Origin of the sequence: Pseudomonas sp. BSw22131 (assembly GCF_026810445.1) — a bacterium.
Taxonomy (GTDB): domain Bacteria; phylum Pseudomonadota; class Gammaproteobacteria; order Pseudomonadales; family Pseudomonadaceae; genus Aquipseudomonas; species Aquipseudomonas huanghezhanensis.
In genome coordinates this window covers 4412701-4470371 of sequence record NZ_CP113949.1, presented here as the reverse complement: position 1 = coordinate 4470371, position 57671 = coordinate 4412701, and the positions used below count along the sequence as shown (strand labels likewise).

The window sequence follows — 57671 nt, the reverse complement described above, 5'->3', positions numbered from 1 at the left end:
ACCGGCGCCACGATGTTAAATAATGTTAGAAAAAAATTAACTTAACATGATTTGATCATTGGAGGATTATCTCTCCAACACCCGTGACCCCCTGACCAAAGTACAAAACAGGATGGGAACGAAGATCCCCCCTATGTAAACCCAGCAGCGTTGCGCCACGGTGGCCCCGACACAAGGGCCAGCGACCGGAAGGCGCGTTAAGTGATCAATCTCCTGCAGGTACTGGTGCGCAGGGCTACTAAAATAAAAACAATAGGACATACACATGCATAGATTCATTTCACGTCCCGCGATCGGGTTGTTGTTTTCTCTAGCCTTCCTCGGCTCCGCCGTCAGCGCCGCGCCGTTACCCGCCACGACCGAGGGCGACTGGATCGCCCCGCAGTTCACCTTCCATACCGGTGAAAAACTCGCCAACCTCAAACTGCACTACATCACCCTTGGCAATCCCAAGAACCCCGCCATCCTTTACTTGCACGGCACCTACCGGCCAGGCAGCGATGTGCTGAGCAAGGATTTTGCCGGGGAGCTGTTCGGCCCAGACCAACCGCTGGATGCAAGCAAGTACTACATCATCTCCACCGATGGCATTGGCGTGGGCCAGTCCAGCAAACCATCGGACGGCTTGCGCACTCGGTTTCCGGAGTACAACTACAACGACTTGGTTCAAGCCCAGTATCGGTTGGTCACTGAAGGCCTGGGGGTCAAGCACCTTAGGCTGATCATCGGCAACTCCATGGGCGGCATGCAAACCTGGATGTGGGGCCAGACCTGGCCGCAGATGATGGACGCACTGGTGCCCATGGCGTCCCAACCCACCGAAATGTCATCCCGCAACTGGATGATGCGCCGCTTGCTGGTGGAGTCGGTCAAGCAAGACCCGGCCTGGAACAACGGTAACTACAGCGCGCAGCCGCCGTCCCTGCGCTTGGCCAACGCGATGTTCAGCGTCGGTACCAGTGGCGGTACCCTCGCTTATCAGACGGCTGCCCCGACCCGCGCCCAGGCCGACAAACTAGTGGATGAGCGCCTCAGCGCTACACAAACCGCCGACGCCAATGACTTCATCTACCAATGGCAATCTTCCGCCGACTTCAACGCAGCCCCCGGTCTGAAAAAAATTCAAGCTCCGGTGCTGGTCATCAATTCGGCGGACGATGAGCGCAACCCACCGGAAACCGGACGGCTGGAGGCGTCGATGAAAGAACTCAAGCACGCACGGCTATTACTTATCCCCGCCAGTGAAGACACCCGTGGCCACGGCACCACGAGCATGGCGAAGTTTTATAGCAAGGAGCTGGGGCAGTTTATGCACGAGACTGAAAAGGCGAGCTAAATCCGCCCGATGATCTGTAACTCACTGCGCTACTTCAACTCGCGGTTCTTGATAGGTCAATCGGCGCAAGCAGCTATGGGGCAAAGGATTCAGGCGCACGACGCTCAGAGTGCGAGTGATATCGCCGATTTGCTGCCTCATAGCTGGATGTGTTCCTAATTCACTCAAGATGGGCTCGTCAGAGGCTTATGCCTTGAAACAAGGAAGGCTGGAAAAATCATGAAAACGAATCTCATCGAGGTTGGTAACGAGCCAAATCCCGAGCTTGAGGAAGCAATTAGTGTCGGTTTGAATGCATTCAATGATCAGATCACTGGTTCAAATGATCGCAGTCCACTGACAGTGATTGTCAGAGACCCGAATACGAAAGAGGCCTTGGGAGGAATTATCGGAAGGTCGTCTCTAGGGCTGGCGTTTCTCGATCTTTTTCATCTTCCAGACGCCCTCCGTGGATCGGGATTAGGGACGAAAGTACTGAAAGCGTTCGAGGATGAGGCGCGTAGCCGGGGGTGTCGCTCGGCCGTGCTTTACACCATTAGTTTTCAGGCGCCTGGTTTTTACGAAAAGAACGGGTGGATACGTTTTGGGGAAATAGCCTGTGACCCAGAAGGTGCGAGCCGTGTTTTTATGAGCAAAAAGCTCTGACGGCTAGATTAAACAATCTCACTGGCATAAACGTCGCTGGTGGCAAGCAGTGATAGGCACCCGCTTAATGCGGCAGTTAAAGCGGGCGGAGGATAGTCGATGAAAGTTCGATACTGGTAAGAAATGGCGAATCAACCAGACCCCGAGTCATGCATGTTGCACCGTGAGGTGCAGGGGTGAAGCGTTGACAGGGGAAACCGAGAGGCCAGCCATTGAGCCGCGTAATCAGGAATCCGGGATGCCGATGCTGTTAAGCGAAGCAGAACGCAATAGGGAGCATGGCGTTATACGGCAGTCATGCTCTGATGCCGCGCGGTCGGAGACCCTGTGCACGTCGGGAAGTCCTTTCGCACAGAAACTGGGATATCTCAGCGGTGCCCGGTGCGCAAGCACCGGGCTGAGCACGCAAACGCCAAGTTGCAATGCTGGAAAACAATCAAGGTCTCAACGTAAGCCCCATAGGCTGGGATGAATACCCAACAATTGGCCGTAACGGTACTTATATATCTGATAGACAAGCGATTTCCAGCATAACTGGACCTCTGAATATAGGAGGTGACACAGTGATAACTAGATCACAAGCAGCTCAGCTGGAGCAGGCAATGGGCTTGCAGCCGGGTTCCATGGCCAATGGATTCAAGGTGCGCCAAGTGGACGGTATTAGGAAAATGTCTCCGCATAGCCCTCTGCAAGGAAATGAATACTTCTTAGGCGCAGGCAAGCATCTTCCAGGGGGCAGCCCCGAGATGGTTATCAATTCAATACCGACAATTGATTCTGTGAATGTTAAGACTATTACCACGGTGATTGTGAAATGAATACTATAAAAGACACTACAAAGGCCTATGTTGTGGAGGCTGCGCTATCGGAAATTGTAGTGAGCGTCATAGATGATAGTGTGATTGAACTACTCGTGGTGTTAGGTTTCGTCCCGGCGCCAGATAAATAAAAGAAAATGATGTCTTTAACAACCCCAAATCAACGCTCTAAAATAATGTTTTTTGAAAAATTGCGAGATGAGGGAGTATGCTTTTCAGCTGGTCCAGATTGGTGTCCTGCCGATGTATTTGAATTCATAAGAGATAATAAGATGCTGATTGGCTCGTACCGAAAAATAGTATGGCGTGGGCCTGGTGAGTCGCAAATAATCGAAAACTGTTAGTTTGTATTGATCTAATGAAGTCGGACACCCATTTAGGCGAGAATGCTCGCCAGATAGAGGTGTCTGATGACCACGCGCGGCGTTTATAATAATGAGGGTCGACATCATAAAGCTTTCTTTGCTGAGATTTTTTACAGACAGACGAGCCTAAATAATATTCAACATCCAGATGTATATTTTATAATTAGTGGGCAACGCTCAGAAAAAGCTACAATATGCCTTTTTTAGAAAATAACCCCGATAAGAAATTACTACAAACAGCCTGTTGGGGTCTTTTGATTAAAGATAACCTGCTTCGTCGGTTATTTATGTCATCTACCGTTTTCCAAAACGCCAGACCGGCCTAGCTTTTTTGTCCGTCTGAGTAACTCCAGTGACTTTTCCAGCCACTTACGATTGTCGAGCGACTCTTCCCAGAGAGTCAATCGAACGGCCTAGCACAAGTCTTTGCCACGAGGCCTGAAAGGGATGCGCTAAGCGGTTGCTGATTTTTTAGTATTTAAACCATTTTTCACTAGAGATACCAGAGTATAAAAACCAATGTGGTCCCACTGGTCAAGTTGAGTGTGTGACTGGATCGAATACAGGTAAGTGGTCAACTGCCTGCGATTACACAGCGATCCCTCACAAAGCCGGATGCGTAATATGAACAAAAACTGTAAAACCACCCAAGCACATCCAGAAAACGAAAAACATCCAAGGTGTCTGCTTCGAGAAACGCAACGCCGGTTTGTGGCCTTTATCAGTTGACTCCCAGCTACTAAACAGTGGCGAATCATCGTAGGCGAGACCGATGAGCGGGTCGCTTCTCAAAAAGCCGCTCTGCTTGAAATGCCAGTGATCAATGATGGCGCACGAGGCTTTCATACCGGGCCACGCCATACCCGAGCTTAACGCCCCGAAGAGAGCCAACATTACTGGGACTACCATCGTAAACAAGAGACCCCATTGGGCGTTAAGGTTCGCCATGCTTGAGGCGTATGCAATCACCAGGAATGACTGCGAAGCCAAGTATGCATTTGTACGGCTTGAGAGATTGGTGGTTTCGAAATGAATTTCGCGGCGGTAAAAATCTAGCCTGTCCTTGGCTGTGCTGAAAATTGTTCCTTGCGAGCCCGTCTCTTCAAATAGACCAGTTGCTGAGGTGATTATCTTCGACACAAGAATGCCTTTGGTAAAGAGCGGTTTAACGCTAGTCAAGTTGGCCATACGCGTATGTGCGTAACCGAATGAATGTACCGCTCAAGTATAAAAAAGCCGGAGCGCTCACTTAGTACTTAAAGTCACGCATCTAGCGACGGCTATTTAGTCAAGAGTAAATACATTATTTCTTCAATGGCAGACGTCTTACAGTAGGTGGCAGACTCGGTCCAGTCTATCTCTTTCTGCATGGCAGCGTGACGAGCGACGTGTTCCCAGCTATCCAATCGTTGTGGGCCAAGACCTCTGGGGGTACTGCATAGGCGTGTGTGTCGTCTGGGTGTAACGTAATGAGGGTACTTAGAAGAGTGGAAATGGGCTGAGATGCCCGGAAATACTGGGGGGAGGTGGAGCGGGTAGAGGGAATCGAACCCTCAACTAAAGCTTGGGAAGCTTTCGTTTTGCCACTAAACTATACCCGCATCGCGCGCTTCAGGGTGCACCAACCGTGGTTGTCCAATGAGCACACTCGTTATCAGCTTTGGAAGCTGGAGTAATGCAATACGACACCCGCTTGTCGCCCTTGGAGCGGCTGACTTTGTACCAGAAGCGGGGCTTTAAATGAAGCAATAATTTCTGCCTGGCGCAAGTTTCAGCGCTGCGGCGGGATGACAGTGACTGGTCCATTGGCCGCCTTGTTGCAGGCGCTGACAACCGAGTTCCTTGCCGCGATCAGATCATCAGGATTTCGGCGGCATCCAGAGGCCGGTACTGCCCAGGCTCCAGCGTGGAGTCCAGCACCAGCGGTCCCATGCGTTCACGGTGAAGGTTCAGCACTTTATTGTCGAAATAACCGAACATCCTTTTGACCTGATGGTAGCGGCCTTCAACGATGCTCAGCCGTGCATGATGAGCGTCGAGCACCACCAGTTGCGCTGGCTGAGTGGTGAGGTCTTCGAACGCAAAGTAGAAACCATCCGCGAATTTCTGCACGTAGTGTTCACCGATGGGCTGCTCGGTTTCCACGAGGTAGACCTTCGGTAACTTTGTGGCGGGTTGGGTGAGACGACGCGACCACTGGCCGTCGTTGGTAATGAGCATCAAGCCCGAGGTGTTGAAGTCCAGCCGTCCGGCAATGTGCAGCTCATGCTTATCGGGCTCATCAAGCAGATCAAGCACAGTCGGGTGTTGCGGGTCGACGGTGGCGCTGACGCAACCGGGCGGCTTATGCAGCATGTAATAGCGCGAAGGCTTGCCCGCTTGCAGCGCCTCGTCATCGAACAGGACGCAACTGAACTCGCGCACCTCGTGGTGCGGGTCGCGGACTGTCAGGCCATCAACCTTCACGCGGCCAGCGATCAGCGCAAGGCGCGCATCCTTGCGGCTAAAGCGGGGGAGATTGCTGAGAAAGCGGTCAAGGCGCATAGAGGCAGGATCGCGTCATGTGATCGGATCGTCCCCCGGGGGCTGCAGGCCCGCGCACCTCGGGCACAGACACGCTTTGTTTCGCAACGCTTCGGGCAAGTTGGCGAGTACGGCGGGATCGATTTCCACTGAAAAGCACCAGCACGGCGCGTCGGCCGTACGTGGGTCAGCCAGCGTGCAGCGGTTACTGAAACCGCACACAGGGCAGGTATCAAGACTCCCAGAAGACGTTGTCATGCAGGGACCGCCTTCTCGGTGCACACCCGATTCCGACCGGTTTGCTTTGCGCTATACAGCGCCTGGTCTGCGCGGGCGATGAGGCTTTGCAGCGTGTCGTCGGGATGAAGTTCAGTCAGCCCTAGACTGACCGTTACTTGAAGGGCTTTGCCGGAAAACACGTAAGTATGTTGCTCGGCGAGTAAGCGAATCTTCTCCGCAACGCGTCGAGCACCGGTGTTATCTGTGTCCTTGAGCAAAATGATGAACTCCTCTCCGCCCCAGCGGCAGGTGATGTCAGTTTCGCGCAGGCAGCGACGCACGTCATCCGCGAAGCCGATCAACACTTCGTCCCCCGCCAGATGCCCATGGGTGTCATTGAGTCGTTTGAAATGATCCAGATCGAGCAACAGCGCCGATAACGCCGTTCGATCACGACGTGCGTCGTGAATCGCTTGCACGGCCATATCGTCAAAGCCACGGCGGTTGGGCAGCCCGGTCAGACTGTCCAGTGTCGCTTGCGTTTCGATGCGTATCTGAAACCGGCGAACCACCCGGTTCAACAGAAACAGCACCACCAGCATCACCACCAGACAGATGCTCAGGTTGAGGTACAGCGATTCACGCACATCGCTCAATGCGCCGTCTTCAGGCTTATCGACGAACAGATACCAGTTCAGCTCGGGAATATAGCGCACGTTCAAAAAATGCCCGGCGCCTTGCACATCGTATTGGTAATTGCCGCTTTGAGGCTTTGGCATCTTGCTCTGAAGGTCGCTCAGGTCAGGCAGTTGGCGCAGGCTCTGACCAATTTTGGCGCCTTGGGGCCCGCCTTGCGCACCGGTCAATACGAGCCTGCCGAACGCATCGACAAAATAAACGCTGCGCTGATAGCGCTGTTCGTAACGGTCTATCAGCTTGATCACGGCGTCCACAGTCAGGCCGACTCCCGTCGCACCGATGAAGTTGTTGTGGTAGTCGAAAACCTTGTAATTGATGAAGAAGGTCAGGTTGTCCTTGTTCGCCAGGTCCGGGTCGACGTTGATCTCGTAAGGCTCGGCCATGTCCCGTACTCGGTAATACCAGGTGTCACGGGCCTCTTGCGGGTTGATCTTTTTGAGTACGCCCTTGGCCTGGTAGTAGGTCAGGCTGCTGTTGGACACGAAAAAGGAGGTGTAGGCGCTGTTGTGGTCCATCACCTCTTTCAGATAACGAGTCAACTGCTGCGGATCTTTCTCGCCTGCAACCACCCAGTCCCGGACGAAGGTGTCGCGGGCCATCATCGAAGAAATCAGAACCGGTCGTACCAGGTCCTTTTGAATCTCTGAATACACGGTGTCCGAGGTCAGCGGCAATTCAGTGTTGATGATGGTGTCGCGGATGGCGTCTCGCGATGCGTAATAGCTGAGCAAAGATGTCGCCAGAAAGCCGCTCCCCAGAAGGATCACCAACGTCAGCAGCAACGATCGTTGTGAGTGGAGCGGTGAAGGAAGGAGCATGACCAATCCGGTTTCGGGGAAATTCAGGTGATGGCGCATGCTAGCGTGCCGCCACCTTATCCCGCCACGACCGCATCGATTTTTTGCAATGGGCCGGGTGGGAGATTATTCACGGGCTGATGGGTGTGCTGCCGAGCGGGGCACGAAACGCAGGCGATAGGCCTAGCGCCGAGCTTATGGCGGAGCAACGGCAATGCAGCAACAGAATATGGTCGTAGTGAATGCCTTGGCGTGACAGGCCTGCAAACAGATCTTCAAGCGTAGGGTTGCTTCTGCCGAAGCGGTTTCTGACGGTCAGTACGTCCATGGGTGTCGACATCAGCTTCCCGAAAAAGGGCGATTGGCGGCTGTGCTGCACGACATTGCCGATATCTCGATAGCTTTCGTACCGTTCGCTTTGAAATTTGCTCAGCGTGTAATTTTTGATCCGGCCGGTCTGGGAAGTGCCTGCCAGCGCTTTGTCGGTGAGTTGCCAGTCGGGCAGGTGACTGGAGGCAGGCCCCGGCGTGTTTTTGCCGCTGGTCAAAATCGAGTAAGGCTGTACGCCCTGGCTGACGACCCTGTGCAGTTTCGGGTCGATCAGCTCGAATCCGTGAGGCACGTACGTGCGTAATTCGGTGCCATTGGGAATGGCCGCCGTTTTGCTCCACGGCAGGTGATAGCCATGGGTGCTCACCACCAGCGTGCGGGCCTGGCTGCCGTGGGAAGTCCACAGCAAGAACTTGCGCTCCAGTTTCCAGGCCTTGACTACCAGCGTTGCAACGTTCTGATAGGCAGGGAGCGTCCAGGTCTTGAGCAAGCTGCCGCTGCCAAAAAAGCGCTCCAGCCGAGTGTTGCGAGCGGCCATCGAGCGCTGCAGCCGCTGGTTGAATCCGCGCACAAGGGGCGGCGTCGGTTGCGTCATCGGCGAGGTAACGGGGCGGGTCGTGGTGAAGGTTCGCAGCGCTCGCAGCAGTTTGGGCGTCAGCGTGCCCATGCTCAGGAGTCCCAGCGAAAGCGCCGTCAGCAGCAGCTGTTTTGTGTCCTGCGAGCGATCGCCCGGTAGCGTTGCCGCTTTGGCGTTCAGATAAAGCGTACCTGCGCTGGCCACCATTGATGCAAGCGTGGCCGGTGTGAGCAGCAGCGACAACGGCGTCAACATCACTTGCAGGCGATCAAGCCGCTGGGTCCAACTGCGTAGCGACACCTGGGTTGAAGTGATGACACTGTCTTCGGCGTCACTGATTGAATGATCGTGCATGCTCTGGCGCATGAAGGCGAAGGGTGACATCGCCCGCCCGTGATCGCAGAGTTTTCCGGCCTTGGTTTGATGGACGTCCTCATGGTAAAGCGCATCCAGCCACGGGCGCAGATCGGACGCTGGCTTTGGGAACGCGCGCACTCGCCCCCATAGCGTCAGCAGGTAACTCACGCGTGTCTGGTCCCTGGTGGGCAGATAGTTGAGCAGTGTCGCTCGCCAGTGCTCGTTGGCAGCGGCGCGCGTCAGATGCGCGCCAAGCTCGTCGCCGCTTTTGTATTCGAAGAAGGGCGCCTCCTGGCCCGCTTGATAAAGAATGCTGCCAGCCTTCTGATCGTGGCTGAACTCCATCAGGCCGATGCAGCACACGCAGCGCGAGCCGGGGAGCAGCGGTTGCTTCACGTGAAGACCCAGGGCCGACCAGCGTGTGTGACCGACGCCAGGGGCTCCGGCGGATTCTTCCAGCACGTTGACCAACGTGTCGAAACCGCTGCGTGACAACTCGCCCATTTTGAGGCTCAGCAGCGCCTGGGTCATGAAGGTGGTGCGCAGCGAGTGTTCGACTGCGCTGCCTTTCTGATCCCAGAACCGCTGGAGCTGGCGTGAGATAACCGCCAGCAAGTCGATACTCCGAATCTGCGCCTCGACAGCGTCTGCGCTTATGGGCAGTTCATTGGCGGCGGTCCAGGTGCCTTGTCCGGTAGAGTCGACGTACACCACACTGCGCCCACCGTTATCGATGAAGCCAACGGGGTGCGCAACGCGATAGTTGTCCATCAGCGCCTGGCCGAGACTGACGGGTGATTCGCTAGGCACTTCGACGAGGGTGACGGGCGCACGTGCATGGCCCAGTGTTGTGGCGGAATCTCCCCGCACGTAGCGCACGTAAACGTGATCAACGCTTACGGTCAGATGATGGCTGCGTTCCAGCCAGCGCTGCATTAACTGTTTGGCGGTCGCCAGCGGGTCAGGAAGTCCTGCGCGAACGTTGCTGTCCTCTCCCCACAGATCAACCACGCTGACCAGTTTCAGCCCCGGATTGATTGGCATCAGCAACAGTTCATTGTGTTCGGCAGTGTCAGCGTCGTCTTCCGGGATGTCGCCTGATTCAAGGCTCCTCGATACAAACCCCCGTTGCGCGCGGGTCAGGGCCGTGAACAGGTCTTCGGTGCATTCAACCATCGTCAAGCGTGCGGCGCTGCCGGACTTCCCGGTTATATCAATGTAGTGCCTGTGCCAGTCCGAACGATTCATCACATCGAGTAGCGGCTGCTCACGCCAAGGGCTGTCTGCACTGATGTATTCGAGACACTGGGGTTGATCGCCCAGTGTGTGGAGGTAGCAGTGGGAGGTGTTTCTGGATTTCAGCTGAAAAATGCCTGGCACAATCTCGTCGTCGAGCATGACCAGACTTAGGACGGAACGCTGGCCATTCACTCCCGTCATCAGGTCGTCCAGCGAAGTCGGAAACGTGCTGAGCCCCAACGCCTCCAGCCCCAGGTGATAGGCATCGAGACTGATCTTTTGCTGCTTGTGCAAGCGCCAGATCCCGTCGATGAACGAGAGTTTGGCGAGGTTCCGATAAGGGTTCTGGTAGCTGTCCCAAAACGCTTCCAGCTGCGCCTGATAGTCGGTGCTCCATGTTGAGCGCGAAATCAGGTCGATCAGCTTTTTGATGGTCAGTTTCGGCGCGTCAGGATGGAGCGGACGATCGGCTTCCACGCAACGAATCAGGCCCATAAACCGGCGAGGATCCAGCGATGCATGCGCCAGCGCCTTTACGGTCAGCCGGCAGGCATGTTGCTCGCGTCCGTCTTGCGCTATGGCGGGGTTCGTGTCGGTAAAGAACTCAATCTGCAGCGCGCCAGATGACAGCGTGCCGAGACCTTCATCAAGCAATAGCTGGCTGAGCTTCTGATCAATGAAGCCGAACGGTGTCGGGGGGCAGTCCATGTCGAGCTGACAGGCGTGCAGTGTCCAGATCGAGCCCTTCAGCAGTTTGCACGCCGGGCTGTTTCGCAGACGGCTGAGCGCTTTGTGATTGAGGGTGTGGACCGTGTCGGCAGGCACGGCGACCGGCATCAACGGCGCCATGTCAGCAAAAGGCGGTGTCAGACCGGGTGAACTCGATGCGCTTGAATCGTTGCTTTGAAGGGCAAGTCCGTCGAGGTGGGGTGCGTTCCAGTGGTCTTTCATGGGATAGGCATGGACAGAGTGATCGGGAGGTTCACTCTGTCATGCGAGGGATTGAGGGCTGGATTACCTATATACCGCAGCCCTCCAAACGAGGCGAAAGTCGCGCCTGCAACCTTGGCATCAGCTCTTCAGGTAGGCCCGCCAGCCGCCAAAATGGCTGATGTCTGTCGCGCCTTCCAGGCCATGGTTTTCGCAGATGAAGCCGGTTTCCCAGCGACCGTCTGCCAGTTGCACCTTGCCCAAGCCCAAAGGCGCCGGAATGCCGGTGAGAAATGAACCCAACTCCCGGCTGGGCAGCTCCCAGACTTCGATTTCAATCGCCACGCCGCCTTGATGGACACGGACCATACCCGGCCGAAACGGTGGCCCGCCTGCCAGCGCGTACAGCTGATAGTCCGGCGAGCTTTGCGTCGATTCAATCAGGCGAGCGCCGCGTTGCTTGAGCTGCCAATTGAGCGCCAGACCGTCAAGATGCGCGCCACACACCACCAGTCGGGTCATGTCACTGCGCGCAGGATTGGCCAGCGGGGAGGCGACCAGCGTCTGCCTGCCCACCAACGGCAACTCGGTCACCGCTTGCAACCCTTGAGCGACGCTCAGCAAATACTGATCAGTGAACGCGCGGCCAAACACGGTCACACCCCACGGCATGCCGTTGTTCATGAAAGCGGTGGGCACCGCGACGGCGGCGTAATCGAGCAGGTTGACGAAGTTGGTGTAGTAACCCAGCTCCGAATTGCGCAGTACGGGCTCCTCGTGCAGTTCGGCCAGTGTCACCGGGCGGCCGATGGTGGGGGTGACGACGAAGTCCAGGCCATCGAGCAGCCGGTCGCACTGGGCTTTCAGCGCTTGCAAACGGTACTGCGCGCGAAAGGTCTGCACGCCTGTCACCGAAGACGCCTTGGCGAGGACCGCTGCAATCACCGGCAACACCGCTTCGGGAGTGGTGTTCATCAGCGCTTCGACGACGCTGTAACGCTCCGCGACCCACGGCCCCTCGTACAGCAGACGTGCCGCTTCCAGAAACGGCGACAGGTCCAGCGTCACAGGCTCGCCGCCCATGGCGGTCAATTGATCGATAGCATCGCCAAACAGCAGCGGCCCCTGCTCGCAGCCAAAAAAGGCCAGGTCCTGCGCACGCGGCACACCGAAACGAAACGGTCGGGCCGTACCGAACGCCGAGCCGTCGTTCCATGACGGATTGCTGCGGCTGTACTCGTCGCGTGGGTCGAGGCGCGCAGTCAATGCCAGCAACTGGCTGGCCTCGCGAGCGGTTGCGGTAAAAGTGGTGACGCAATCGAGCGTACGGCAAGCAGGCACCACGCCGGCTGTCGAGATCAGCCCCTTGCTGGCTTTCATGCCCACCAGATTGTTCAGGCCGGCAGGCACACGGCCTGAGCCTGCGGTGTCGGTGCCCAGTGCAAAACTGGACACGCCCAAGGCCACGGCCAGCGACGACCCGGCGCTGGAGCCGCCGGAGGGATAGTCCATGTTCACGCTGTTGGGGCATGCACCGTAGGGCGAGCGACTGCCATTCAAACCGGTGGCGAACTGGTCCAGATTGGTTTTGCCCATCGGGATCGCGCCCAGGCTGATCAGTTGCTCGACGATGGTTGCCGAGCGCTCGGGCAGATAAGTAAAGTCGGGACAGGCGGCGGTGGTGGGCACACCGGCCAGATCAATGTTGTCCTTGATCGAGAATGGCACGCCGTACAGCGGCAGGTCTTTGAGCTCACGGCCTTCCAGCGCCACCAGATACGGCTCCAGTTCCTCGGCGCTCAGCAGGTAAATGAACAGGTGATAGTCGGGTTCAACGCCGCCGCTTTATCGCGCAGTGAGAGGATCAGTTGACGCGGCGTCTGGCTGGCGCTTTGGTAAGCCGCACGCACGCTGTCCAGTCGCAGGTCGAATGAAGAAAGGTTCGGATTCATGGCTGTATTCCGTATTCGTCAGAAAAGTTAAACCGCTTCATTGCGCTTCCAGCACCACCACCCGTTGCCCGGCACGCACGGCCGATCCGGGTTGCACGCGCACTTCCCGAATCACGCCTGTGATCGGCGCGAGGAGGGGGATTTCCATCTTCATCGATTCAAGAATCACCAGCGTGTCACCCGCCTCGACGCGCTGGCCAAGGGTGACTTGCACCTGCCACAGATTGCCGGCGATGTGGCTGTCGATGCTGACGTGGCCCGTCTCCAGAGGTGCTTCGTCGTTTGGCTCGGCGACCGCTTCATCGCTCTCGAACGTCGCTTGGCCATTGGCAATCCAGCGTTCGCGCTCCGCCTGAAAGGCGCTCTGTTGTTGGGTGCGAAAGCTGGCGATGCCCTCGGCTTCTCTGGCGAGAAACGCCTGGTAATCGGCCAGATTCAGCGTGCTGTGTTCTATTTGCAGCGGGTAACGGCCCAGCGGGAAATCCCGGCGAATGCGCAGCAGTTCGTCAGCGCTGACCGGGTAGAAACGGATCTGATCGAAGAAGCGCAACAGCCAGGGCTTGCCATCGAACGCGGCCACGTCGCGGTAGCGGTTCCACATCTGCAGCGTGCGGCCCACGAACTGATAGCCACCGGGGCCTTCCATGCCGTAGACGCACATGTAGGCGCCACCAATGCCCACCGAGTTTTCGGCGGTCCAAGTGCGGGCGGGGTTGTATTTGGTGGTGACCAGGCGATGGCGCGGGTCGAGCGGTGTGGCGACGGGCGCGCCGAGGTAGACGTCGCCCAGGCCCATGACAAGGTAACTGGCGTCGAACACCGTACGTTGCACTTCATCCAGATTGGGCAGGTCGTTGATACGCCGGATGAACTCCAGATTGCTCGGGCACCATGGCGCATCCTTGCGCACGGTCGTCATGTATTTCTCGATGGCCAACTGGCAGGCCGGGTCATCCCAGGACAGCGGCAAATGCACGATGCGTGAGGGCACTTCAAGGTTTTGACTGGCGCATACGGCGTCCCATTCGCCTGCCACGATCTTCAATAAGTCGGCGAGCGGGAGTTGCTCTGGGTGGTAATGCACTTGCAATGATCGAATACCCGGCGTCAGGTCGATTACGCCGTGCAGAGATTTGGCATCCAGTGCCTGCATCAACGCATGCCCCCGGAAACGCAGCACCAGGTTCAACTCTGGTGCGCCGATTTCCAGCAACAAGTGAGTGTCGCCGGAGAGGCGCGCGACGAGACGCGTGTCGTCGCTCCCGATGTCCAACACAACCGGCGAAGTTAACGCGATCCTTTGTAGGAGCGTGCTTGCCCGCGATTGCGATGTGTCATTTTCCGAAGATGTGTCGGATGTACCGACCTCATCGCGAGCAGGCTCCCTCCCACCGTTTTGTGCAGCGCCACCGATCTTCTGTAGGCGCGAATTCATTCGCGAGGGGGCTTCAGCGCAGTCCGAGGTCTCGCCAACCAGTTGGCTCCTACAGAACAGGGTTCGAGCCAGCGCAATGCTGACCGGCGAAAACCGCACTTTGTCCCCAGCCTTCAACTGGCCCAGCTGCCACAAATCGGCTTCGATGATCGTCACGGGGCAGACAAAACCACCCAGGCTCGGACCGTCCGGGCCAAGAATCACCGGCATGTCCCCGGTGAAATCCACGGCGCCTATCGCATATGGGTTGTCGTGAATGTTGGAGGGGTGCAATCCCGCCTCACCGCCATCGGCCCGCACCCATTCCGGCTTCGGTCCGATAAGGCGCACGCCGGTGCGGCTGGAATTGAAATGCACTTCCCAGTCGGTGGCGAAAAACGTCTCGATGTAGTTTTCGGTGAAATATTCCGGCGCGCCGTGGGGGCCGTAAATCACTCGGATATCGCGCACGGCAGGCAGGTCCAGAACCTGCGCTGACGGTAACGACTGCCCGGCTAAACGATCGGCCAGTGGCAGCAGGTGCAGCACATCACCTGCGCGTAAGGCGCGACCGCCATGCCCGCCGAATTGCCCCAGGGTAAACGTGCTTTTGCTGCCCAGGTAGTTCGGTACGTCCAGCCCGCCGCGCACGCACAGGTAGCTGCGGGCACCGGCGCCGAGCATCGTGCCCAGCGCAAGGGTCGATCCGGCCGCGATGTGCAGCGCCGTATTCATCGGCTGCGGCTCGCCATCCAGCGTCAGGGCAATCACCGCACCGGTGACTGCCACCACCGCGTCGGTATTGAAGCGCAGCAGCGGACCGCTCATGGTGATTTCCAGCGCGGCACAGCCTTCGGGATTGCCCAGCAGCAGATTGCCTTGTCGCAGTGACCGGCTGTCCATCGGGCCTGACGGAGGCACACCGACTGCCCAATAACCCAAGCGGCCGGGATAGTCCTGCACACTGGTTTGCGTGCCGCCGCTCAACACCTCAACAGTGTCGGCGCGATAGACGAGATTCTCCAGGCAGCGCGTCCACGGCTGGCCGCTCGCGAAGGGTTGATCGGCAATGATCTGCCTCAGGTAATCGCGATTGGTTTCCACGCCATACAAACGGCTCTCGCTCAGCGCTTGCGCCAAACCTGCGCTGGCTGTGGCCCGATCCGGCGCCCAACTGATCAGCTTGGCGATCATCGGATCGAAGAACGGTGGGATCTCGCAACCGGCTTCGACCCACGTGTCAATGCGCAGCGTTTTGCCATCGGTGGCGGGGAAGTGCACCGCCGTCAATAAACCGGGGCTCGGCTGAAAATCCCGGCCCGGATCTTCGGCATACAGCCGCGCCTGAATCGCATGGCCGCTGGCTTTCAGCCCCGCCTGCAACGAAGACAACGGCGGCAAATCACCCGCCGCCAATTGCACCATCCAGCTCACCAGATCGACGTTCCACACCTGCTCGGTCACGCCGTGCTCGACCTGCAAGCGGGTGTTCACTTCCAGAAAATAAAAGCGCTGATCGTCGCTGTCGAACACGAATTCCACGGTCCCGGCGCTGCGGTAATTGACTGCTTTCGCCAGCTTGATCGCCGCCGCACACAGTTCCTCGGCCATACCATCGGGCAGGTTCGGCGCAGGCGTTTCTTCGAGCACTTTCTGATTGCGGCGCTGCACCGAACAGTCGCGCACACCGAGGGCGATGACCTCGCCCTTGCCGTCGCCGAACACCTGCACTTCCAGATGGCGGGCGCGCTGGATGTACTTTTCGATGAACACGCCTGAGTCGCTGAAGTTGTTCTGGCCCAAGCGTTTGACGGCTTCGAACGACTCGCTCAGTTCGCTGGCGCTGCGGCATACGCGCATGCCGATCCCGCCGCCGCCTGCTGTGCTCTTGAGCATTACCGGGTAGCCAATGACGTCGGCCGCCGACAATGCCGACTCAACGCTGTCGAGCAATTCGGTGCCTTCCAGCATGGGTACGCCATGCTGTTTGGCAAGCGCTCGCGCCGTGTGTTTGAGCCCGAATACCCGAAGTTGCTGCGGCGTCGGGCCGACAAAGGCGATGCCGGCGTCTTCACAGGCTTGAGCGAAGGCAGCGTTTTCCGAGAGAAATCCATAACCGGGGTGGATCGCTTTGGCGCCCGTGGCCTGAGCGATGTTGAGGATCTTGTCCACCGCCAGATAGGTCCCGGCGGCGCCGCCTTCGCCCAGGCTGTGCGCCTCGTCGGCCTGAAGAATGTGCAGGCTCGCCGCATCGGCTTCGGAGTAAACCGCAACGCCCTCGACGTTCAGGTCACGCAGGGTGCGCAGGATGCGGCAGGCAATCGCGCCACGGTTGGCGATCAGCAGTTTGTCGAACATGTTCTCAACCCCGGAAACCGTCGCGCTTGTGCGCTGTGCCGGTCTCGAATGGGAAGCGGGCCGTCCCGCTGTTAGTCGTTCTGTGCGACGGTCGTCCGTCGCCACTCACTCACACGCTCAGCGATGCACCATCAGTCCCAGACCAGCAACTCGGCTGCGGTCGGGTTGTAGCCGTTGCACGGATTGTTCAGTTGCGGGCAGTTGGAGATCAGCACGATCACGTCCATTTCGGCCCGCAGTTCCACGTACTTGCCGGCGCCGGAAATCCCGTCTTCAAAGGTCAGCCCGCCGTCAGCAGTGACGGGCACATTCATGAAGAAATTGATGTTCGGGCTGATGTCACGTTTGCCCAGCCGACCGTCGTGGATGCAGGCGCGCAGGAAGCTGTCGCGGCAGCTGTGCATGTGGCGTTTGTCCAAGGCGTAGCGCACGGTGTTACTCTCTTGCGCGCACGCACCGCCAAGGGTGTCGTGACGGCCGCAGGTGTCTTCGACGATGGTCAGCATCGGGCGGCCGAGGTTGGAATACAGCACGCTGCCTTTGCTCAGATACACGTTGTTCTGCCGACGCAACGTACGTTGCACGTCATAGCGTTCACGTGGATTGGCCAGGCTGTAGAACAGCGTATCGACCGCCTGATTGCCCTCAAGATCGAGCAGGCGCAGGGTTTGCCCGGCCTTGAGTTCGGTCAGTGAAGGTTCGCCAGCCGCGATGTGAGTGGTAGAAACAGGAGCTTTGATGGCTGCAGTGTTCATGGGGTCATCCTCAAGCGAACAGGCGGGCGGTGTTGATAAAGCCGCGCACGTTTTCCGGGCGCGAGGTCCGGCAGTGCTCCGCCACACTGGCGTCGGCTTTCATCCAGGTCAGCTTGACCGGCTGCGGTGCGTATTCCGGGTTCGGGTCCATCGGATGTTGCAGCGCGGTCAGCACGATCAAGGTGTCCATCGGCGCGTACAGCTCGATGTAGTCGCCGGCTTTGGAATTGCCTGGGACGTACCCCAGCGCGCCGTGATCGTCGACGTTGACCCGGCTGAACAGATTCAGGGTCATCAGCAGATCGGCCAGGCCCAGATCCCATTTGCCCAACTCGACCAGCAGGTTGTCGGCGCCGTTGCGGAAGAAGCCGTTGCGCAACTCCTGATAGCGGCCCTGGCCGTATTTTTCAGCGACTTCTTCAGCGCATAGCACGCCGCCGATGCTGTCGCTCCAGCCACAGGTGTCCGCAGTAATCGCCGCCAGCACCCGGCCCATGTCCGAATACAGGCAATGGCCGCTGGTGAGCTTGGCGGTGTGCTGGCATTTGAGGCTGTCGGGCAGGTTCAGGCGTTCGGTTTTCTCATTGGCATTGAGCATCGTCAGACTGACGTTGGCGTTGCCGTTGAGGTCCGTCAGGCGCAGCAATTCACCGCGCTTGAGGACGAACGACAGATGTCCGCCCCCGGGCAACAAGTCTTCGGCGAACACGGGGAAAATCAGGGTTGAATCAGTCATGTGAAAAGTCCTCTAGACCGTTTGCAGCGATTCAAAGGCGGCGCGCGCGGCGCGGCGATCGCTGTTAAGGGGAATGTCGTAAGTGATGCGGGCGCCATAAGCGCCGGGGGCGTGCGGGTCGTGGCGAACCTTGTCGAAGACCATCAGCCGCGTGCCCAGGTTGAAGCCTTCGGACAGGTCGTGAGTGACCATGAACACGGTCAGTTGGGTCTCGCGCCACAGCTCCAGCAACAGCGCGTGCATGTCTTTGCGGATGCCCGGATCGAGCGCGCCGAAGGGTTCGTCGAGCAACAACACGCGCGGCTTCATGATCAGCGCCTGAGCAATCGCCAGCCGCTGCTGCATGCCGCCCGAAAGCTGCGTCGGGTATTTGTCCAGCGAATGGCCGAGGCCGACTTTGTTCAGCAGCACCGATGCCTGCTCCCGGGCCTCGCGTTTGGCGTTGCCGAACAAACGTCCGAGCAAGGCCGAGCGCGGCAATTCCAGACCGAGCGCCACGTTGTCCAGCACGCTCAAGTGCGGGAACACCGAATAGCGTTGAAACACCACGCCGCGACTGGAATCCGGCTCGCTGGCCAGCGGTTTGCCGTCCAGCAGAATCGAGCCTTTGCTCGGCACTTCCTGACCCAGCAACAGGCGCAGAAACGTCGATTTACCGCAGCCCGATGCGCCAACCAACGTGCAGAACTCACCTTCGGCGACACTGAGGTTCAGCCCTTCGAGCACCACTTGATCATCGTATTGTTGCCAGACGTTGTTCACCGAAATGAAGCTCATGCGCGGGCTCCTTCGTACCAGGGAAACGCCTTGCGGGTGAGCGCTTTCAGGCCCCAATCCATCAACCAGGCGAGCAGGCTGATCCACACCACGTAGGGCAGGATCACGTCCATCGCCAGGTAACGGCGCACCAGAAAGATTCGATAACCCAAGCCGTCCGTAGACGCGATGGCTTCAGCGGCGATCAGAAACAACCACGCCGAACCCAGCACCAGTTGCAATGAAATCAACAAACGGGGCAGCAATTGCGGCAGCACCACGCGCAGGATCAGCGTCCAGGTCGTGGCGCCGAGGGTTTGCGCCTTGATCAACAGTTCGACCGGGATTTCCCGCGCACGCTGCTCCAGATCACGGGCCAGAATCGGCGTGATACCGATCACGATCAGCATCACTTTCGACAGCTCGCCCAAGCCAAAGACGATGAACAGAATCGGCAGGATTGCCAGGGGCGGCACCATTGACAGCACTGTCAGCAACGGCGAAAGCGGTGCCCCGAACAGTGGCAGGATGCCCGACGCGATACCCAGGCAGAGGCCGACGAGGGCGCTGATGCTCAGACCGATGGCCAGGCGTTTAAGGCTGGCGGCGCTGTCCTGCCAGAGCAGGTATTCGCCGGTGCGGGCGTCCGGGACAATCGCGACACGCTTGATTGCATCGGTCATTTGCACTGCGCTGGGCAACAGCTTGTCGTTGGGGTTTTCCGTCAGCCGCGTCGCCGAGCCCATGAAATAGGCGAGCAACAACAGGGCGAACGGCAGGAGCACCAGAATCAAACGGCTGGCGCGATCCGGACGGCGGTTAATCAAGCGCATGGCAATGACCTTTGAACGATTAGCGGTTTACAACTTGCCGTCGGCAGCCATCTGCACGTAGCTCGGGTCGAAATGCAGCTTGAGGTTGCCTTTGTCGCCTTCGGTCACGCCGCCTGCGAAGGTCATGCCGACAGCGCTTGCGTCTTTGGCGCCTTCGCCGAGCAAACCGTGGTCGAAGGAGAAGTCGGCCACTTTGCGCATGGTGCTCGGCAGCTGTTTGCTGTTGGCGAACTCGAGGGTTTCTTTGGGCGTGAAAAACAGCTTGGTGGTCGCCAGTTGCGACTTGAAGCCCTCAAGGTCAGTGCCGGACGCCTTTGCCATGTGCTCAAGTACGGCGGTGGACGCAGCGGTCTTGGCGTTCATGGTGTCCATCACTTCGAACCACGCGCCGGTCAGGGCTTTGCCCAGATTCGGGTTGTCTTTCAGGGTCTGGGTGTTGACCACCATCATGTCCATGATCTCGCCAGGGATCTTGCTCGAATCGAACACTTCGGTAACACCTGGCTTGGTCTTGATTTCCGACAGCATCGGGTTCCAGGTGGTGACTGCCTTGACGTCACTGGTATTGAAAGCGGCAGCGATGTCGGCGTCGGAGGTGTTGACGACTTTCAGGTCTTTTTCGGTTAGATCGACGGTATCCAGCGCGCGTGCCAGCAGGTAGTGGGAAACCGACAGCTCGACCAGATTGACGTCCATGCCTTTGAGGTCGGCAACTTTCTTGCCTTCGCCCTTGATCACGATCCCGTCGTTGCCGTTGGAGAAGTCGCTGACGATCAGTGCGGTGCTTTCAACGCCGCCGGCAGCGGGGATGGTCAGCGCGTCCATGTTGGTCATGGTGCAGCCGTCGAACTGGCCAGCGGTGTATTGGTTGATCGATTCGACGTAGTCGTTGAGCTGCGTGACTTTGATGTTGATGTCGTACTTCTTGGCCCACTTGTCGACGATGCCTTGGGTGCCAGCGTATTCCCACGGCATCCAGCCAGCGTAAATGGTCCAGCAGACGTTGAAGTCTTTCTTGGGGGCGGCGGTGGCCGAGAGGCTCAGTGCTGCGAAGACGCTTGCGGTAAGCAAGCCGATAAGACGGGACTTTTGCATGGTGAACAATCTCCAGTAGCGAAAAGGGGCGGTCAGGAGTACGGCGACACCACTGGTGTCCTGTCTCCCGGGCTTTTATCCCGCCGTGTAACCTCTACTGGAGGTCGCCAACTCTCGGACCAGCCACTCGCGAATCGCGAGCCGGAACCCTAGTCGGCTATTGCAAATTGTGGTGCCGCGAACCGGTATTGACTCCTGCACGGAGGTTTCTTAAGCGAGAGTTGTGCCAATTCGCTGCAAGCCATACGGGGTGCGGGATAGCTGCATGGCGAGGGGGGTGAAAGTCTGAGGATGACGATTTCAGGGTCGATTCAGTGCACCGTCGCGGGGCGCCGTCTGGCGGTAACGGTGCGTGGCGGGGCACTTGGTCATGAAATTGCAGTCTTATCGATTGTCCGTCAGTTGCTTGGCGGATGCCGACCAGCGTCGCTGGTTTGAGCCCTACCGCGGTCCGGGAGGCCGCCATGTATCGACGAATCCTGCTTACTCTTTTCATGACTTCCACGCTCTCAGGTTGTTACGCAGATTCCGGCTACTACCAGCAAGAGGTGTATTCGCAGTCGGTCTATGCTCAGCCTGTTTACACCCAACCGGTTTACGGAGGCGGGTACGGCAGCACCTATATTTATGACGGCGGCTACCGCTCGTATCGGCGTGATGTTTACGTAGCGCCACGTTATTACGCGCCACCGCCGCGTTATTACAACGGCTATGGTGGTCGCCCGTACGGCGGTGGTTATCAAGGTCCGCGCCCAGGCTATGGCGGTGGATATCAAGGGCCTCGTCCGGGGTATGGCGGCCCACGGCCAGGAGGCTGGAATGGCGGCGGCCCTCGCCCCGGTTCTGGATATCAACCCGGCCGACCGCCAGGAGGCGGTGGCCCACGCCCTGGCTGGAACGGCAATCCCGGTGGCGGCGGTGGACATCAACCAGGCCCGCGCCCAGGCCGTCCGAGCGGCGGCAATATGCGCCAGGACGGCAATTTCGGTAACGGTGGCCATGGCGGACCAGGCGGCGGCAATCGCTGAAGCCTGAACAAAGAAAGGCGCTCGTCGGAGCGCCTTTCTTTATGTTTGGTTACCAGGTCACCCTGAGCTGACGAGCCAGAGCGAGGCCGCGATTGCGGTTTGTCAGGCGGACCGTATCGCAGCCTCGCGCGGCTCGTCACTTCCTGCAACGACGGTCGCGATCAGTGGGCATCAATACTCAGACAAATCCGCCAGTGGATGCCGTCCTTCCCACGCCTTTTCGAAATGCGCGTCCACCACCGCCAGTGGAATGGAGGCGACGTCTTGCCAATGCCAGTGCGGCTTGTGATCCTTGTCGATCAGCCGCGCACGCACCCCTTCACTGAATTCGGGATGACGGCAGCAATTGAGGCTCATGGTGTATTCCATCTGGAACACCTGCGCCAGCGACATGTGCCGGGCCCGGGCGATTTGTTCCCACACCAGATGCGCCGTCATCGGGCAGCCCTCGGTGAGGGTTTTTGCCGCTTTTGCCAGCAACTCATCGCTGCCATTGAGTTGAAGCCTGATAGCGTTGCAGGCGCAACTGACGTCAGCGATATCCAGCATCTGGTCGATCTTCTGCCGACGCGGCAGCCACTGCGCCGGGGGCAGTTGTGGCAGCGCTTCCTGCTGCAACGCCTTGAACAGACTGTTGAGCTGCATGGCGGTTTGTTCCTGCCAGTTCAGTTGCAGTAACCGCTCGATCATCTCTTCCTGCTGATCATCCAGCAGAAACCGGTCGGCCAGGTCCAGATCCAGAGCGTCGCGGCCATTGATGTGGGCGCCGGTAAGGCCCAGGAACAACCCCAGCTTGCCCGGCAGCCTGGACAGGAACCAACTGGCCCCCACGTCAGGGTACAAACCGATGCTGACTTCCGGCATTGCCAGGCGGCTGCTCGGAGTGACTACCCGAATGCTGGCGCCTTGCAACAGGCCCATGCCGCCACCCAGTACGTAGCCATGGCCCCAGCAAATGAGCGGTTTGGGGTAGGTGTGCAGCGAGTAGTCCAAGCGGTATTCAGCGGCGAAGAACTGCGCCGCCAGCGGTGGGACCTGGCCTTTATGGGCGTGGCCGGCCTCTACCAGTGCTCGGACGTCACCACCGGCACAAAAGGCTTTCTGCCCGTTGCCGCGCAGCAACACGCAGACAATGTGCGGGTCGCTGGCCCATGCGTCGAGCTTGTCTTGAAGCGCCAGAATCATGGGCAGCGACAGGGCATTAAGTGAGTGTTCCGCGTCCAGACTGGCGATGCCGAGGCGGGCGCCGTCAGTGCCGGTAAGCTCTTCGAATTGCAGATTCATCGTGACCTCTTATCAGTGGTACGGAGCACCGTTCAAGGTTGTGAGTCCTCCAGGTGCGGCGACGTTGCACAGCTTGCCTGAGGGAGAGTGTAGGAAAACCTGGGTGCGCCGTACTGGAAATAATGGGCAGCAGCCCCTAAAGTCCGCCCATTGATTTTGCCGGACGACACCATGACAAGCGATGACCGCATCAAACTCGAGCCCAGTTGGAAGCACGCGCTGCGCGAAGAATTCGAAAAGCCCTACATGGATGCGCTGCGTGAGTTTCTGCGCCAGGAGCATACGGCAGGCAAAGAGATTTATCCGCCGGGGCCGCTGATCTTCAACGCGCTGAACTCCACGCCGATGGACAACGTGAAGGTGGTGATTCTGGGGCAGGACCCTTATCACGGGCCGGGTCAGGCTCACGGGCTGTGTTTTTCGGTGCAATCGGGCGTGCCGGCGCCACCGTCGCTGGTCAACATCTACAAAGAGCTCAAGCGCGACCTCAACATCGACATCCCGAACCATGGGTATCTGCAGTCCTGGGCCGATCAAGGCGTGCTGATGCTCAACACCACCCTGACTGTCGAGCGCGCCAATGCGGCGTCACATGCCGGAAAGGGCTGGCAGCATTTCACCGACAAAGTGATCGAGGCCGTTAGCGCCAACCAGCCGCATCTGGTGTTTTTGCTGTGGGGCGCTCATGCGCAAAGCAAACAGAAGCTGATCGACGCGACCAAGCATTTGGTGCTGACCTCGGTTCACCCGTCACCGCTGTCGGCGTACAAGGGCTTTCTAGGCTGCGGCCATTTCAGCAAGGCCAACAAGTTTCTGGAACAGAACGGCATCGCACCCATCGAGTGGCGGTTGCCGCCCACTGTTTAGTCATCCCCTACACAATGATTTGCGTCGGTCAGACAATCCGCCGGTTCCAGTACCGGAATAACGGCTCTGCCAGAAACAGCACGAACAACAAGCGCATCACTTGCATGGCCGTTACCAGTGGCACGGACAGTTGCAGGACTTCGGCGGTCAGGCTCATTTCAGCAATGCCGCCGGGCATCATGCCCAGTGTCAGAGACCGCAGATCCAGCAGCGTCAATGTGCTGAGGATCAAAGCAGACGCGGCCGCGATGATCATCGTCAGCGCTGTACCGATCAACGTGCGACCGATGAATGAAGGCGCCCGCCGAAAGAACGCCCGGTTGAAGTGACAGCCCAGCCCGCTGCCTATCAGCCATTGCCCGATCTGGCTGCCGCCGTTGGGCAAGCCGATATGCAGGTCACAGCTCACGCTGACCACGGCGCTTACCAGCAACGGCCCGAACAGCCATGGATTGGGCTGCTTCAAGCGCTGCCACAACAACGCCATCGCAGCGCCTGCGGGGAACAAAATCGCCAGCCACATCCAGTCCACCGCAACTGGTTGCAGGACTGGCGCCTTGGCTTCCAACAGGTATTTGAAGATGGCCGGCACGCAGAGCACCACGGCCAGTACGCGCAGGCTTTGGCCGGCCGCAACGTTGCTGAGGATGGCGCCATTGCGTGCGCCCAGGTTGACCATTTCCCCCGAGCCGCCCGGCATGCTGGAGAAGAATGCCGTGGCGCGGTCTTCGCCGGTGCGCAGCATCAGCCACACCCCGACCACGCTGGAAACGCTGGTGACCAGTGCGCCAATGAAGATCAAACCAAAATGCGAGAGGACTTGTTCGATAACGACGGGGGTGAAGTGCAGGCCAATGCCGATGCCGACTACCCATTGGCCGCATTTGCGGCCGCCGGGTATTTCAGCAAGTTGCCACGGTGTGAGGCAGCGCACCAGGATGATCGCTAGCAGCGAGCCGACCATCCATGGCAATGGCCAGCCGACCTGGCTGGCGAGGTAGCCGCCCAACAGGCCGACCAGTGGTGTGCCCCACCACGTGATTGACGGCCTGTCAGACATTCGCCAAATCGCGACGCTGTGAACGCTTGCGCCAGATACGTATCACTGGGAAGGCCAGCATGATCAAAGTCAGCACCCAGACACCGAGGGTGATCGGGCTCGACCAGAGGATATCCAGTGCACCGTTGGAGATCGACAGCGCCCGACGCAGGTTCTGTTCCATCAGACCGCCCAGGATGAAACCCAACAAAATCGGCGACAGAGGGAAGTCCAGCTTGCGCAGGATGTAGCCGAAGATGCCGATAGCGACCATCAGGAACAGATCGAAGGTGGTGGCGTGCACCGCGTAGACGCCAATCCCGGTGATGATCGCGATCACCGGCACCAGCGCCCAGTTCGGCACGGCGAGGATGCGCGTGAAGATGCGGATCATCGGGATGTTGAGGATCACCAGCATGACGTTGGCAACAAACAGCGACGCGATCAGACCCCAGACCAGATCAGGCTGCTGCTGAAACAACAGCGGTCCTGGCGTGATGTTGTAAAGCGACAGTGCGCCGATCATCACCGCAGTGGTGCCTGAACCCGGAACACCCAGCGTCAGCATCGGCACGAGCGCACCACAGGCCGCGCCACCGATGGCCGTTTCAGGTGCTGCCAGGCCGCGCATGTCGCCTTGACCGAACTTCCCATCCTTACCGGCGATTTTTTTCTCGGTCATGTAGGCCACTGCACTGGCGAGCGTAGCGCCCGCGCCCGGCAGCACCCCCATGATGAAACCCAAAAGGCCGCAGCGCAGATTGACGGTGAACACCGCGCCGGCTTCTTTGAGATTGAACATCATGCGGCCGGTGGCTTTGACGGCTTCCTGGCCACGATGGGTTTTTTCCAGCAGCAACAGGATTTCACTCACCGAGAACAAGCCCAGCACCAGCACCACGAACTGAATGCCGTCAGCCAGGTGGATGTTATCTCCGGTGAAGCGGTACACGCCGCTGTTGGCGTCTATACCGATGGTCGACAGAAACAGCCCGATCAGCGCCGCAACGAAGGTTTTCAGCGGCCTGTCCCCGGCCATGCCGCCCAGACACACGATTGCGAACACCATGAGCACGAAGTATTCAGCCGGTCCGAAGGCGATGGCCCATTTGGCCAGCAACGGCGCGAACAGCACCATGCCGCAGGTGGCGATGAATGCGCCAATGAACGAACTCCATGCGGACAAAGACAACGCGACGCCAGCCAGCCCTTGTCGGGCCATCGGATAGCCGTCCAGAGTCGTCATGACGGTGGACGCCTCGCCCGGGATGTTCAGCAGGATCGAACTGATGCGGCCGCCGTATTCACAGCCCAGGTAAACCGCTGCCAGCAGGATCAATGCCGACTCGGGCGGTAAGCCCAAGGCGAAAGCGATGGGGATCAACAGCGCCACGCCGTTGATTGGTCCAAGGCCTGGAAGCAGGCCGACGACGGTGCCGATCAGCGTGCCGGAAAGCGCGGTAATGAGGTTGTACGGGGTCAGCGCAACGCCGAAGCCCTGCCCGAGATAGCCAAGAGTATCCATGTCTTATTTCTCCAGAACGTCGAGCAGACCGAGGGGCAGAGGCACGTCCATGATTTTGTCGAACAGCACGTACAGGCCAATGCTCATCAAAGTGATGATCACGATGCTGGGCACCCAGCGACCGCCGTAAAGGCGCGCCATCGGGATGCCGACCAGGATGCTGCTGAGGACAAAACCCAAGGGTTCGAAGAGGCCGGCGAAGATCAGCAGCAGGCCCGTGCAGATCGCGATCTTGATCAGCGTGGCGCGGTCCAGTTCGGGTTCGTCTTCGCTGTGCACGATGGGCGCCGGGCGAAACACCATGTACAGCAGGGAAATCCCCATCAGCGCCAGCATCAGCAGCGGAAACGCACGCGGGCCGACGGGTTCGTAGGAGAACGGGGCTTTGTAAGGCCATGCCATCAGCGTCAGTCCGACGCAGACCAGCAGCAGTACAAAGGCAAAAATTCGTTGCAGGACCATGGGTAAACTCCTGGGCTGCGCCGCCGTACAGGCTGCGCAGCCACTCGTCAGTCAATCGAGTTTTGTCACTGAACCAGGCCGAATTCCTTGGCCAGGACCTTGTAGTCGGCGACCTGTTTTTTGACGTATTTGTCGAGCTCGTCACCGGTCATCGCGAACGGGAACAGCTCGCGCTGATCACGCAGTTTGGCGAAGTCTTCCGAGGCCAGCAGTTTGTCGAATGCTGCTTTCCACCAGTTGTATTCTTCGTCCGTCACCTTCGGCCCGAGGTAGAAGCCGCGAACCACCGGCCAGACGATGTCGTAGCCTTGCTCTCTAGCCGTCGGGATATTCTTCATTTCCGGCTCGTCCAGACGCTCTTCCGAGAACACCGCCAGCAGGCGCATGTCACCGCTCAGGATGTGCGGCATGGAGTCGGAAATATCGGTACTGCCCACCTGAATGTGGCCGCCGAGCAGGGCGGTTGCGATTTCGCCGCCGCCTTCAAGGGCGACGTAACGCAGATCGCGAGGATTGATCCCGGCGGCTTTGGCGATCAGCGCGGTTTGCATCCAGTCCTGGCTGCCCACGGTGCCGCCTGAACCGATCACTACCTTGCTTGGGTCGGCCTTGAGTGCCTTGACCAGGTCATCGAGGTTTTTGTAGGGCGAATCTGCTTTGACAGCGATGGCGCCGTAGCTGGTGCCGACCGCCGCGAGCCAGCGAACCTGATTCTCGTCAAACCGGCCGAACTTGCCTTGAGCAAGGTTCAGCAGGGAGCCGCTGGACCATGCCACCAATGTGCCCGCATCGGCTGGGCGCTGTGCGACCACGGCGTTGTACGCCACGGCGCCGACGCCACCGGGCATGTAGGTCACACGCATCGGTTTGGACAGTATTTTCTCGTTCACCAGTGCGCTTTGCACCAGCTTGCATGTCAGGTCGAAACCGCCACCTGGCGAGGCGGGGGCGATGCATTCTGGGCGGTTGGGTTCTGCAGCCCACAGTTGAGTGGCTACCAGCATGCAACTGGCGGCGACGCTGAAGCGGCGAAGTGTCGAGTTCATGGGTCAGTCTCCAAAGGAGTTGTTGTTTTTTGGGATCAATCAGGCGCTCACGGGTTATCCCTGCGAGCAGCATCAAGCGGCATCGGGAAGTATCAGGCGTGAGCCGCAGCGGTCTGGTTAAACAGGCGGGGTGATCCAGTGCGCACGTGAACGCTGTAACGATGGATTCGGGAAACAGAGTGCGCAGAAGGCGGGGAAGCAATTAACGGGGTAAAGCAGGGCGCAGGAGGCGACGCTTGGGTACGCAGCATGGCAGTGACTCCGATATTGTTCTTATTGTAGAAAACGCATCGAGGCGTTTTTCAGTTCGGCCCGCGAGGCGCTAGGCCGTAACAAGTCGTGACGGGATCGTAAGCGGCGAACCTTTCACCAACCTTTCAGCTACCTTTCAACGAGCATTCCCGCCCGTGCCTGCCAAGAGATTGTCTGGTTATGATGCGCGCCGACGCTTCACAGTCCGGGCTGCGCCTGTAAACTCCGCCTCCACCGAACGCCTCAATCTGGAGAAGTCGATGCGTGTCCTGCTCGTTGAAGACCATCTGCCATTGGCTGAAAGCGTCGCCCAGGCGCTCAAGAGCGGGGGGCTGACCGTGGATGTACTGCACGATGGCGTAGCAGCTGATCTGGCGTTGAGCAGTGAGGAATACGCCGTCGCCATCCTTGATGTCGGCCTGCCGCGCATGGATGGTTTCGAGGTGCTGGCGCGATTGCGGGCGCGGGGCAAAAACCTGCCGGTGTTGATGCTTACTGCACGCAGTGACGTCAAGGATCGCGTGCATGGCCTCAATCTGGGCGCCGACGATTACCTGGCCAAACCCTTTGAGCTCTCCGAGCTTGAAGCACGGGTCAAGGCGTTGCTGCGGCGCAGCGTGCTGGGCGGGGAGCGTCAACAGCGTTGTGGCGTGTTGGTCTACGACCTGGACACGCGGCGTTTTACCGTAGGCGATGAGTTACTGACTCTGACCCAGCGCGAGCAATCGGTGCTTGAAGCGCTGATCGCACGTCCAGGCCGGGTGATGAGCAAGGAACAGCTGGCTGCTCAGGTATTCGGTCTGGACGAGGAAGCCAGTCCGGACGCTATCGAAATCTACGTCCACCGCCTGCGCAAGAAGCTTGATGGTCAGCCGATTGCCATCGTGACGTTTCGAGGGCTGGGCTATTTGCTGGAGAGCCGCGATGTCTAGTCTGTTTCCTGACCGGGAAAACAGCCTGCGCTGGCGATTGCTCTGGAACCTTGGGTTATTGCTGGTGGTGCTGATGATCGCAAGCGGCATGAGCGCCTACTGGAATGGGCGCGAAGCGGCAGACACCGCTTATGACCGAACCCTCCTGGCGTCGGCCCGCACGATTGCAGCCGGGTTGTCCGAGCGGGACGGCACGCTTAGCGCCGATGTACCTTACGTTGCACTGGACACCTTCGCGTATGACAGTGCCGGACGCATCTACTACCAAGTCAATGACATCGAAAAGCACCTGATTTCTGGCTATGAAAACCTGCCCGGCCCGCCTGCCGGAACGTTGCGCACCGACGATTATCCTGCGTTGGCTAAATTCTATAGCGCGCGTTATCAGGGCCAGGATGTGCGGGTGGTGAGCCTGCTCAAGGCCGTCAGCGAACCCAATATGAATGGCATGGCCGAGATTCGCGTGGCGGAAACCGAAGATGCGCGGGTGAAGATGGCCCGTGGTTTGATGGCCGATACCCTGTTACGGCTGGGGATGCTTGGCGGGGGAGCACTGTTGCTGGTGTGGTTTACCGTCAGCGCGGCCTTGCGCCCACTGGATCGTTTGCGCACCGCTGTCGAGGAGCGTCAACCGGACGATTTGCGTTCACTGCCCTTGGTTGAGGTGCAGCATGAGCTTCGGCCGCTGGTCAGCTCGCTCAATCACTTTACCGAGCGGTTGCGCCTTCAATTCGAGCGTCAGGCTCAGTTCATTGCCGACGCAGCGCACGAATTACGCACGCCATTGGCCGCCCTAAAGGCGCGTCTGGAACTGGGCCTGCGTGAAAGCGATCCGGCTGCGTGGCGCTCCACTCTTGAAACCGCCGCAGTGGGCACCGACAAGCTGACCCATCTGGCGAATCAGCTGTTATCACTGGCGCGGATCGAAAACGGCGCGAGGGCGATTTCAGAAGGAGGTGCCCAGATTATCGACCTCAGCCAGCTTGCCCGGGAACTCGGCATTGCCATGGCGCCGCTTGCCCATGCGCGCGGGGTCGCACTGGCGCTGGAAGCCGATGCGCCAATCTGGCTCAGAGGCGAGCCGACGCTGCTCAACGAGCTATTGAGTAATCTCATCGACAACGCGCTTGCACACACGCCACAAGGCGGCAATGTGATTTTGCGGGTTCACGCGCCGTGTGTGCTGGAGGTCGAGGACGATGGTCCGGGTATTCCGCTGCAGGAGCGTGAGCGCGTATTTGAGCGCTTCTACCGGCGCCACCAGCAAGGATCGGGGTTGGGATTGGCCATCGTTGGCGAGATATGCCGTGCGCACCTGGCGCAGATCAGTTTGCATGACGGCGCAGAGCGAGGCCTGAAGGTGAGGGTGAGCTTCGTGGCGCTGGAGAGTGGCACCGCCTGACCGGGAGCGTCTGCCTGATGTGGCGTGCAGGCGCGGGCCTGCAGGCTCAGTAGGCAGACTTAATAAAGAAGTGTCATGGCGTGGTTCATTTCGGCGATGAGTGCGCCGTCTGTAGGTTCGAGCCCCAATTTATGCATCGCCGGCAGCACGCTCATGCTGGTGTTCGGGTAGGCGTTGCCCGTGACATCGTGCACATGCACGGTCGCCACTTGCACCAGATCGACGTAGTCAGCCTGTTTCGAGACACGCTCGAAATTCTGGAACTGCGCGGGAACAGTCGCCAGTGCTTCCGGGAAATCCCAGGACCGCAGCAGTCGCTCGCCAATCACCGGATGGATGCGCTCGATCACATGATTGAGGCTGACCGGGTCGGAGAGCAGTTCGAAGTTATCTTCGGCGTACGTCAGGATCGGCAGCACGCCAATCAGATGAATCAGCCCCGCGAGCGTCGCCTGGTCCGCCCGCAGATTACGGGCCCTGTAGCTCAAGCTGCTGCTGATGCCCGCCACCTGAAGACTCAGCTTCCAGATGTCGCGCATTTTCGTGTCGATGACTTTGGACTTGGCGTGAAACATCTGCTCCACCACCAGGCCAATGGCCAGGTTGCAGGTGTAATTCACGCCCAGTCGCCGAATGGCTGTCAGCACGTCGCTCACTTCGAAATTGGGGCGCAGCAGCGGACTGTTCACGACTTTGATCAGGCGTGCCGAGAGCGCGGTGTCGCTGCCGATCACCTTGCTCAAGGCAGCAATACTTATCTCTGCGTCTTCCGCAGCAAGGCGGATTCTCAGTGCTACTTCAGGGAGTGTCGGCAAAAACAGGGCGTCCCTGTCGATTGCCTTGATCAGGTCCCTCTGCACCTCGTCAGCCATGTTGCTCATATTGCTACTCTAGGGCGTTGCATTGAGTCACACCTTCAGTCTAGCGGTTGACTGAAGGTTGCAACGGGTACGCTGAAGGTTGTGGTTGTTTGCGTTGCGCTTAGCGTTGTGTCTCAAGTTTGCTGTCCAGCACGTAGGGCAGGTCGCATATCTTCAGAGCCGGACCTTCCGGCGAGCCCAGGTGTACGTTGCCACCTTCGGCTGCATCGGCCTGCAACACAGCCAGAAGTTCGCTGCCGTCACCGGTACTTGCTGCGATCACGACTTCACCTACTGCGCTGGCATTGACTGGGGAGAACAGTGCAGTGCCAGCCTCAGGCAATGAGCCCCCGGAAAGGTTCAGGCGATATAACCGGCGTTTGAGTTTGCCCAGGTACTGCATGCGCGCAACGATTTCCTGACCGGTGTAACACCCCTTTTTGAAGCTCACGCCGCCCACCGCCTGGAGGTTGAGCATCTGCGGAATAAAGGTTTCGCGCGTCTGCCCCAGCACTTGTCCGATGCCTGCCCGGATCTGGCCAAGCAGCCAATCGTTGAGCGAGCCCTCAGAAAGCACATCGCTCAGATGCATGCGCACCTCATCGGCTTGATCGGCGCGGGCCCACACTTCGGCGCGGCCAGGCGATACACGAATTGCGATCAGGTCGTTGGCTCGCGCCACGGCATCGGTGTCCTGTGGAAGATCGAGCCCCAGTTTCGCTAGAGCGCCGTCGCCATCTTGCAGGCCGAACCTGGTCCAGGCAGCGCTCTCATCCGTCAGTTTGGACTTGGAGAAGACAGCATATTTTTTCAGATCGAGTAGTTGCGCTTCGATCAGCTCGCTGGCCATCGCCAGCAGGTAGCCATCAGTCTCGGGCAGGATGCGGAAGCTCGATTGCATACGGCCTTTTTGCGTGCAGCGGGCACCGAGCGTGGCTTTGGCCTCGCTCAGGTAATTAATGTTGCAGGTCAGTTGGCCCTGAAGGAATTTGCCGGCGTCCGCGCCGCGAACGGCGAGAACACCTTCGTGGGATAGGATGCAGAAGAACGCTGAGTCGGCCATGGGTCATCGCAGGGTGAAAGTCTGGGGCACCATGATAGTGCCGTGGGTCGTCATTGGGTATCTGAAAACTGATGAGACGAAGTGCGCGTACGCCGAGAGCCTGTGCACCTGTATACTCGTCGCCAAATTCGAGGAGCCCTCCATGGTCGAAGATGTTGAACTCAATCGCCTGTTTTGGCACAGCCGCCGCGGCATGCTGGAGCTGGACGTCCTTCTGGTGCCGTTTGTAAAAGACGTCTATCCGCACCTCAACCAGGTTGATCGCGATCTCTACGTTCGCCTGCTGACGTGTGAAGATCAGGACATGTTCGGCTGGTTCATGCAGCGCGCAGAGTCCGAGGACCCTGAGCTGCAACGCATGGTTCGGATGATTCTGGACCGTGTCCAGCCGAAGTGACCGCTTCGAATGCCGTTGGCAGGCCTCGCCCAGGCTGCTGACGGCGTATCTCGGCGCTCAGGCCCTGGCACTGGTTGCCGTGTACTTCCTGAATATTCCCGTCTGGATCAAGCTGATCGGCGCTTTGTTGTGCCTGTGGCATGCCGTACGCCATCTGCGCAGTACGGTGTTGTTGACCGATGATCGGGCCTACACGGGATTACGCCGTGACGGCGATGGCTGGCAGCTCTGGAGCGACCGGTCAGGCTGGCAACCGGTCCAATTGCAGCGCGACAGTATGGCTTTGCCCTTGATTGTGGTCTTGCGGTTTCGCCTCACGGCAGGCCGCTGGATAGATCGATGGTGGGTCAAAAGCGTCTGCATCGCGAGTGATTCGCTGGCGCCGGATATTCATCGACGCCTGCGCCTGCGCCTCAAATTCAGCCGACGTAGGTGGGAGGCACCAAAATAGTGTCGACCGCTTCGGGCAGCATGTCCGGATAATCGAGCGTGTAGTGCAGCCCCCGGCTTTCCTTGCGCGCCATGGCCGAGCTGATGATCAATTCAGCCACCTGGACCAGATTGCGCAGCTCGATCAAATCCCGGCTGACCTTGTAGTTGCTATAAAACTCATCAATTTCATCGAGCAGCAATCGCACCCTATGTGCTGCGCGTTGCAGGCGCTTGTTAGTGCGCACAATCCCCACGTAGTCCCACATGAAACGCCGCAACTCATCCCAGTTGTGGGCGATGATCACGTCCTCGTCCGAATCGGTTACCTGGCTGGCGTCCCAGGTCGGCAGTTCTTGCGGCTGCGGGATGTGCGGCAACTGTTCGATGATGTCCGAAGCCGCCGAGCGCGCATAAACAAAGCACTCCAGCAGCGAATTGCTGGCCATACGGTTGGCGCCATGCAGGCCCGTGAAGCTGGTTTCGCCAATCGCATACAAGCCTGGCACGTCGGTGCGTCCGAGCTGATCGACCATCACCCCGCCACATGTGTAATGCGCGGCAGGCACCACAGGGATTGGCTGTCTGGTGATGTCGATGGAGAATCCGAGGCAGCGCTCGTACACGGTGGGGAAGTGGGTCTTGATGAACTCTTCAGGCTTGTGGCTGATGTCCAGGTAGACGCAGTCAATCCCAAGGCGCTTCATTTCGTGGTCGATGGCACGGGCGACGATGTCCCTTGGCGCAAGCTCTGCGCGAGGATCGAATCGCTGCATGAAGCGCTCACCGTCAGGCAGTTTCAAGTAAGCGCCTTCTCCGCGAAGCGCCTCGGTGATAAGGAAGCTTTTGGCTTGCGGGTGATAAAGGCAGGTGGGGTGAAACTGATTGAACTCAAGATTGCCGACGCGGCAGCCTGATCGCCAGGCCATGGCGATGCCGTCGCCGCAGGCCCCGTCCGGATTGCTGGTGTACAGGTAGACCTTGGCCGCACCCCCTGACGCAAGAACGGTGAATCGCGCACTGTGGGTGTCGACCTCGCCAGTAGTCCGGTCCAGCACGTAAGCGCCCAGGCATCGCTGGCCATCCAGGCCCAGGCGGCGCTCGGTGATCAGATCGACAGCCACCCTTTGCTCCAGCAGTTCGATATTGCCGCGTTCTCGGGCTTGACCCAGCAAGGTGGTGAAGATCGCCGCTCCGGTTGCGTCAGCAGCGTGGATGATGCGGCGATGGCTGTGGCCGCCTTCGCGGGTCAAGTGGAACTCGAAACCGCCGTCAACCACTGCGGTGTTGTCATCCCGAGTAAACGGCACGCCCATGTCGATCAGCCACTGGATTGCTTCCCGGCTGTGCTCGACGGTGAAGCGTACCGCTTGCTCATTGCACAATCCGCCGCCCGCATCCAGGGTGTCCTTGACATGCGACTGAACCGTGTCAGTTGTGTCGAGAACCGCAGCAATGCCGCCCTGAGCCCAGAATGTGGAGCCATTGGCCAGCTCACCTTTGCTCAGCACTGCAATACGCAAATGAGCCGGTAAGGTCAGCGCAAGACTCAATCCCGCTGCGCCGCTACCAATCACAAGAACGTCGTGTTGAAAATGTTGGCTCATCTGAGTTCGGCTCTCTTATCCGGCCACTAGTATATGTAGGGGTGTAACGGCACAATAGCGGCGATTTTATGGCAATGGTGAACCCACAGCGGGCCCGGATTGTGCGCCACTCAGGTGTGCCGTGCCTACCGTCCTGCGGTATGAAACAACTGAGGGGTCAGCCTCATTTTCGTGCCGCGTACGAAGTGACGTGAGCCATACACCCAAAATGAATGTGGAACTTTTCGATAAGCACCACGTTCAATAGAAGGTTGCCGATAAAGGAAAAGCGTCGGCGCTATGCGGGGATTTATACATGACCATCGCCAGCGCGTTCGACGAAAAGATTATTCACGCAGCCGACCTGGTTCGAGCTGCGTTTTTCGTGCGGGCCACCGTCGCTCGCCGGAAACTTGCTTGAAGGGGGGGAGAACTTTTGCGAAAAGCCCGAGTCTATGTTTGCAAGCCTGTGAATGAGCAGATGCAGCGCTCCTTTAAGCTTTATGAGGAGTGTTCATGCTAACCCAGGAAGAGGATCAGCAACTGGTCGAACGCGTACAGCGCGGCGACAAGCGAGCATTCGATCTGCTAGTGGTGAAATATCAGCACAAGATTCTTGGGTTGATCGTGCGCTTTGTCCACGACACCCATGAAGCCCAGGATGTCGCGCAAGAAGCCTTTATCAAGGCTTATCGCGCACTTGGAAACTTCCGCGGTGACAGCGCTTTCTACACTTGGCTGTACCGCATCGCCATTAACACGGCGAAGAACTATCTGGTGTCGCGAGGTCGGCGGCCGCCGGACAGTGATGTCAGATCTGAAGACGCGGAGTTCTACGACGGCGATCACGGCCTCAAGGACATCGAGTCGCCGGAGCGTGCTTTGTTGCGGGATGAGATCGAAGGTACGGTCCACCGAACCATACAGCTGCTTCCGGAAGATTTGCGTACAGCGTTAACTTTACGTGAGTTCGACGGTCTGAGTTACGAAGACATTGCAAGCGTCATGCAGTGTCCCGTTGGTACCGTGCGCTCACGCATTTTCCGCGCTCGGGAAGCCATTGATAAAGCCCTGCAGCCTTTGTTGCAGGAATCCTGAGACAGCGGCGATAGCCAAAAGAGAGGAACCGCCATGAGTCGTGAAGCCCTGCAGGAATCGCTGTCCGCGGTGATGGACAACGAAGCGGACGAGCTGGAATTACGTCGAGTGCTTAGCGCAATCGACGATGCGGATACACGTGCCACATGGTCGCGTTATCAGATCGCACGTGCAGCGATGCACAAGGAATTGTTGATCCCGCATCTGGACATCTCGGCAGCAGTAGCCGCCGCGATTGCTGATGAGATTAGCCCGATTAAGGCAGGCCGCGGTCAATGGCGTACTCTTGGTCGTCTTGCCGTTGCCGCATCGGTGACAGTTGCCGTTCTGGCAGGTGTACGCTTGTACAACCAGGATGACATCGCGGGTGCTCAACTTGCCCAACAGTCCGTTCAGCCTGCCAACCTTGCTCCTCAGGTGAAAGGCCCGGCCGTGTTGGCTGGCTACACTGAAAGCGAGCAGGCTCCAGGCCCTATGGCCAGTGGTGTATTGCAAGGTCAGGCCGGTTGGCATGATCAGCGCCTGCCTGGTTATCTGCGTCAACATGCCCAGCAGGCTGCTTTGAAAGGCACCGAAAGTGCGCTGCCTTATGCACGTGCCGCAAGCCTGGAAAACCGTTAAGGAGGATCATGCGCCCCATCCCTCTATTGCCGCTACTTCTAGGTGGATGGCTGGTCCTTCCGGTTCATGCCGATGATGCGCAAGATCAGCTTAGGCGTCTTGCGCAGGCAGAACAGAAGCAAAGTTTTCAAGGCACCTTCGTCTATGAACGAAACGGTAGCTTCTCTACTCACCGTATCTGGCACCGCGTCAAAGATGGCCAGGTCCGTGAGCGTCTTCTCCAGCTCGATGGTTCCGCTCAAGAAGTGCTGCGTATAGATGGGGTAACCCAATGCGTGAGCGGTGTTCTTGTGCCCGGCATGAGCAACATACCTGACTCTGCGGTGCATGCGTTTGATGCGTCAAAGCTGTCTGCCTGGTATGACTTGGCGGTTGCCGGGAAATCGCGGGTTGCGGGGCGGCCAGCAGTCATCGTCACGCTGACGCCCCGTGACCAGCATCGCTACGGAGTGGAGTTGCATCTGGATGCCGAAACCGGTCTGCCATTGAAATCACTTCTGCTAAGCGACAAAGGTCAGTTGCTGGAGCGTTTCCAGTTCACAGATCTCGATACGACCGACTTGGCTAGCGATCAGATGCTCGCTCCAAGTGCGGATTGCAAGCAGGTTGAAGTACCAAAACCCAAATCTGATTCTGCTAAAGCCGCCCCGATTGCCTGGCGTTCGGATTGGCTGCCGCCTGGTTTTGAGCTTAGCAGCTCTGCGGTGCGCAAAGATCCCGACTCCAAATCCCTGGTTACCAGCTTGATGTATGACGACGGGCTCGCGCGGTTTTCGGTTTTCATCGAGCCGGTCTCGGGCGCTGCGGTCACTGATATTCGCACTCAACTGGGGCCTACGGTCGCCGTGTCGCGTCGACTCAATACACCAAAAGGTGATGCAATGGTGACGGTCGTGGGTGAAATCCCTATCGGCACCGCTGAGCGAATCGCATTGTCCATGCGCAATGATGCTGATGCGCCCGCCAAGAAGTGAGTCGGTCAACAGCCAACGTTTAGAAGGTCTGACGTCCACTATGAAAAAGGTTTCATTCTGGGCGGTCCGGCGTGTGGGCCTTGTGTTTACGGGCGGGACGCGAAGCGCTGAAATGTTTGGTGAGGTTTGCCGGTTGCAAATACTTCTTTTTTTTTCTATAGGTCACAGCTTATCGGCTCTGGCCTTTGTTGTTTCCGGGGTTGGGAAGCCGACCGATAGAAGTTCACCGCTGCGTGCTCAATTGCACGTCTGCACCGCGGGCCTGCAGGTCCGTACCGCTTAACCATGCTCGTTGTGAACGGGAGCCGTATGTCGATACCACGCTTGAAATCTTATCTGTCCCTGATGGCCGCCATGCTGATGCTTGGCCAGGTCGTTACCGCCCAAGCGGAGGCGTTGCCAGACTTCACCTCGTTGGTGGAACAGGCTTCGCCCGCTGTGGTGAACATCAGTACCCGTCAGAAACTCCCGGACCGTGCCGTCGCTCAAGAGCAGATGCCGGATCTTGAAGGTCTGCCCCCCATGTTGCGCGAGTTCCTTGAGCGCAGTATGCCGCCAGGGTCTCGACCACCGGGTTCCGGTTCGGGCAAAGGGGATCGCCAGCGTGAAGCCCAGTCGCTGGGTTCAGGCTTTATCATCTCGGCGGATGGCTATGTCCTCACCAACAACCATGTCATTGATGGCGCCGATGAAATTCTCGTTCGCCTCTCCGATCGCAGCGAGCTGAAAGCCAAGCTGGTCGGCACCGATCCGCGCACCGACGTGGCATTGCTGAAAATCGACGGCAAGGACCTCCCCACCGTCAAGCTCGGTAATTCCGACAAATTGAAAGTCGGGGAATGGGTACTCGCCATTGGCTCGCCTTTCGGGTTCGATCACTCCGTAACCAAGGGCATTGTCAGTGCCAAGGGTCGCAGCCTGCCAAACGACACGTATGTGCCGTTCATCCAGACTGACGTAGCGATCAATCCGGGTAACTCCGGTGGTCCGCTGTTCAACATGGCCGGTGAAGTGGTTGGCATCAACTCTCAGATATTCACCCGTTCCGGCGGATTCATGGGGCTGTCATTCGCGATTCCTATTGATGTCGCGCTGGACGTATCCAACCAGCTCAAGGCCAGCGGCAAGGTCAATCGCGGTTGGTTGGGTGTCGTGATCCAGGAAGTGAACAAGGATCTGGCTGAATCGTTCGGCCTCGACAAGCCAGCCGGTGCGCTCGTTGCTCAAGTGCTTGATGACGGTCCGGCTGCGAAAGGCGGCCTGCAGGTCGGTGACGTGATTCTGAGCGCCAACGGCCAACCAATTGTGATGTCAGCTGACTTGCCTCACCTGATCGGCAATCTGAAAGACGGCAGCAAAGCAGAGCTCGACGTCATCCGTGACGGCAAGCGCCAGAAGCTGACCGTGACCGTAGGTGCCTTGCCGGACGAAGGCAAAGAGATGGGGCTGGCCGCAGACGGGGTTGAGCGCAACAGTAATCGCCTGGGCGTTTCCGTCGCCGACCTGACTGCCGAGCAAATGAAAAGCCTGGACCTCAAGGGCGGCGTGATCATCAAGGATGTGCAGGATGGCCCTGCTTCTTTGATAGGTCTGCAAAAGGGTGATGTCATCACCCACCTCAACAATCAGGCCATCAGCTCGGCCAAGCAGTTCACCGACGTGGCCAAGGGCTTACCGAAGAACCGCTCTGTATCGATGCGGGTCCTGCGTCAGGGGCGTGCAACGTTCATCACCTTCAAGCTGGCGGAGTAACAGCCGCTTGAATGAAAGGAGCGGTTATGCCGCTCCTTTTTTTGTCCGCAATAACTGCCCTTGCTGGCCTCGAGTGCAAACGTGACGCCCCAGTCTTATCTCAGGTACAATTCCCGGCTATTTTTCGGCGGGCAGTCTGCCTGCAATCTTTTGAGTGTTGATCCGTGAGTGATTTGAGTCATATCCGCAATTTCTCCATCATCGCCCACATTGACCATGGCAAGTCGACGCTGGCTGACCGTTTCATTCAAATGTGCGGCGGCCTGTCCGAGCGCGAGATGGAAGCTCAGGTGCTTGACTCCATGGACCTCGAGCGCGAGCGCGGGATCACCATCAAGGCCCACAGCGTTACCTTGTATTACAAGGCAAAAGACGGCATCACCTATCAGCTGAACTTCATTGATACGCCAGGCCATGTGGACTTCACCTACGAAGTCAGCCGTTCGTTGGCTGCCTGTGAAGGTGCGCTGTTGGTGGTTGATGCGGGGCAGGGCGTTGAAGCCCAGTCCGTGGCTAACTGCTACACCGCGATCGAACAGGGCCTCGAGGTCATGCCGGTCCTGAACAAGATCGATTTGCCGCAAGCCGATCCGGACCGCGTCAAGGAAGAGATCGAAAAAATCATCGGCATCGATGCAACCGATGCGGTGGTCTGCAGCGCCAAGACCGGCCTGGGCGTCGATGAGGTACTGGAGCGTCTGGTTCATACCATTCCTGCTCCTACCGGCAATATCGAAGACCCGCTGCAAGCGCTGATCATCGACTCCTGGTTCGACAACTACCTGGGCGTTGTTTCCCTGGTCCGTGTGCGTCACGGTCGAGTCAGGAAGGGCGACAAGATTCTGGTCAAATCCACCGGCAAGATGCACTTGGTGGATAGCGTCGGCGTCTTTAACCCCAAGCACACCGCAACCGTCGATCTCAAAGCCGGCGAAGTGGGCTTCATCATCGCCGGCATCAAAGACATTCACGGCGCCCCGGTTGGCGACACGCTGACCCTGAGCACCACGCCGGATGTCGAAGTCTTGCCTGGATTCAAACGCATCCAGCCGCAGGTATACGCCGGACTGTTCCCGGTCAGTTCTGACGATTTCGAGGATTTCCGCGAAGCGCTGCAGAAACTGACCCTGAACGATTCCTCGCTGCAATATTCCCCGGAAAGCTCTGACGCGCTGGGCTTTGGCTTCCGCTGCGGCTTCCTCGGCATGCTGCACATGGAGATCATTCAGGAGCGCCTTGAGCGCGAGTACGACCTGGACCTGATCACGACTGCGCCGACGGTTATTTTCGAGCTGCTGCTCAAGACCGGTGAAACGATCCACGTAGACAACCCCTCCAAGCTTCCGGACCTGTCCAGTATCGAGGACATGCGCGAGCCAATCGTTCGCGCCAATATCCTTGTGCCTCAGGAGCACCTTGGTAACGTCATTACGTTGTGCATCGAGAAGCGGGGCGTGCAGCACGACATGCTGTTCCTCGGTACTCAGGTTCAGGTGACCTACGATCTGCCGATGAACGAAGTGGTTCTGGACTTCTTCGACCGGCTGAAGTCGGTCAGTCGTGGTTATGCGTCCCTGGACTACCATTTCGACCGTTACCAGTCAGCCAACCTGGTGAAGCTGGATGTACTGATCAACGGTGAGAAGGTCGACGCGCTGGCATTGATCGTTCATCGGGACAACGCGAACTACAAAGGTCGCGCGTTGACTGAAAAGATGAAAGAACTGATTCCTCGTCAGATGTTCGACGTTGCAATCCAGGCCGCCATCGGCGGGCAGGTTGTGGCGCGTACAACCGTCAAGGCACTCAGAAAGAACGTATTGGCCAAATGTTACGGCGGCGACGTCAGTCGTAAGCGCAAGCTGCTGGAAAAACAGAAGGCCGGTAAAAAACGCATGAAGCAGGTGGGCAATGTGGAAATTCCACAAGAAGCCTTCCTTGCAGTGCTCAGGTTGGAATAGTCAGGCCCTATGTCACTAAATTTCCCACTGTTGTTAGTCATCGCCGTCGCCGTATGCGGCTTGCTGGCTCTGTTCGATCTGATCGTGTTGGCGCCACGCCGGCGTACTGCGATAGCGACTTATCAGGGCAGCGTCAGCCAGCCTGATGTCGGCGTCGTTGAACAACTGAACAAAGAGCCATTGCTGGTTGAATACGGCAAATCGTTCTTTCCGGTGCTGTTCATCGTGCTGGTGCTCCGGTCTTTTCTGGTCGAGCCGTTCCAGATTCCGTCTGGTTCAATGAAACCAACTCTCGACGTAGGCGATTTCATTCTGGTCAACAAGTTCTCGTATGGCATACGCCTGCCAGTGCTTGATCAGAAGGTAATTTCCTTGGGTGACCCGCAGCGTGGGGATGTGATGGTGTTTCGCTACCCAAGCGATCCAAGCGTCAACTACATCAAACGCGTCGTGGGTCTTCCGGGCGACAAGATTCGCTACACCAGTGACAAGCGCCTGTTCGTGAACGGTGAGCTGGTTGCCAAGCAGTTGATCGGCACCGAGCCAGGCACGCTGGGCAGCGCGGAGCTTTATCAAGAGAAGCTGGGCGACGTGGAGCACCAGATCCGTCAGGAAATGAGTCGATACCGCGCGCCGCCGGACAGCGAGTGGACAGTCCCGGCAGCTCATTACTTCATGATGGGCGATAACCGCGATAACTCTAATGACAGCCGTTATTGGGATGACCCTAATATTCCCAAGGATGAGCTGGGCATGGTTCCGGACAAGAACATCGTAGGCAAGGCTTTCGCCGTGTGGATGAGCTGGCCGGAACCCAAGCTGAGCCACTTCCCCAACTTCTCGCGAGTCGGGTTGATCAAGTAGCCAATGCGGCGCTGTTTCCAACAGCGCCGTATGTCATTTTGGCAGGCTGAGAAACGGGTGAATGCCAATTCTCCTTTCAGACAGAATTGAAAGACTACTCTTGAGGTCGCACATGACATTCGCCCGTTCGCAAAAAGGCTTGTCGTTCATTGGATGGCTGGTGCTGCTGGCTGTCCTCGCCTTTGCTGCGACCACTGCTGCAAAGCTGGTGCCGCATTACCTCGACTACATGTCGGTGAAGAAGATCATCGAGGCGGTCGGGACTGACAAAGCGGCAGATGTCACAACGGTCGGCGCCTTTTACGACTACGTCGGGAAAGGGATGCAGATCAATAACATTCGGGATTTGGATTTGAACAAGGCGTTAAGCGTGACGGCGGAGAACAACGGGTTCCTCGCCCACTTGAAGTACGAAAAACGTGAGCCACTTATCCAGAACATCGATCTGGTGGTCAAATTCGACCACGAATTCAGCGTGGGTAAACCGTGAGCGTTTCATTGAGTCGCCTCGAGCGTCAGCTCGGCTACACCTTCAAGGACCAGGAACTGATGATCCTGGCCCTCACACACCGCAGTTTTGCCGGACGCAATAACGAGCGTCTGGAGTTTCTCGGCGATGCCATTCTCAACTTTGTCGCCGGTGAGGCGTTGTTTGATCGCTTCCCGCAAGCGCGCGAAGGACAGCTGTCGCGTTTGCGTGCGCGGCTGGTGAAGGGTGAAACCCTTGCCTTGCTGGCCCGCGGATTTGATCTGGGTGAATACCTGCGCCTGGGTTCCGGTGAGCTGAAAAGCGGTGGTTTTCGTCGCGAGTCAATTCTTGCCGATGCGCTGGAAGCCTTGATCGGCGCGATTTATCTTGACGCTGGCATGGACGTCGCCCGTGACCGGGTGCTCGCCTGGCTCACCACCGAGTTCGACAGTCTGACGCTGGTCGACACCAACAAGGATCCCAAGACCCGACTGCAAGAGTTTCTGCAATCGCGTGCCTGTGATCTGCCTCGCTACGAAGTCGTGGATATTCAAGGCGAACCGCATTGCCGGACGTTTTTCGTCGAATGCGAGATCACCTTACTGAATGAAAAAAGCCGGGGACAGGGTGTCAGCCGCCGCATTGCCGAACAGGTAGCAGCGGCCGCAGCACTTATTGCCCTTGGCGTGGAGAACGGCAATGACTGATTCAACTGCAACACGCTGTGGCTATGTCGCCATTGTTGGCCGGCCCAACGTGGGCAAGTCCACGCTGCTGAACCACATCCTGGGTCAGAAGCTTGCGATCACCTCGCGCAAGCCTCAAACCACACGCCACAACATGCTGGGCATCAAGACCGAGGGCGCCGTGCAGGCGATCTACGTCGACACCCCCGGCATGCACAAGAATGGCGAAAAAGCGCTCAACCGCTACATGAACAAAACCGCATCCGCCGCGTTGAAAGACGTCGATGTGGTGATTTTCGTGGTTGACCGCACACGCTGGACCGACGAGGACCAGATGGTCCTCGAACGCGTTCAGTACGTGCAGGGTCCGGTGATTCTCGCGATCAACAAGACTGACCGTATCGAAGACAAAGCCGATCTGATGCCGCACCTGGAGTGGCTGCAAGGCCAATTGCCGAATGCCTCGATCATGCCTATTTCCGCGCAGCACGGGCATAACCTCCAAGCACTGGAAACCTTGATCGCCAGCCATCTGCCGGAGAACGATCACTTCTTCCCGGAAGACCAGATTACCGACCGCAGCAGCCGGTTTCTGGCGGCTGAACTGGTGCGAGAAAAGATCATGCGTCAGCTCGGTGCCGAGGTTCCGTACCAGATCACCGTCGAGATCGAAGAATTCAAGCAGCAGGGCAGAACCTTGCACATCCACGCGCTGATCCTGGTCGAGCGTGACGGTCAGAAGAAGATCATCATTGGTGACAAGGGCGACCGCATCAAGCGCATCGGCACCGACGCGCGTCGGGACATGGAGCTGCTATTCGACTCCAAAGTCATGCTCAATCTCTGGGTCAAGGTCAAAGGCGGCTGGTCCGACGATGAACGCGCACTGCGCTCGCTGGGTTACGGCGACCTGTAAGACGTCCAGGCGCTGTGACAGATGGCTCTGATGTGGGAGGGGGATTGCTCGCGATGAGGGCGTAACATTCAGCGTTGATGTTGGCTGTTTCACCGGGCATCGCGAGCAAGCTCCCTCCCACTTTGGTTACGGGTTGTGTAAACCGCTTTCTTTCATCGAGAAGTGCATGTCCTCACCGCCGCCAGCCGGCCAGCTCGCCTATGTGTTGCACAGCCGGGCGTACCGAGAAACCAGTGCTCTGGTTGACTTCATCACGCCCCAAGGTCGCCTGCGTGCCGTATTGCGCAGCGCTCGTGGCAAGGCGGGGACGCTTGCCAGGCCGTTCGTGCCGCTGGATATAGAGTTTCGTGGACGCGGCGAGTTGAAGAACGTGGGTCGCATGGAGGCGTTCGGGGTTTCCTGCTGGCTCGAAGGTGAAGCGCTTTTCAGCGGCCTGTACCTGAATGAATTACTGATTCGTCTTTTGCCCGCCGAAGACCCGCACCCCGGGGTGTTCGATCACTATGCTGCAACACTGGTGGCGCTGGCCGAGGGCCGTGCGCTTGAGCCCTTGTTGCGCTCGTTCGAGTGGCGCCTGCTGGACGACCTGGGTTACGGTTTCGCCCTCGACGTCGACGTCAATGGGGAACCGTTATCAGCCGAAGGCATGTATCGGCTTCAGGTGGACGCAGGCCTTGAGCGTGTTTATCTGTTTCAACCCGGCCAGTTTCAGGGCGCCGAATTGCTTGCTATGGCTGAAGCGGACTGGACGGCGCCGGGTGCTTTGTCGGCGGCCAAACGCTTGATGAGACAGGCGCTGGCGGTTCATCTGGGCGGGCGGCCTCTTGTCAGCCGTGAGTTGTTTCGCCAGCCCTAGAATCCGACCTATCGCTTTGCAATCCATTTCCAGGCAACACGTCCTGGCCAGATCAGAATTTCAGGAGAACACTGTGACCCAAAGCACCCGCATTCTTCTTGGCGTGAACATCGACCACGTGGCCACGTTGCGACAGGCCCGCGGCACCCGCTACCCCGATCCGGTCAAGGCTGCGCTCGACGCTGAAGAAGCGGGCGCCGACGGGATTACCGTTCATTTGCGTGAGGATCGCCGCCACATTCAAGAGCGCGATGTATTGCTGCTCAAGGACGTGCTGCAGACCCGTATGAACTTCGAAATGGGCGTGACCGACGAGATGATGGCGTTTGCCGAGCGGATTCGTCCGGCGCACATTTGTCTGGTCCCGGAAACGCGTCAGGAACTCACCACCGAGGGTGGTCTGGATGTTGCCGGTCAGGAAGCGCGCATCAAGGCTGCCGTGGATCGTCTTTCAGCCATGGGCGCCGAAGTGTCGTTGTTCATTGACGCCGACGAGCGCCAGATTGAAGCGTCGCGCCGAGTTGGTGCCCCGGCAATTGAGCTGCACACCGGTCGTTATGCCGATGCGCAAACTCCGACCGAGATCGCTGAGGAATTGAAGCGCGTGGCGGACGGCATTGCATTCGGCATCGCTCAAGGCCTGATCGTCAATGCGGGTCATGGGCTGCATTACCACAATGTGGACGCCATTGCGGCGATCAAGGGTGTCAATGAGCTGAACATTGGCCACGCGCTGGTGGCCCACGCGCTGTTTGTGGGTTTCAAGGCAGCTGTTGCAGAAATGAAAGCGTTGATTCTCGCGGCTGCTTACAAGGGTTGATGCAACACCTACCAATCCTTTAGGAGCATGTTTGGCCGCGATGTGCGTGGGGTCAGATACGTGGCTGTTGCCTGACCCACCGCGATTCGCGGACAAGCGCGCTCCTACAGTTCCCGTCGTCCGTGGGGATACCGGGAAGCTAGGGCTTGCGGCCCACGATCACCGCGCGACGCGGTGCTGGCAGGCCTTCGACGGTCTTGCTGTGATCTTCGGGGTCCAGGAAGTCGCCCAGCGACTGAAAGCGCATCCACTCCGTCCCGCGCTGTTCCTCAACGGTCGTAGTGCTGACATCCACGCAGCGCACATCGACAAAGCCAGCGCGTCTTAGCCACAGTTCGAGTGCCGGGACAGAGGGCAGGAACCACACGTTGCGCATTTGCGAGTAGCGGTCTTCAGGCACCAACACCTGATGCACGTCGCCTTCCACCACCATGGTTTCGAGTACCAGTTCACCGCCTTTGACGAGGCAATCCTTCAGCGCGAGCAAATGGTCGATTGGCGATTTGCGGTGATACAGCACGCCCATCGAAAATACCGTATCGAAGCCTTCGAGCTTGGCAGGCAGATCTTCCAGGGTGAATGGCAGGTGCCAGGCTGGCAGATCCGGCAAGAAGCGCTGCATGGCTTGGAACTGGCAGAAGAACAGCCAGTTAGGGTCAACGCCGATCACGCAATCCGCCCCGGCACCGAGCATGCGCCACTGGTAATAGCCGTTGCCACAGCCAACATCCAGCACGCGTTTGCCCTTGAGATTAAGGTGCGGAGCTACCCGCGACCACTTCCAGTCCGAGCGCCATTCTGTGTCGATGTGCACGCCGAACACGTTGAACGGTCCCTTGCGCCAAGGGGATAAGCCCATCAGCGCTTTGCGCGTTTGAGTGCGCGTCTCACCGTTGCACTCAGCGTCCAGCGTGAAGCTGTCCTTCAAATTGACCCGCGTCGGCAGCAGATCGGGCAGGGCGTTCAGTGCGCCTTGCCAGCGCTCAAGGTCGCCGTGGCCTTTCTGCATCTTGGTATCGAGTTGTGCCTGAAGCGTTTGAGCCCAGGCGTACAAAGGTGTCCCCGCCAAGCGGCGGACCAGGGGCACTAAATCAATCATGGCAGGGCAATCAAAGAGGCGAAATTAAGGCACTGGAACCACGGCACGACTTTCGAGAAGCCTGCTGAGAGCAAGCGTTCGCGGTGCTGCTGGAGGCTGTCGGGTTTCATCACGTTTTCAATCGCGCTGCGTTTCTGTGCGATCTCCAGTTCGCTGTAGCCGTTGGCGCGTTTGAACGCGACGTGCAGGTCGGTCAACAGCGTGTGCTCATGATCGTCATCGAAACGCAGTTTTTCCGAAAGAATGAGCGCGCCGCCCGGCAGCAGCGCCTGATGAATACGGGTCAGCAATGTCAGGCGTTGATCGGGCGCGATAAATTGCAGCGTGAAGTTGAGCGCCACCACCGAGGCTGGCTGAAACTCCAGCGCGAGAATGTCGCCCTCGATCACCTCTACTGGCAGCAACTCCTGAAACATCGAGTCTTGAGCGTTGAGGTATTCCCGGCAGCGCTCGACCATCGCACTTGAGTTATCCACAGCGATGACCCGACAGTCGTCCGTGCGCACATGGCGGCGCAGTGCCTGAGTGACCGCGCCCAGCGAACTGCCCAGGTCATACAGCACGCTGTGGGGCTGCGCGAACTGAGCGGCGAGCACACCCAGGTTCTCGACGATCGCTGGATAACCGGGCACCGAGCGCTTGATCATGTCCGGGAACACCCGCACCACGTCCTCGTTGAAGGCGAAATCCGGCACCTGGGGCAGCGGTTGGGCGAAAAGGCGGTCGGGGTCTTTGCTCACGATGATTCCGGTGGGGGCGACGAAAAGTGCGGCATTTTAGCCAATTACCGCGCCGGGCCGAAACCTCATATCACGAAGGACGCACACCAGAAGCAAAACCCGTGGGCGGGCAGCGCCTGGCCGCCGCTTCTGCCGAAGGCGTAGGAGTTGACTTGTCGACGATCTGGCGCGAAGCGGCAGGCCTGCGGTATGCCGATGCAACGGTGGCATCTGGTTTCTGGGCTGCTGCGCACCCCATCGCGGACAAGTCACGCTCCTGCGGGCTGCGCTCAGAATCAAAGGCGCAGCGGCTCAGCCTCAAGCGGGGCGCCACTCAAATGAGAATCAATGTCGGGAGTTTCTATTTCTCGTTTCTCATATGTATCTTCCGTGACACAGAGGCGGCTTTTTGCGACAGCGTCAGGGCAAACCCCCCGCGCAGATGGCGGGCTAAAAAGCGGATGCGCGCATTTTTCTCCCCCGGCTGGACAGGTATTGCGCGGTGATGTAATAAACATGACTCGTCGCAGCACTGCGTCGACTCTTTCCCGCCGCGTTCGCGGCACACCTCATCTCAAACCGATGTGCTAGCGGTAGCTACGCTCGAACGTTTTCGTTCCGGCGTGAGCTCGTGTTGTCGCCAGGCTTTTTATCGCGCTGCCAATCACCTGCTCACCCACAAGGAAGATCCCGATCATGGGGAATGTTCATAATCCTGCACTCAAGTACCGCCCCGAAGTCGATGGATTGCGCGCGGTCGCTGTCATTCCTGTCATCCTGTTTCATTCGGGCCTGCACGTGTTCTCCGGCGGTTTCGTCGGGGTCGATGTGTTCTTCGTGATTTCCGGTTACCTGATCACCTCGATCATTCTCAGCGAAATGATGGCTGGCAGGTTTTCGCTGGTTACGTTCTATGAACGCCGGGCGCGCAGGATCCTTCCGTCGCTGTTTGTGATGATGCTCATCTGTCTGCCAGCGGCGTGGCTCATTCTTGACCCCCCGGACTTCAAGTACTTCGCGAAAAGCCTGGTAGCGGTGCCGGTTTTTTCATCGAACCTGCTCTTCTGGCTTGAAAGCGGCTATTTCGATGCCTCTGCCGAACTCAAACCCTTGCTGCACACCTGGACGCTGGCAGTTGAGGAGCAATATTACGTTCTATTTCCGCTGTTGCTTATGCTGACCTGGAGGTTGGGGCGGGTGTGGATCCTGGCGCTGCTGGCGGCCGGTGCAGTTGCCAGTCTGACGATGGCGCAAGTGGGCGCCGCTCAGGGATCCAGCACCAGTTTCTACCTGCTTCATGCCCGCGCCTGGGAGCTTTTGGTCGGATCGTTCATCGCCTTTTACTTCTCCTGGCGACCCCGTGTCGAGGACGCACGCGGCCCGCTCAACCAATGGGCTGCGCTGCTTGGCATCGGGATGATTGCGTATGCCGTATTTGCCTTCGACAGCAACACGCCATTCCCTGGCCTGAACGCGCTTGTGCCTACGCTGGGGGCGGCGCTGATCATCCTGTTTGCCACGCCAAAGACGTGGGTTGGCGCTGTGTTGAGCAGTCGCGGCTTTGTGTTCATCGGGCTGATCAGCTACAGCGCTTACCTGTGGCATCAGCCGGTTTTCGCTTTTGCGCGGCAGAGCACGTTTAAAGAGCCGTCGGCGGCTGTGATGCTACCGTTGGCGGGGTTATCGCTGCTGCTGGCTTATCTGAGCTGGCGCTATGTCGAGCAGGCCTTCCGGCAAAAAACCACCTTTAGCCGCAAGCGGATTTTTACCCTGGGTGCCTTGGGCTCGGTGCTATTCATGGCGTTCGGGATGGCGGGCTATCTGAGTAACGGCTTCAATCAGCGTTTTAACATCGACCGCGCGCTGGACAGCGAATTTGCTGAAACCGAGGTGCGCAGTCGCTGTGAGCACAATGCAGATGGTAAGGGCCGCGGTATAGGGTTTTGCCTGTTTGGCATGGCAAATCCGCACGGCACACCCGATCTTGCAGTGTTCGGCGACAGCCATTCAGAAGCACTTCTGCCGGCGTTCGATGCAGCAGCGAGGGGGCGCGCAGAAACCATCGTGCATATCGGGCTGGGGGGGTGCCCTCCGTTGCTGGGTCTGGACGTGGCAAACGGCAACTATGACCCAGGGGTATGTACGCAGCTGGCGGATCGGGAGTTTGAGTACGTAAAGTCCCACGGCATCCAGCGCGTGGTGCTGGTGGCGCGCTGGACGCTCTACACCGATGGAGATTATGGGCAGAGCGAACTGAGCAAATATTTTTTAGTGTCTGAGCAAAGTCGCATCAAATCGCGAGAGGCCTCGCGCCGGGTGTTCACCCAAGCGCTGGACCGCACGATCGAGGCCTACCGAAGCATCGGCACTCAGCTCTATGTGGTGGCGCAAGTGCCGCAACAAACCATCAATCCCAAGAATCTGTATTACCGCCTTGCACGTCTGGCCGATGACCCTGAGTCGCAGAAATTGCAGTTGGTGAACGACGTGTCCGTGCCGCTGGCCAAACATGGTGCGTTACAGCGCTACTCACGCGAGCTGTTCGAGCGTCATGACGAAAGGGGTCGCATCAAACTGGTGAAGCTGGACGATCTGTTCTGCAAGGGCCAGACCTGCTTGATCGGGGATGTCAGCTCCTTTTATCAAGACTTCAATCATCTCAACGCACACGGTGCCAGCCTGATCGTGGGTACGCTCGATGCCCGTATTTTTCAGTAGTTGAAGGGGGTTATACAGTTAAGAAGTTACAAAAAGAGAGGCTGATTTGTTCTCCGAGAGGTCACGAATCGGTCTTTTTTTGCCTCAATATTCCACCCATCCAAATGAGGTGAAGTGGTAAAAGACTCTGGCTATCGACCCGTTGTTTTAGTTCTATTGGCGCTCTGGCCCCAGGCCGCTAGTCTAGATCGGGTTCAGGCCACGCTGGCCGATTCAAGTTTCAAACCTGCTAAGGAAAATAAAAGTATGTCAACCGAATCGAAATGCCCTTTTAATCACGCCGCAGGTGGCGGTACGACCAATCGCGATTGGTGGCCGAAACAACTTAATCTGAAAATCCTTCACCAGCAATCTGACTTGTCCGATCCGATGGGCGAGCAATTCGACTACGCCAAAGAATTCAAGAGCCTGGACCTCAACGCCGTCAAGCAAGACTTGCGCGCGCTGATGACCGATTCGCAGGACTGGTGGCCGGCCGACTTCGGTCACTATGGCCCACTGTTCATTCGTATGGCCTGGCACAGTGCCGGTACGTATCGTACCGGTGATGGCCGTGGTGGCGCCGGGGCAGGGCAGCAGCGTTTTGCGCCGCTCAACAGCTGGCCCGATAACGTCAGCCTCGACAAGGCGCGCCGTCTGATCTGGCCGATCAAGCAAAAATACGGCCGCAAGATTTCCTGGGCTGACCTGATCATCCTCACCGGCAACGTTGCGCTGGAGTCCATGGGCTTCAAGACATTCGGCTACTCGGGTGGTCGTCCTGACGTGTGGGAGCCAGAGGAAGAAGTGTACTGGGGTTCTGAAACCACGTGGCTGGGCGGCGAAGATCGCTACGGCGCGCAGAAGGAAATGCAACAGCCTGGCGACGGCACGCTGGTCGCCGAGCCTGAAAATCACGGCAACGAAGAAAGCCGTAATCACAACCCTGAGCGCAATCTCGAGAACCCGCTTGCCGCAGTGCAGATGGGCCTGATCTATGTGAACCCGGAAGGCCCTGAAGGTCGGCCAGACCCGGTCGCATCGGCCATAGATATTCGTGAAACATTCGGCCGCATGGCCATGAACGATGAAGAGACCGTAGCGTTGATCGCCGGCGGCCACGCCTTCGGTAAAACCCACGGTGCAGGCCCGGCAGACAACGTGGGCGCGGAGCCTGAAGCGGCTGATCTGGAGCAACAAGGTTTTGGCTGGAAAAACAGCTTCGGCACCGGCAAGGGCGCTGACACCATCACCAGCGGCCTGGAAGTGACCTGGACCTCGACGCCTACCCAGTGGAGCAACGAGTATCTGGGAAACCTCTTCCGCTTTGAGTGGGAACTGACCAAGAGCCCTGCCGGCGCGCATCAGTGGATCCCGAAAAACGGCGGCGGTGCCGGTACTGTTCCGGACGCTCACGACCCGAACAAACGACACGCACCGACCATGTTGACCTCGGACCTGGCGTTGCGCTTCGATCCGATCTACGAGCCGATTTCCCGTAACTTCCGCGATAACCCGGATCAGCTGGCCGACGCGTTTGGCCGCGCATGGTTCAAGCTGACCCACCGAGACATGGGTCCATTGGCACGTTACCTCGGTCCGGAAATGCCGGCTGAAGAACTGCTTTGGCAAGACCCGATTCCTGAGGTTGATCACGCGCTGGTCGATGAGGCCGACGTTGCCTCGCTCAAGAGCAAGATTCTCGCTTCGGGCCTGTCCGTGCCGCAGCTGGTCTCGACGGCCTGGGCATCTGCCTCCACCTTCCGTGGCTCCGACAAGCGCGGCGGCGCCAACGGTAGCCGTATTCGTCTCGCCCCGCAGAAGGACTGGGCGTCGAACCAGCCTGAGCAACTGGCGCATGTACTGAGTGCCCTTGAAGGCATCCAGAACGAGTTCAACGGCGCGCAATCGAGCGGCAAGAAAATCTCGCTGGCGGATTTGATCGTGCTGGCGGGCAATGCCGGCGTAGAGCTTGCAGCGAAGAACGCCGGTCAGAGCGTGAACGTACCTTTCACGCCAGGCCGTATGGATGCTTCCCAGGAGCAGACCGATGTCGAGTCGTTCGGCTTCCTTGAGCCGATCGCCGATGGCTTCCGTAACTACCAGAAGGGCAAGTACACCGTTTCGGCCGAGGCGTTGCTGGTCGACAAGGCGCAACTGCTGACATTGACCGCACCGGAAATGACGGTGTTGGTGGGCGGTCTGCGTGTCCTTGAAACCAACGTCGGGCAGAGCAAACACGGGGTATTCACGCAACGTCCCGGCGCACTGACCAATGACTTCTTCCTCAACCTGCTCGACATGAGCACTGAGTGGAACGCCACGTCGCCCGCCAAGGATGAGTTCCAGGGCCGCGACCGTAAAACCGGCGCTGTTAAATGGACCGGCACGCGGGTCGATCTGGTCTTTGGCTCACACGCCCAGCTTCGCGCGTTGGCCGAAGTCTATGGCAGCGCCGATGCGCATGAGAAGTTCGTCAAAGACTTCGTGGCAGCCTGGACCAAGGTAATGCACCTGGACCGTTTCGATGTGAAGTGATGTGAAGTGAAGATGTAGCGTTCAGGCGCCTGCAGGAGTTGTCCTTCTGCAGGCGCTTTTTTTTGGTCAGGCACGTGATTGATACCTTCAACTACCCCGATTTATGAGCATGTTTCCAACACGGTTTAGCGGTATGTTTGGCCAACTTCCTACAAGGACGAACCATGGCCACTTCAGCTGCCAACCACTCGCAAAAACACCTCGCTGTATTGATTGACGCCGACAATGCGCCCGCCGCCATCGTCGAGGGTCTCTTCGAAGAAATCGCCAAATATGGCGTCGCCAACGTAAAGCGCATCTACGGTGACTGGACCGGCCCTCAACTGGGCGGCTGGAAAAAAGTCCTTCTCGAACACTCGATCCAGCCCATTCAGCAATTCGCCTACACCAAAGGCAAAAACGCGACCGACAGCTCGCTCATCATCGACGCCATGGACTTGCTCTACACCCGGCGCTTCGACGGGTTCTGCCTGGTGTCCAGCGACAGTGACTTCACCCGGCTCGCCTCCCGCCTGCGTGAAGAAGGGCTGACGGTGTATGGCTTTGGCGAAGAGAAAACCCCCAGACCGTTCGTATCCGCCTGCGACAAGTTCATCTACACCGAACTGCTGCGCGAAGATGCAATTGCGCCGTCCGAGGGGCACGAAGTGCCTGCAGCCACAGAATCGCAGTCGTCCACCAACGAGGCTGCGAAAACCGTTGCAGCGCCGGCTGAACAGAAAAAGCCCAAAGTGCCGGTAGCGTTCATTGCCAAAGTGCTGGATGACATCGCCGACGATGAAGGCTGGGCGCAGTTAGGGGCACTGGGCACCAACATCACCAAGTTGCGCCCGGAGTTCGATCCACGCACCCACGGTCATAAAAAGTTGAGTGACTTGATCAGGGCGCAGAACAGCGCATTCGAGCTTCAGACCCGAACGGCGGCGGCCTCAGGCGCAGGGGTTATCTATGTAAAACACCGGGTAGCGCGCTGACGTCCGTGCGTTCGTTGACCGGTTACCAGATGATCTGGGGCAACAAATGGGTTCGCAAGGCAAGCGCTTTGCGAGTAAGTACCATTCGTCGTTAAAGCTTTCGTGACAGCAGCCGATTCACATCACCTAGAGCACCACTTTCCACCTTGCCCCAGGGAGTCACGGCATGCAGACGTTAAAGGCCTTCTATGAGTCTATTGAAAGGCAATTCTTCGACTCACTGACCAAAAAGCTGTCGAGCCTTTTTCTGTTGGTGGTGGTGAGTGGCCTGCTGTACTGGGTTGCGCTGAGCATCCGTGCAGACATCGTGCTGCTCCTGCGCAGCATGCAGCTGGACGCGGGTTTGCTGGTCCAGATCCAGGGCAAGCTCGACCTGCTCAGCCGTGCCATTCTCATCAGCACCCTGTTCACGCTGTGCATGGTCAGTTTCATGGTCTGGTACTTCCGACACCTGATCGTGCGGCCCGTGACCTACATGACCAAAGCACTTGAGGGCATCGCCAACGGTGAGGGCGATCTGTCGAAGGATCTGCCGTTACTGACCCACGACGAGATTCGTGTGTTGGCCAGTACCTGCAACCGCTTTCTGGCCAAGCAGCGCGAGATCATCAGCAACGTTCAGGCGTTGACGGTGCACATCGCCGTGGAGTCGGCGCGTTCGCTGAAGAACATCAGTGATTCCAGTGACAGCGCTACGCACCAGGCACGTTTTGCCAAAGAAGTGATGGAGCAGAGCAACACCGCCGTGGGCCGCATCGAGGAGGTGTCGCAGCAGACGCAAGGCATTTCCAGTACCACCGCGCAGAACCTGAGCATGGCGCGTGCGTCCTATTCCGAGCTGCTTGAGGTGACGGGCAACATCGGGGAAATCTCCCGCAGTCTCAATGAGTTCGGCACGCTGGTGTCAGCGCTGAATCAACGCTCTTCAAGCATCAAATCCATCGTCGGGCTGATCCAGCAGATATCCTCCCAAACCAACTTGCTGGCGCTCAACGCGGCCATTGAAGCGGCGCGTGCGGGCGAAAGCGGCCGTGGTTTCGCCGTGGTTGCCGATGAAGTGCGCACGTTGGCGCAAAACGTCAGCCGTGCCACGGAGGACATCTCGCAAAACATCGATGCGATGCTGCTGGAAGTTGGCTCCACCCACGAGCAGACCACGCAGATCAGCCACAGTGCGCGTGAAACCCAGAAAGTGGTCGAACGCGCTTCCGGCCATTTCGAGAGCATGATCGTTGACTTTGAGTCCACCAACGGCAAGCTCGCCGACATCGCTGGGCACATCCAGCAATTTGCCGACAGCAACACAGGCATCAACGAACGCGTCACGCAGATCCATGCCGACAGTCAGTCCATTGATCAGCGCATGCAGCATTCGGCGACCGCCACCCGCGACCTGTCCGGCGTGGCAGAAAAGGTGCAAGCGCTGCTGGGCAAATTCGTTCTCGGTCACGGGCAGCTGGACGCTGCAATCACGCGTGCCAGCCATTGCCGCGACGTTTTGCAATCGCGCCTGGCTGAGCTGCTGGGGCAGGGCGTCAATCTGTTCGATCAGACCTACAAACCGATTCCGAACACCGATCCGAAGCAATTCATGACCAGTTACACCGAGCGCTTCGCCCAAGTGTGTCAGGAGGAGTGCGACAAGCTCACCAAGGGCACACGCGGCGGCAAGGTTACGTTCATCGTCGACGCCAAGGGTTACTGCCCGGTCAACAACAGTTGGGTTTCACAAAAACCTACCGGCAATCGTGAAGTCGACCTGCCTGTTTGCCGGAACAAACGCATGTTCTCCGACCCTATAGGCCTGCGTGCGGCGGGGAATAAACAGCGCTTCCTGTTGCAGACCTACCTGCGCGACACCGGCGAAATAATGACCGAGATCGACGTGCCGTTTTTCTTCGATGGACGGCATTGGGGCAACTTGCGCCTGGGATTCGATGCGGCGGTGTTGCTGGCGGAATGAGGCGCGGTGTCAGAGAGATTGCATCGCAGACTCGCGTTGCTTGTCAGCCCCTGCAGAGTTTGCGCAGACCTTATAGGTGCGCGCTTGCCCGAGAAAAGGCCAGGATGTCAGAGGCATCTCCGGCGGCTGGAACAATGGCTTCGCGGGCAAGCGCGCTCCTACAGGTTTCGTGGTTGCTTCAAGCGTTGTGATCGCCTGACCGGATCAACGAATACCGGTCGATATCTGTCCTCAAGCTCCAGCCTTGGCCGCTCCAGTATTGAGCGGCTGCGCTGTTGGTCTTGATCACGTCGAGGTGGCATTTGACGATGCCTTCTTGTTCCAGCCCTGACAGGCAGCGCTCTACCAATGAAGCGCCCAGGCCCTGACGTCGGTGCTCAGGTGCCACGATCAGGTGCTGTAAATAGCCACGGCGACCGTCGTGTCCACACATCACGCACCCGACGAGTTCGCCTTGAGCTTTGGCGACAAAGCTCAAGCCCGGATTACGTTGCAGGTAGCGGGCGGTGGATTCCCGTGAGTCTGCGTCCCTGAACGTGACGCCGGGAGTGCGCTTCATCAGATCGATAACCGCGTCGTAATCGGCCAGCGTCATGACGTCTAGGGTGAACACCTCAGTTCACCGTAATCGCGCAATCGAAAGTGCGCTCAGGCGGGACTTCCGGCGCCCACGGTTGCTGGTAGACCATCATCAAGTGCCCGTTGCCTGCGTTTGCCGCCTTGTAGCGCCAGACCGATTGCCCCGATGTGCCTACCATGCCGATGTCTTCCGGGTTGTTGTACACCTCAGGGCCGAGACTGCGCAGGATCGAGGGCGCAGGGTTTTGCATAAGCCAGCGGTGGCCGGTGGTGGGGTTGCTGGGGAGCATGAGCATCAGCGTCTGGCCGGTCTTGAGTTTGATCGGGCAGTCGCTTTGGTCATCCAGGGAAACGATTTGTCTGGGTTGCTGGGCGCAAGCGGCCAACAGCGCGAAGGTTAGCGGGACAAGCAGGCGGGCAGGGGTCATGGAGGCTCCGGTCTTGGGCAACGTAGGCCGAGCATAACCGAAGATGATTCAAGATTTTGCTGCTGAGCGGTTTTTGATTCTGCCCGGAGGGCGTGGGAGAGAGGCTTCGCGATAGGCCGGGAACCGGTCGTAGAATCTGAGCACGCGGGGGGTCAGGTCCACCGCGTTCGGCCAGTTGCTGTCGCTGCGCAACAGATCGCGGGACAAGCCACGCTCCTACGCCTTCGGCAGAAGCGGGATCAGCCAGGTGTGCATGCGCCTTTGGCAGAAACGGGACAAGCCTGGCGTGCGTGCGTGCGTGCGTGAGTGCGGCTTCGGCAGCGGCGGGGCAAGCCAGGGTTGCACCCGCCTCCGGGAAGAAGCGGGGCGGGCTTAGCCCCTTTTTGCCAATGTCAGAACAACACCTTTGCCACATCCGCGAACTTCTTGGCGAAATGCACGGTGATGCCTTCTTTCAGGTAGTCCGGCAGTTCCTCGAAGTTGCCGCGGTTCGGCTCAGGCAGGATCAGTTCGAAGATCTTCTGGCGCCGCGCCGCGATGACTTTTTCACGCACCCCACCAATCGGCAGTACATGCCCGGTCAATGTCAGCTCGCCGGTCATGGCCACGCCTTTCTTCGGTGCCTGATTACGCGCCAGAGACAACAACGCACTGGCCATGGTCACGCCTGCGCTCGGGCCATCTTTCGGGGTCGCGCCTTCCGGCACGTGCAGATGAACGAAGGCCTCATCGAAGAACGACTTGTCGCCGC

The 57671-nt window shown here is 58.5% G+C and carries 49 protein-coding genes, 1 tRNA gene, 1 pseudogene and 1 riboswitch (1 of these 52 running past the window's edge); of the genes and pseudogenes, 25 read left to right on the top strand and 26 right to left on the bottom strand.

Going from position 1 to position 57671, the window contains the following annotated elements; translation table 11 throughout:
- Positions 1 to 265 precede the first annotated feature (265 nt).
- From OYW20_RS20200 to OYW20_RS20190, 3 genes are all read left to right on the top strand, one after another.
- Positions 266 to 1336, top strand: a complete 1071-nt coding sequence (locus OYW20_RS20200) for an alpha/beta fold hydrolase (protein WP_268797686.1) — start codon at positions 266 to 268, stop codon at positions 1334 to 1336.
- A 219-nt stretch (positions 1337 to 1555) separates the two neighbouring features.
- The gene (locus OYW20_RS20195; RefSeq protein WP_268797685.1) at positions 1556 to 1981 is read left to right on the top strand and encodes a GNAT family N-acetyltransferase; all 426 of its coding nucleotides are present in this window, start codon (positions 1556 to 1558) and stop codon (positions 1979 to 1981) included.
- 422 nt (positions 1982 to 2403) lie between these two features.
- Positions 2404 to 2799, top strand: a complete 396-nt coding sequence (locus OYW20_RS20190) for a hypothetical protein (RefSeq protein ID WP_268797684.1) — start codon at positions 2404 to 2406, stop codon at positions 2797 to 2799.
- Positions 2800 to 3767: 968 nt separating this feature from the next.
- Here OYW20_RS20190 and OYW20_RS20185 read toward each other — a convergent pair.
- From OYW20_RS20185 to OYW20_RS20125, 13 genes and pseudogenes are all read right to left on the bottom strand, one after another.
- Positions 3768 to 4352 (bottom strand): hypothetical protein, encoded by a 585-nt coding sequence (locus OYW20_RS20185; RefSeq protein WP_268797683.1) that lies wholly within the window; start codon positions 4350 to 4352, stop codon positions 3768 to 3770.
- Between the two features lie 339 nt (positions 4353 to 4691).
- A tRNA-Gly gene (locus OYW20_RS20180) sits at positions 4692 to 4765 on the bottom strand.
- A 250-nt stretch (positions 4766 to 5015) separates the two neighbouring features.
- Entirely contained in the window at positions 5016 to 5708 is a 693-nt protein-coding gene (locus OYW20_RS20175; protein WP_268797682.1) for a pseudouridine synthase, read from the bottom strand.
- Positions 5709 to 5723: 15 nt separating this feature from the next.
- On the bottom strand, positions 5724 to 5945 hold the full coding sequence (locus OYW20_RS20170; protein WP_268797681.1) for a cysteine-rich CWC family protein: 222 nt from the start codon (positions 5943 to 5945) through the stop codon (positions 5724 to 5726).
- Positions 5942 to 7423: a sensor domain-containing diguanylate cyclase gene (locus tag OYW20_RS20165; protein ID WP_268797680.1), complete on the bottom strand. Its 1482-nt coding sequence runs from the start codon at positions 7421 to 7423 to the stop codon at positions 5942 to 5944. Before OYW20_RS20165 ends, OYW20_RS20170 begins: the two co-directional genes overlap by 4 nt.
- Before the next feature lie 109 nt (positions 7424 to 7532).
- Positions 7533 to 10856: a dermonecrotic toxin domain-containing protein gene (locus OYW20_RS20160; RefSeq protein WP_268797679.1), complete on the bottom strand. Its 3324-nt coding sequence runs from the start codon at positions 10854 to 10856 to the stop codon at positions 7533 to 7535.
- 120 nt (positions 10857 to 10976) lie between these two features.
- A pseudogene (atzF, locus tag OYW20_RS20155) lies at positions 10977 to 12787 on the bottom strand (allophanate hydrolase).
- 37 nt (positions 12788 to 12824) lie between these two features.
- Positions 12825 to 16559: an urea carboxylase gene (gene uca, locus OYW20_RS20150; protein ID WP_268797678.1), complete on the bottom strand. Its 3735-nt coding sequence runs from the start codon at positions 16557 to 16559 to the stop codon at positions 12825 to 12827.
- Positions 16560 to 16690: 131 nt separating this feature from the next.
- Positions 16691 to 17314: an urea amidolyase associated protein UAAP2 gene (locus tag OYW20_RS20145; RefSeq protein WP_268797677.1), complete on the bottom strand. Its 624-nt coding sequence runs from the start codon at positions 17312 to 17314 to the stop codon at positions 16691 to 16693.
- Between the two features lie 10 nt (positions 17315 to 17324).
- Positions 17325 to 18050 (bottom strand): urea amidolyase associated protein UAAP1, encoded by a 726-nt coding sequence (locus OYW20_RS20140; protein ID WP_268797676.1) that lies wholly within the window; start codon positions 18048 to 18050, stop codon positions 17325 to 17327.
- A 12-nt stretch (positions 18051 to 18062) separates the two neighbouring features.
- On the bottom strand, positions 18063 to 18827 hold the full coding sequence (locus OYW20_RS20135; RefSeq protein WP_268797675.1) for an ABC transporter ATP-binding protein: 765 nt from the start codon (positions 18825 to 18827) through the stop codon (positions 18063 to 18065).
- Positions 18824 to 19639, bottom strand: a complete 816-nt coding sequence (locus tag OYW20_RS20130; protein WP_268797674.1) for an ABC transporter permease — start codon at positions 19637 to 19639, stop codon at positions 18824 to 18826. The genes OYW20_RS20135 and OYW20_RS20130 overlap by 4 nt, the downstream gene beginning before the upstream one ends.
- Positions 19640 to 19666: 27 nt before the next feature.
- The gene (locus OYW20_RS20125) at positions 19667 to 20734 is read right to left on the bottom strand and encodes a putative urea ABC transporter substrate-binding protein (RefSeq protein ID WP_268797673.1); all 1068 of its coding nucleotides are present in this window, start codon (positions 20732 to 20734) and stop codon (positions 19667 to 19669) included.
- Positions 20735 to 20796: 62 nt separating this feature from the next.
- Positions 20797 to 20898, bottom strand: a riboswitch (guanidine-I (ykkC/yxkD leader).
- A 300-nt stretch (positions 20899 to 21198) separates the two neighbouring features.
- On the opposite strand from OYW20_RS20125, the gene OYW20_RS20120 reads away from it, so the two are divergent.
- On the top strand, positions 21199 to 21762 hold the full coding sequence (locus OYW20_RS20120; protein ID WP_268797672.1) for a hypothetical protein: 564 nt from the start codon (positions 21199 to 21201) through the stop codon (positions 21760 to 21762).
- Positions 21763 to 21933: 171 nt separating this feature from the next.
- On the opposite strand, the gene OYW20_RS20115 is transcribed toward OYW20_RS20120, so the two are convergent.
- On the bottom strand, positions 21934 to 23046 hold the full coding sequence (locus OYW20_RS20115; protein WP_268797671.1) for an enoyl-CoA hydratase/isomerase family protein: 1113 nt from the start codon (positions 23044 to 23046) through the stop codon (positions 21934 to 21936).
- A gap of 171 nt (positions 23047 to 23217) precedes the next feature.
- Here OYW20_RS20115 and ung point away from each other — a divergent pair, with 171 nt between their 5' ends.
- Positions 23218 to 23913 carry a uracil-DNA glycosylase gene (gene ung, locus OYW20_RS20110; RefSeq protein ID WP_268797670.1) on the top strand — a complete coding sequence of 232 codons (696 nt, stop codon included), beginning with the start codon at positions 23218 to 23220 and terminating at the stop codon, positions 23911 to 23913.
- Positions 23914 to 23941: 28 nt separating this feature from the next.
- Here the strand turns inward: ung and OYW20_RS20105 are convergent, their stop codons facing one another.
- The 4 genes from OYW20_RS20105 to OYW20_RS20090 all read right to left on the bottom strand — a co-directional run bounded on the left by OYW20_RS20105 (position 23942) and on the right by OYW20_RS20090 (position 27943).
- Positions 23942 to 24973, bottom strand: a complete 1032-nt coding sequence (locus OYW20_RS20105; RefSeq protein WP_268797669.1) for an AbrB family transcriptional regulator — start codon at positions 24971 to 24973, stop codon at positions 23942 to 23944.
- Complete coding sequence (locus tag OYW20_RS20100; RefSeq protein WP_268797668.1) at positions 24966 to 26477, bottom strand: tripartite tricarboxylate transporter permease; 1512 nt, start codon at positions 26475 to 26477, stop codon at positions 24966 to 24968. Before OYW20_RS20100 ends, OYW20_RS20105 begins: the two co-directional genes overlap by 8 nt.
- Before the next feature lie 3 nt (positions 26478 to 26480).
- Positions 26481 to 26939 (bottom strand): tripartite tricarboxylate transporter TctB family protein, encoded by a 459-nt coding sequence (locus tag OYW20_RS20095; protein WP_268797667.1) that lies wholly within the window; start codon positions 26937 to 26939, stop codon positions 26481 to 26483.
- Positions 26940 to 27004: 65 nt separating this feature from the next.
- Positions 27005 to 27943 carry a Bug family tripartite tricarboxylate transporter substrate binding protein gene (locus OYW20_RS20090; protein WP_408005526.1) on the bottom strand — a complete coding sequence of 313 codons (939 nt, stop codon included), beginning with the start codon at positions 27941 to 27943 and terminating at the stop codon, positions 27005 to 27007.
- Between the two features lie 554 nt (positions 27944 to 28497).
- Here OYW20_RS20090 and OYW20_RS20085 point away from each other — a divergent pair.
- Both OYW20_RS20085 and OYW20_RS20080 read left to right on the top strand, forming a co-directional pair.
- A complete protein-coding gene (locus OYW20_RS20085; RefSeq protein ID WP_268797665.1) occupies positions 28498 to 29169 on the top strand; it encodes a response regulator in 672 nt (223 codons plus the stop codon).
- Positions 29162 to 30571 (top strand): sensor histidine kinase, encoded by a 1410-nt coding sequence (locus tag OYW20_RS20080; RefSeq protein WP_268797664.1) that lies wholly within the window; start codon positions 29162 to 29164, stop codon positions 30569 to 30571. The genes OYW20_RS20085 and OYW20_RS20080 overlap by 8 nt, the downstream gene beginning before the upstream one ends.
- Positions 30572 to 30630: 59 nt before the next feature.
- Here the strand turns inward: OYW20_RS20080 and OYW20_RS20075 are convergent, their stop codons facing one another.
- Together OYW20_RS20075 and ygfZ are read right to left on the bottom strand one after the other, a co-directional pair.
- Positions 30631 to 31452: an HDOD domain-containing protein gene (locus tag OYW20_RS20075; protein WP_268797663.1), complete on the bottom strand. Its 822-nt coding sequence runs from the start codon at positions 31450 to 31452 to the stop codon at positions 30631 to 30633.
- 100 nt (positions 31453 to 31552) lie between these two features.
- Complete coding sequence (gene ygfZ, locus OYW20_RS20070; RefSeq protein WP_268797662.1) at positions 31553 to 32494, bottom strand: CAF17-like 4Fe-4S cluster assembly/insertion protein YgfZ; 942 nt, start codon at positions 32492 to 32494, stop codon at positions 31553 to 31555.
- Between the two features lie 142 nt (positions 32495 to 32636).
- Between ygfZ and OYW20_RS20065 the strand changes: the two genes are divergently transcribed.
- A complete protein-coding gene (locus tag OYW20_RS20065) occupies positions 32637 to 32891 on the top strand; it encodes an FAD assembly factor SdhE (protein WP_268797661.1) in 255 nt (84 codons plus the stop codon).
- Entirely contained in the window at positions 32875 to 33342 is a 468-nt protein-coding gene (locus tag OYW20_RS20060; RefSeq protein ID WP_268797660.1) for a protein YgfX, read from the top strand. The genes OYW20_RS20065 and OYW20_RS20060 overlap by 17 nt, the downstream gene beginning before the upstream one ends.
- On the opposite strand, the gene nadB is transcribed toward OYW20_RS20060, so the two are convergent.
- A complete protein-coding gene (gene nadB, locus OYW20_RS20055; RefSeq protein WP_268797659.1) occupies positions 33311 to 34927 on the bottom strand; it encodes an L-aspartate oxidase in 1617 nt (538 codons plus the stop codon). The genes OYW20_RS20060 and nadB overlap by 32 nt on opposite strands.
- Positions 34928 to 35422: 495 nt before the next feature.
- On the opposite strand from nadB, the gene rpoE reads away from it, so the two are divergent.
- The 11 genes from rpoE (at position 35423) to pdxJ (ending at position 45923) form a co-directional block, all read left to right on the top strand.
- Entirely contained in the window at positions 35423 to 36004 is a 582-nt protein-coding gene (gene rpoE, locus OYW20_RS20050) for an RNA polymerase sigma factor RpoE (RefSeq protein WP_268797658.1), read from the top strand.
- Between the two features lie 33 nt (positions 36005 to 36037).
- Positions 36038 to 36625, top strand: a complete 588-nt coding sequence (locus OYW20_RS20045; RefSeq protein ID WP_268797657.1) for a sigma-E factor negative regulatory protein — start codon at positions 36038 to 36040, stop codon at positions 36623 to 36625.
- Between the two features lie 8 nt (positions 36626 to 36633).
- Positions 36634 to 37599 (top strand): MucB/RseB C-terminal domain-containing protein, encoded by a 966-nt coding sequence (locus tag OYW20_RS20040; RefSeq protein ID WP_268797656.1) that lies wholly within the window; start codon positions 36634 to 36636, stop codon positions 37597 to 37599.
- Positions 37600 to 37944: 345 nt separating this feature from the next.
- Positions 37945 to 39351, top strand: coding sequence for a DegQ family serine endoprotease (locus OYW20_RS20035; RefSeq protein WP_408005525.1), 1407 nt, complete (start codon positions 37945 to 37947; stop codon positions 39349 to 39351).
- Positions 39352 to 39515: 164 nt separating this feature from the next.
- The gene (gene lepA / locus OYW20_RS20030) at positions 39516 to 41312 is read left to right on the top strand and encodes a translation elongation factor 4 (RefSeq protein ID WP_268797655.1); all 1797 of its coding nucleotides are present in this window, start codon (positions 39516 to 39518) and stop codon (positions 41310 to 41312) included.
- A 9-nt stretch (positions 41313 to 41321) separates the two neighbouring features.
- Positions 41322 to 42176 (top strand): signal peptidase I, encoded by an 855-nt coding sequence (lepB, locus tag OYW20_RS20025; RefSeq protein ID WP_268797654.1) that lies wholly within the window; start codon positions 41322 to 41324, stop codon positions 42174 to 42176.
- 112 nt (positions 42177 to 42288) lie between these two features.
- Positions 42289 to 42666, top strand: a complete 378-nt coding sequence (locus OYW20_RS20020) for a DUF4845 domain-containing protein (protein WP_268797653.1) — start codon at positions 42289 to 42291, stop codon at positions 42664 to 42666.
- Positions 42663 to 43352 (top strand): ribonuclease III, encoded by a 690-nt coding sequence (gene rnc, locus OYW20_RS20015; protein ID WP_268797652.1) that lies wholly within the window; start codon positions 42663 to 42665, stop codon positions 43350 to 43352. The genes OYW20_RS20020 and rnc overlap by 4 nt, the downstream gene beginning before the upstream one ends.
- The gene (era, locus tag OYW20_RS20010) at positions 43345 to 44247 is read left to right on the top strand and encodes a GTPase Era (protein WP_268797651.1); all 903 of its coding nucleotides are present in this window, start codon (positions 43345 to 43347) and stop codon (positions 44245 to 44247) included. The genes rnc and era overlap by 8 nt, the downstream gene beginning before the upstream one ends.
- Before the next feature lie 166 nt (positions 44248 to 44413).
- Complete coding sequence (gene recO / locus OYW20_RS20005; RefSeq protein ID WP_268797650.1) at positions 44414 to 45103, top strand: DNA repair protein RecO; 690 nt, start codon at positions 44414 to 44416, stop codon at positions 45101 to 45103.
- 73 nt (positions 45104 to 45176) lie between these two features.
- Complete coding sequence (gene pdxJ, locus OYW20_RS20000; protein ID WP_268797649.1) at positions 45177 to 45923, top strand: pyridoxine 5'-phosphate synthase; 747 nt, start codon at positions 45177 to 45179, stop codon at positions 45921 to 45923.
- 139 nt (positions 45924 to 46062) lie between these two features.
- Here pdxJ and cmoB read toward each other — a convergent pair whose 3' ends face one another.
- Together cmoB and cmoA are read right to left on the bottom strand one after the other, a co-directional pair.
- Positions 46063 to 47022, bottom strand: coding sequence for a tRNA 5-methoxyuridine(34)/uridine 5-oxyacetic acid(34) synthase CmoB (cmoB, locus tag OYW20_RS19995; RefSeq protein WP_268797648.1), 960 nt, complete (start codon positions 47020 to 47022; stop codon positions 46063 to 46065).
- A complete protein-coding gene (gene cmoA / locus OYW20_RS19990) occupies positions 47019 to 47762 on the bottom strand; it encodes a carboxy-S-adenosyl-L-methionine synthase CmoA (RefSeq protein WP_268797647.1) in 744 nt (247 codons plus the stop codon). The genes cmoB and cmoA overlap by 4 nt, the downstream gene beginning before the upstream one ends.
- 152 nt (positions 47763 to 47914) lie before the next feature.
- Between cmoA and OYW20_RS19985 the strand changes: the two genes are divergently transcribed.
- The 5 genes from OYW20_RS19985 to OYW20_RS19965 all read left to right on the top strand — a co-directional run bounded on the left by OYW20_RS19985 (position 47915) and on the right by OYW20_RS19965 (position 55913).
- Positions 47915 to 48247 carry a hypothetical protein gene (locus OYW20_RS19985; RefSeq protein WP_268797646.1) on the top strand — a complete coding sequence of 111 codons (333 nt, stop codon included), beginning with the start codon at positions 47915 to 47917 and terminating at the stop codon, positions 48245 to 48247.
- 190 nt (positions 48248 to 48437) lie between these two features.
- Positions 48438 to 50459 carry an acyltransferase family protein gene (locus tag OYW20_RS19980; RefSeq protein ID WP_268797645.1) on the top strand — a complete coding sequence of 674 codons (2022 nt, stop codon included), beginning with the start codon at positions 48438 to 48440 and terminating at the stop codon, positions 50457 to 50459.
- 246 nt (positions 50460 to 50705) lie between these two features.
- Positions 50706 to 52976: a catalase/peroxidase HPI gene (gene katG / locus OYW20_RS19975; RefSeq protein ID WP_268797644.1), complete on the top strand. Its 2271-nt coding sequence runs from the start codon at positions 50706 to 50708 to the stop codon at positions 52974 to 52976.
- A gap of 164 nt (positions 52977 to 53140) precedes the next feature.
- Positions 53141 to 53950: an NYN domain-containing protein gene (locus tag OYW20_RS19970; RefSeq protein WP_268797643.1), complete on the top strand. Its 810-nt coding sequence runs from the start codon at positions 53141 to 53143 to the stop codon at positions 53948 to 53950.
- Positions 53951 to 54116: 166 nt separating this feature from the next.
- Complete coding sequence (locus tag OYW20_RS19965; protein ID WP_268797642.1) at positions 54117 to 55913, top strand: methyl-accepting chemotaxis protein; 1797 nt, start codon at positions 54117 to 54119, stop codon at positions 55911 to 55913.
- A 178-nt stretch (positions 55914 to 56091) separates the two neighbouring features.
- On the opposite strand, the gene OYW20_RS19960 is transcribed toward OYW20_RS19965, so the two are convergent.
- From OYW20_RS19960 to lon, 3 genes are all read right to left on the bottom strand, one after another.
- Positions 56092 to 56508, bottom strand: coding sequence for a GNAT family N-acetyltransferase (locus OYW20_RS19960; protein WP_268801190.1), 417 nt, complete (start codon positions 56506 to 56508; stop codon positions 56092 to 56094).
- A 19-nt stretch (positions 56509 to 56527) separates the two neighbouring features.
- Entirely contained in the window at positions 56528 to 56920 is a 393-nt protein-coding gene (locus tag OYW20_RS19955) for a protease inhibitor I42 family protein (protein WP_268797641.1), read from the bottom strand.
- A 392-nt stretch (positions 56921 to 57312) separates the two neighbouring features.
- A protein-coding gene (lon, locus tag OYW20_RS19950) for an endopeptidase La (RefSeq protein ID WP_268797640.1) crosses the window boundary here: on the bottom strand, positions 57313 to 57671 show its 3' portion. Its footprint extends 2062 nt past the window's final position; only the last 359 of its 2421 coding nucleotides appear in the window; its start codon lies beyond the right edge, outside the window — the gene reads right to left on this strand; its stop codon occupies positions 57313 to 57315.

Excerpts from the sequence above, each read along its gene's own strand:
- OYW20_RS20160 (WP_268797679.1), bottom strand. The coding sequence starts at position 10,856 with ATGAAAGACCACTGGAACGCACCCCACCTCGACGGACTTGCCCTTCAA.
- uca (WP_268797678.1), bottom strand. The coding sequence starts at position 16,559 with ATGTTCGACAAACTGCTGATCGCCAACCGTGGCGCGATTGCCTGCCGC.
- OYW20_RS20075 (WP_268797663.1), bottom strand. The coding sequence starts at position 31,452 with ATGAGCAACATGGCTGACGAGGTGCAGAGGGACCTGATCAAGGCAATC.
- OYW20_RS20035 (WP_408005525.1), top strand. The coding sequence starts at position 37,945 with ATGGCCGCCATGCTGATGCTTGGCCAGGTCGTTACCGCCCAAGCGGAG.
- OYW20_RS20200 (WP_268797686.1), top strand. The coding sequence starts at position 266 with ATGCATAGATTCATTTCACGTCCCGCGATCGGGTTGTTGTTTTCTCTA.
- recO (WP_268797650.1), top strand. The coding sequence starts at position 44,414 with ATGTCCTCACCGCCGCCAGCCGGCCAGCTCGCCTATGTGTTGCACAGC.
- OYW20_RS20170 (WP_268797681.1), bottom strand. The coding sequence starts at position 5,945 with ATGACAACGTCTTCTGGGAGTCTTGATACCTGCCCTGTGTGCGGTTTC.
- OYW20_RS20185 (WP_268797683.1), bottom strand. The coding sequence starts at position 4,352 with ATGGCCAACTTGACTAGCGTTAAACCGCTCTTTACCAAAGGCATTCTT.
- OYW20_RS20165 (WP_268797680.1), bottom strand. The coding sequence starts at position 7,423 with ATGCTCCTTCCTTCACCGCTCCACTCACAACGATCGTTGCTGCTGACG.
- ygfZ (WP_268797662.1), bottom strand. The coding sequence starts at position 32,494 with ATGGCCGACTCAGCGTTCTTCTGCATCCTATCCCACGAAGGTGTTCTC.
- OYW20_RS20085 (WP_268797665.1), top strand. The coding sequence starts at position 28,498 with ATGCGTGTCCTGCTCGTTGAAGACCATCTGCCATTGGCTGAAAGCGTC.
- OYW20_RS20080 (WP_268797664.1), top strand. The coding sequence starts at position 29,162 with ATGTCTAGTCTGTTTCCTGACCGGGAAAACAGCCTGCGCTGGCGATTG.
- OYW20_RS20095 (WP_268797667.1), bottom strand. The coding sequence starts at position 26,939 with ATGGTCCTGCAACGAATTTTTGCCTTTGTACTGCTGCTGGTCTGCGTC.
- OYW20_RS20090 (WP_408005526.1), bottom strand. The coding sequence starts at position 27,943 with ATGCTGGTAGCCACTCAACTGTGGGCTGCAGAACCCAACCGCCCAGAA.
- OYW20_RS19965 (WP_268797642.1), top strand. The coding sequence starts at position 54,117 with ATGCAGACGTTAAAGGCCTTCTATGAGTCTATTGAAAGGCAATTCTTC.
- lepB (WP_268797654.1), top strand. The coding sequence starts at position 41,322 with ATGTCACTAAATTTCCCACTGTTGTTAGTCATCGCCGTCGCCGTATGC.
- OYW20_RS20020 (WP_268797653.1), top strand. The coding sequence starts at position 42,289 with ATGACATTCGCCCGTTCGCAAAAAGGCTTGTCGTTCATTGGATGGCTG.
- OYW20_RS20065 (WP_268797661.1), top strand. The coding sequence starts at position 32,637 with ATGGTCGAAGATGTTGAACTCAATCGCCTGTTTTGGCACAGCCGCCGC.
- OYW20_RS20100 (WP_268797668.1), bottom strand. The coding sequence starts at position 26,477 with ATGGATACTCTTGGCTATCTCGGGCAGGGCTTCGGCGTTGCGCTGACC.
- OYW20_RS20175 (WP_268797682.1), bottom strand. The coding sequence starts at position 5,708 with ATGCGCCTTGACCGCTTTCTCAGCAATCTCCCCCGCTTTAGCCGCAAG.
- OYW20_RS20120 (WP_268797672.1), top strand. The coding sequence starts at position 21,199 with ATGTATCGACGAATCCTGCTTACTCTTTTCATGACTTCCACGCTCTCA.
- cmoB (WP_268797648.1), bottom strand. The coding sequence starts at position 47,022 with ATGATTGATTTAGTGCCCCTGGTCCGCCGCTTGGCGGGGACACCTTTG.
- OYW20_RS20130 (WP_268797674.1), bottom strand. The coding sequence starts at position 19,639 with ATGCGCTTGATTAACCGCCGTCCGGATCGCGCCAGCCGTTTGATTCTG.
- OYW20_RS20125 (WP_268797673.1), bottom strand. The coding sequence starts at position 20,734 with ATGCAAAAGTCCCGTCTTATCGGCTTGCTTACCGCAAGCGTCTTCGCA.
- OYW20_RS20140 (WP_268797676.1), bottom strand. The coding sequence starts at position 18,050 with ATGACTGATTCAACCCTGATTTTCCCCGTGTTCGCCGAAGACTTGTTG.
- OYW20_RS19970 (WP_268797643.1), top strand. The coding sequence starts at position 53,141 with ATGGCCACTTCAGCTGCCAACCACTCGCAAAAACACCTCGCTGTATTG.
- OYW20_RS19955 (WP_268797641.1), bottom strand. The coding sequence starts at position 56,920 with ATGACCCCTGCCCGCCTGCTTGTCCCGCTAACCTTCGCGCTGTTGGCC.
- OYW20_RS20045 (WP_268797657.1), top strand. The coding sequence starts at position 36,038 with ATGAGTCGTGAAGCCCTGCAGGAATCGCTGTCCGCGGTGATGGACAAC.
- OYW20_RS20135 (WP_268797675.1), bottom strand. The coding sequence starts at position 18,827 with ATGAGCTTCATTTCGGTGAACAACGTCTGGCAACAATACGATGATCAA.
- katG (WP_268797644.1), top strand. The coding sequence starts at position 50,706 with ATGTCAACCGAATCGAAATGCCCTTTTAATCACGCCGCAGGTGGCGGT.
- era (WP_268797651.1), top strand. The coding sequence starts at position 43,345 with ATGACTGATTCAACTGCAACACGCTGTGGCTATGTCGCCATTGTTGGC.
- nadB (WP_268797659.1), bottom strand. The coding sequence starts at position 34,927 with ATGAGCCAACATTTTCAACACGACGTTCTTGTGATTGGTAGCGGCGCA.
- OYW20_RS20040 (WP_268797656.1), top strand. The coding sequence starts at position 36,634 with ATGCGCCCCATCCCTCTATTGCCGCTACTTCTAGGTGGATGGCTGGTC.
- OYW20_RS20105 (WP_268797669.1), bottom strand. The coding sequence starts at position 24,973 with ATGTCTGACAGGCCGTCAATCACGTGGTGGGGCACACCACTGGTCGGC.
- rpoE (WP_268797658.1), top strand. The coding sequence starts at position 35,423 with ATGCTAACCCAGGAAGAGGATCAGCAACTGGTCGAACGCGTACAGCGC.
- OYW20_RS19980 (WP_268797645.1), top strand. The coding sequence starts at position 48,438 with ATGGGGAATGTTCATAATCCTGCACTCAAGTACCGCCCCGAAGTCGAT.
- ung (WP_268797670.1), top strand. The coding sequence starts at position 23,218 with ATGACAAGCGATGACCGCATCAAACTCGAGCCCAGTTGGAAGCACGCG.
- OYW20_RS20190 (WP_268797684.1), top strand. The coding sequence starts at position 2,404 with ATGCTGGAAAACAATCAAGGTCTCAACGTAAGCCCCATAGGCTGGGAT.
- OYW20_RS19960 (WP_268801190.1), bottom strand. The coding sequence starts at position 56,508 with ATGACGCTGGCCGATTACGACGCGGTTATCGATCTGATGAAGCGCACT.
- OYW20_RS20115 (WP_268797671.1), bottom strand. The coding sequence starts at position 23,046 with ATGAATCTGCAATTCGAAGAGCTTACCGGCACTGACGGCGCCCGCCTC.
- OYW20_RS20195 (WP_268797685.1), top strand. The coding sequence starts at position 1,556 with ATGAAAACGAATCTCATCGAGGTTGGTAACGAGCCAAATCCCGAGCTT.
- OYW20_RS20145 (WP_268797677.1), bottom strand. The coding sequence starts at position 17,314 with ATGAACACTGCAGCCATCAAAGCTCCTGTTTCTACCACTCACATCGCG.